At 65.8% G+C, this 57,671-nt stretch carries 46 protein-coding genes and 2 pseudogenes (2 of these 48 cut by a window edge); 30 read left to right on the top strand and 18 right to left on the bottom strand.

Features of this window, described 5'->3' with window-relative positions; all coding sequences use genetic code 11:
* Positions 1-985, top strand: the 3' portion of a protein-coding gene (locus ACIBKX_RS33380; protein WP_363275875.1) for a glycerophosphodiester phosphodiesterase family protein. Its footprint begins 92 nt before the window's first position; only the last 985 of its 1,077 coding nucleotides appear in the window; its start codon lies off the left edge, out of view; the stop codon is at positions 983-985.
* Positions 986-1,373: 388 nt separating this feature from the next.
* A complete protein-coding gene (locus tag ACIBKX_RS33375; protein WP_363275874.1) occupies positions 1,374-1,796 on the top strand; it encodes a DUF3592 domain-containing protein in 423 nt (140 codons plus the stop codon).
* A 143-nt stretch (positions 1,797-1,939) separates the two neighbouring features.
* On the opposite strand, the gene ACIBKX_RS33370 is transcribed toward ACIBKX_RS33375, so the two are convergent.
* Positions 1,940-3,010 (bottom strand): ParB/RepB/Spo0J family partition protein, encoded by a 1,071-nt coding sequence (locus ACIBKX_RS33370; protein ID WP_363275873.1) that lies wholly within the window; start codon positions 3,008-3,010, stop codon positions 1,940-1,942.
* Positions 3,007-4,284 carry a ParA family protein gene (locus ACIBKX_RS33365; RefSeq protein WP_363275872.1) on the bottom strand — a complete coding sequence of 426 codons (1,278 nt, stop codon included), beginning with the start codon at positions 4,282-4,284 and terminating at the stop codon, positions 3,007-3,009. Before ACIBKX_RS33365 ends, ACIBKX_RS33370 begins: the two co-directional genes overlap by 4 nt.
* A gap of 613 nt (positions 4,285-4,897) precedes the next feature.
* Between ACIBKX_RS33365 and ACIBKX_RS33360 the strand changes: the two are divergent.
* Positions 4,898-5,706, top strand: a pseudogene (locus tag ACIBKX_RS33360) (IS5 family transposase).
* Between the two features lie 4 nt (positions 5,707-5,710).
* On the opposite strand, the gene ACIBKX_RS33355 reads toward ACIBKX_RS33360, so the two are convergent.
* Positions 5,711-6,475, bottom strand: coding sequence for a GNAT family N-acetyltransferase (locus ACIBKX_RS33355; protein WP_363275920.1), 765 nt, complete (start codon positions 6,473-6,475; stop codon positions 5,711-5,713).
* A gap of 756 nt (positions 6,476-7,231) precedes the next feature.
* Between ACIBKX_RS33355 and ACIBKX_RS33350 the strand changes: the two are divergent.
* Positions 7,232-8,040: pseudogene (locus ACIBKX_RS33350) on the top strand (IS5 family transposase).
* A 5-nt stretch (positions 8,041-8,045) separates the two neighbouring features.
* Here ACIBKX_RS33350 and ACIBKX_RS33345 read toward each other — a convergent pair.
* The gene (locus ACIBKX_RS33345; RefSeq protein ID WP_363275869.1) at positions 8,046-8,450 is read right to left on the bottom strand and encodes a DUF6896 domain-containing protein; all 405 of its coding nucleotides are present in this window, start codon (positions 8,448-8,450) and stop codon (positions 8,046-8,048) included.
* Positions 8,451-8,603: 153 nt separating this feature from the next.
* Between ACIBKX_RS33345 and ACIBKX_RS33340 the strand changes: the two genes are divergently transcribed.
* From ACIBKX_RS33340 to ACIBKX_RS33320, 5 genes are all read left to right on the top strand, one after another.
* Entirely contained in the window at positions 8,604-8,744 is a 141-nt protein-coding gene (locus tag ACIBKX_RS33340; protein ID WP_363275868.1) for a hypothetical protein, read from the top strand.
* Between the two features lie 1,482 nt (positions 8,745-10,226).
* Entirely contained in the window at positions 10,227-11,111 is an 885-nt protein-coding gene (locus ACIBKX_RS33335) for a ParA family protein (protein ID WP_363275867.1), read from the top strand.
* A gap of 472 nt (positions 11,112-11,583) precedes the next feature.
* Positions 11,584-12,096, top strand: a complete 513-nt coding sequence (locus ACIBKX_RS33330) for a hypothetical protein (protein WP_363275866.1) — start codon at positions 11,584-11,586, stop codon at positions 12,094-12,096.
* 363 nt (positions 12,097-12,459) lie between these two features.
* On the top strand, positions 12,460-12,933 hold the full coding sequence (locus ACIBKX_RS33325; protein ID WP_363275865.1) for a hypothetical protein: 474 nt from the start codon (positions 12,460-12,462) through the stop codon (positions 12,931-12,933).
* A gap of 476 nt (positions 12,934-13,409) precedes the next feature.
* Positions 13,410-15,191 carry a hypothetical protein gene (locus ACIBKX_RS33320; protein ID WP_363275864.1) on the top strand — a complete coding sequence of 594 codons (1,782 nt, stop codon included), beginning with the start codon at positions 13,410-13,412 and terminating at the stop codon, positions 15,189-15,191.
* A 140-nt stretch (positions 15,192-15,331) separates the two neighbouring features.
* Here the strand turns inward: ACIBKX_RS33320 and ACIBKX_RS33315 are convergent, their stop codons facing one another.
* Positions 15,332-16,087 (bottom strand): aquaporin, encoded by a 756-nt coding sequence (locus tag ACIBKX_RS33315; protein WP_363275863.1) that lies wholly within the window; start codon positions 16,085-16,087, stop codon positions 15,332-15,334.
* 553 nt (positions 16,088-16,640) lie between these two features.
* Here ACIBKX_RS33315 and ACIBKX_RS33310 point away from each other — a divergent pair.
* The 4 genes from ACIBKX_RS33310 (at position 16,641) to ACIBKX_RS33295 (ending at position 21,268) form a co-directional block, all read left to right on the top strand.
* Positions 16,641-18,017: an FAD-binding oxidoreductase gene (locus ACIBKX_RS33310; RefSeq protein ID WP_363275862.1), complete on the top strand. Its 1,377-nt coding sequence runs from the start codon at positions 16,641-16,643 to the stop codon at positions 18,015-18,017.
* 75 nt (positions 18,018-18,092) lie between these two features.
* Complete coding sequence (locus ACIBKX_RS33305) at positions 18,093-19,451, top strand: SidA/IucD/PvdA family monooxygenase (protein ID WP_363275861.1); 1,359 nt, start codon at positions 18,093-18,095, stop codon at positions 19,449-19,451.
* An 84-nt stretch (positions 19,452-19,535) separates the two neighbouring features.
* Positions 19,536-20,609 (top strand): alcohol dehydrogenase catalytic domain-containing protein, encoded by a 1,074-nt coding sequence (locus tag ACIBKX_RS33300; protein ID WP_363275860.1) that lies wholly within the window; start codon positions 19,536-19,538, stop codon positions 20,607-20,609.
* On the top strand, positions 20,606-21,268 hold the full coding sequence (locus ACIBKX_RS33295; protein WP_363275859.1) for a pyridoxamine 5'-phosphate oxidase family protein: 663 nt from the start codon (positions 20,606-20,608) through the stop codon (positions 21,266-21,268). The genes ACIBKX_RS33300 and ACIBKX_RS33295 overlap by 4 nt, the downstream gene beginning before the upstream one ends.
* A gap of 180 nt (positions 21,269-21,448) precedes the next feature.
* Here the strand turns inward: ACIBKX_RS33295 and ACIBKX_RS33290 are convergent, their stop codons facing one another.
* Positions 21,449-22,129, bottom strand: coding sequence for an ANTAR domain-containing protein (locus ACIBKX_RS33290; protein WP_363275858.1), 681 nt, complete (start codon positions 22,127-22,129; stop codon positions 21,449-21,451).
* A gap of 1,627 nt (positions 22,130-23,756) precedes the next feature.
* Here ACIBKX_RS33290 and ACIBKX_RS33285 point away from each other — a divergent pair.
* The 9 genes from ACIBKX_RS33285 (at position 23,757) to ACIBKX_RS33245 (ending at position 33,755) form a co-directional block, all read left to right on the top strand.
* Positions 23,757-24,869 carry a bifunctional DNA primase/polymerase gene (locus tag ACIBKX_RS33285; RefSeq protein WP_363275857.1) on the top strand — a complete coding sequence of 371 codons (1,113 nt, stop codon included), beginning with the start codon at positions 23,757-23,759 and terminating at the stop codon, positions 24,867-24,869.
* A complete protein-coding gene (locus ACIBKX_RS33280; protein ID WP_363275856.1) occupies positions 24,866-26,419 on the top strand; it encodes a phage/plasmid primase, P4 family in 1,554 nt (517 codons plus the stop codon). Before ACIBKX_RS33285 ends, ACIBKX_RS33280 begins: the two co-directional genes overlap by 4 nt.
* A complete protein-coding gene (locus tag ACIBKX_RS33275) occupies positions 26,416-26,817 on the top strand; it encodes a DUF6009 family protein (protein ID WP_363275855.1) in 402 nt (133 codons plus the stop codon). Before ACIBKX_RS33280 ends, ACIBKX_RS33275 begins: the two co-directional genes overlap by 4 nt.
* A 1,188-nt stretch (positions 26,818-28,005) precedes the next feature.
* Entirely contained in the window at positions 28,006-29,493 is a 1,488-nt protein-coding gene (locus ACIBKX_RS33270; RefSeq protein WP_399376760.1) for a hypothetical protein, read from the top strand.
* Positions 29,494-29,739: 246 nt separating this feature from the next.
* Positions 29,740-29,964 (top strand): hypothetical protein, encoded by a 225-nt coding sequence (locus ACIBKX_RS33265; RefSeq protein ID WP_363275853.1) that lies wholly within the window; start codon positions 29,740-29,742, stop codon positions 29,962-29,964.
* 704 nt (positions 29,965-30,668) lie between these two features.
* Positions 30,669-30,830 carry a hypothetical protein gene (locus ACIBKX_RS33260; protein ID WP_363275852.1) on the top strand — a complete coding sequence of 54 codons (162 nt, stop codon included), beginning with the start codon at positions 30,669-30,671 and terminating at the stop codon, positions 30,828-30,830.
* A gap of 378 nt (positions 30,831-31,208) precedes the next feature.
* Positions 31,209-31,439 (top strand): hypothetical protein, encoded by a 231-nt coding sequence (locus ACIBKX_RS33255; protein WP_363275851.1) that lies wholly within the window; start codon positions 31,209-31,211, stop codon positions 31,437-31,439.
* Positions 31,436-33,511 (top strand): hypothetical protein, encoded by a 2,076-nt coding sequence (locus ACIBKX_RS33250; RefSeq protein WP_363275850.1) that lies wholly within the window; start codon positions 31,436-31,438, stop codon positions 33,509-33,511. Before ACIBKX_RS33255 ends, ACIBKX_RS33250 begins: the two co-directional genes overlap by 4 nt.
* A gap of 91 nt (positions 33,512-33,602) precedes the next feature.
* Positions 33,603-33,755, top strand: coding sequence for a hypothetical protein (locus ACIBKX_RS33245; RefSeq protein ID WP_363275849.1), 153 nt, complete (start codon positions 33,603-33,605; stop codon positions 33,753-33,755).
* A gap of 382 nt (positions 33,756-34,137) precedes the next feature.
* Here ACIBKX_RS33245 and ACIBKX_RS33240 read toward each other — a convergent pair whose 3' ends face one another.
* Positions 34,138-34,734, bottom strand: a complete 597-nt coding sequence (locus ACIBKX_RS33240) for a DUF2637 domain-containing protein (RefSeq protein ID WP_363275848.1) — start codon at positions 34,732-34,734, stop codon at positions 34,138-34,140.
* A 920-nt stretch (positions 34,735-35,654) separates the two neighbouring features.
* Between ACIBKX_RS33240 and ACIBKX_RS33235 the strand changes: the two genes are divergently transcribed.
* The gene (locus tag ACIBKX_RS33235) at positions 35,655-36,194 is read left to right on the top strand and encodes a DivIVA domain-containing protein (protein WP_363275847.1); all 540 of its coding nucleotides are present in this window, start codon (positions 35,655-35,657) and stop codon (positions 36,192-36,194) included.
* Positions 36,195-36,689: 495 nt separating this feature from the next.
* Here ACIBKX_RS33235 and ACIBKX_RS33230 read toward each other — a convergent pair whose 3' ends face one another.
* Positions 36,690-37,118 carry an ImmA/IrrE family metallo-endopeptidase gene (locus ACIBKX_RS33230; RefSeq protein ID WP_363275846.1) on the bottom strand — a complete coding sequence of 143 codons (429 nt, stop codon included), beginning with the start codon at positions 37,116-37,118 and terminating at the stop codon, positions 36,690-36,692.
* 315 nt (positions 37,119-37,433) lie between these two features.
* Between ACIBKX_RS33230 and ACIBKX_RS33225 the strand changes: the two genes are divergently transcribed.
* Positions 37,434-37,913 (top strand): YidB family protein, encoded by a 480-nt coding sequence (locus tag ACIBKX_RS33225; protein ID WP_363275919.1) that lies wholly within the window; start codon positions 37,434-37,436, stop codon positions 37,911-37,913.
* A gap of 1,189 nt (positions 37,914-39,102) precedes the next feature.
* Here the strand turns inward: ACIBKX_RS33225 and ACIBKX_RS33220 are convergent.
* Positions 39,103-39,540: an ATP-binding protein gene (locus tag ACIBKX_RS33220; RefSeq protein ID WP_363275845.1), complete on the bottom strand. Its 438-nt coding sequence runs from the start codon at positions 39,538-39,540 to the stop codon at positions 39,103-39,105.
* 469 nt (positions 39,541-40,009) lie between these two features.
* On the opposite strand from ACIBKX_RS33220, the gene ACIBKX_RS33215 reads away from it, so the two are divergent.
* Entirely contained in the window at positions 40,010-40,309 is a 300-nt protein-coding gene (locus ACIBKX_RS33215) for a helix-turn-helix domain-containing protein (RefSeq protein ID WP_399376755.1), read from the top strand.
* Positions 40,310-40,403: 94 nt separating this feature from the next.
* Here ACIBKX_RS33215 and ACIBKX_RS33210 read toward each other — a convergent pair whose 3' ends face one another.
* Positions 40,404-41,462 carry an LCP family protein gene (locus ACIBKX_RS33210; protein WP_363275843.1) on the bottom strand — a complete coding sequence of 353 codons (1,059 nt, stop codon included), beginning with the start codon at positions 41,460-41,462 and terminating at the stop codon, positions 40,404-40,406.
* Between the two features lie 76 nt (positions 41,463-41,538).
* On the bottom strand, positions 41,539-42,171 hold the full coding sequence (locus ACIBKX_RS33205) for a hypothetical protein (protein ID WP_363275842.1): 633 nt from the start codon (positions 42,169-42,171) through the stop codon (positions 41,539-41,541).
* A 628-nt stretch (positions 42,172-42,799) separates the two neighbouring features.
* Between ACIBKX_RS33205 and ACIBKX_RS33200 the strand changes: the two genes are divergently transcribed.
* Genes ACIBKX_RS33200 through ACIBKX_RS33180 form a run of 5 tightly spaced genes read left to right on the top strand, consistent with a single transcriptional unit; the run spans position 42,800 to position 48,902 of the window.
* Complete coding sequence (locus tag ACIBKX_RS33200; protein ID WP_363275841.1) at positions 42,800-43,408, top strand: pyridoxamine 5'-phosphate oxidase family protein; 609 nt, start codon at positions 42,800-42,802, stop codon at positions 43,406-43,408.
* Positions 43,409-43,428: 20 nt separating this feature from the next.
* The gene (locus ACIBKX_RS33195) at positions 43,429-44,808 is read left to right on the top strand and encodes a diaminobutyrate--2-oxoglutarate transaminase family protein (protein WP_363275918.1); all 1,380 of its coding nucleotides are present in this window, start codon (positions 43,429-43,431) and stop codon (positions 44,806-44,808) included.
* A 59-nt stretch (positions 44,809-44,867) separates the two neighbouring features.
* Positions 44,868-46,286, top strand: a complete 1,419-nt coding sequence (locus ACIBKX_RS33190) for an aminotransferase class V-fold PLP-dependent enzyme (protein ID WP_363275840.1) — start codon at positions 44,868-44,870, stop codon at positions 46,284-46,286.
* Complete coding sequence (locus tag ACIBKX_RS33185) at positions 46,279-47,658, top strand: SidA/IucD/PvdA family monooxygenase (RefSeq protein WP_363275839.1); 1,380 nt, start codon at positions 46,279-46,281, stop codon at positions 47,656-47,658. The genes ACIBKX_RS33190 and ACIBKX_RS33185 overlap by 8 nt, the downstream gene beginning before the upstream one ends.
* Positions 47,655-48,902: an aspartate kinase gene (locus tag ACIBKX_RS33180; RefSeq protein ID WP_363275838.1), complete on the top strand. Its 1,248-nt coding sequence runs from the start codon at positions 47,655-47,657 to the stop codon at positions 48,900-48,902. Before ACIBKX_RS33185 ends, ACIBKX_RS33180 begins: the two co-directional genes overlap by 4 nt.
* 32 nt (positions 48,903-48,934) lie before the next feature.
* Here ACIBKX_RS33180 and ACIBKX_RS33175 read toward each other — a convergent pair whose 3' ends face one another.
* The 7 genes from ACIBKX_RS33175 to ACIBKX_RS33145 form a co-directional block, all read right to left on the bottom strand.
* A complete protein-coding gene (locus ACIBKX_RS33175) occupies positions 48,935-49,285 on the bottom strand; it encodes a hypothetical protein (protein WP_363275917.1) in 351 nt (116 codons plus the stop codon).
* Positions 49,282-49,551: a hypothetical protein gene (locus ACIBKX_RS33170; RefSeq protein ID WP_363275923.1), complete on the bottom strand. Its 270-nt coding sequence runs from the start codon at positions 49,549-49,551 to the stop codon at positions 49,282-49,284. Before ACIBKX_RS33170 ends, ACIBKX_RS33175 begins: the two co-directional genes overlap by 4 nt.
* 36 nt (positions 49,552-49,587) lie before the next feature.
* Positions 49,588-50,523 (bottom strand): class I SAM-dependent methyltransferase, encoded by a 936-nt coding sequence (locus tag ACIBKX_RS33165; RefSeq protein ID WP_363275837.1) that lies wholly within the window; start codon positions 50,521-50,523, stop codon positions 49,588-49,590.
* A gap of 49 nt (positions 50,524-50,572) precedes the next feature.
* A complete protein-coding gene (locus ACIBKX_RS33160; RefSeq protein WP_363275836.1) occupies positions 50,573-52,321 on the bottom strand; it encodes a hypothetical protein in 1,749 nt (582 codons plus the stop codon).
* Entirely contained in the window at positions 52,318-54,561 is a 2,244-nt protein-coding gene (locus ACIBKX_RS33155; protein ID WP_363275835.1) for a bifunctional glycosyltransferase family 2 protein/CDP-glycerol:glycerophosphate glycerophosphotransferase, read from the bottom strand. The genes ACIBKX_RS33160 and ACIBKX_RS33155 overlap by 4 nt, the downstream gene beginning before the upstream one ends.
* Positions 54,562-54,658: 97 nt before the next feature.
* A complete protein-coding gene (locus ACIBKX_RS33150; RefSeq protein ID WP_363275834.1) occupies positions 54,659-56,935 on the bottom strand; it encodes a CDP-glycerol glycerophosphotransferase family protein in 2,277 nt (758 codons plus the stop codon).
* Positions 56,936-57,072: 137 nt separating this feature from the next.
* A protein-coding gene (locus tag ACIBKX_RS33145; protein WP_399376750.1) for a CDP-glycerol glycerophosphotransferase family protein crosses the window boundary here: on the bottom strand, positions 57,073-57,671 show its end. The gene runs 1,690 nt beyond the window's last position; 599 of the gene's 2,289 nt are visible here — the last part of the coding sequence; its start codon lies off the right edge, out of view; it ends in the stop codon at positions 57,073-57,075.

Here is a 57,671-nt window from a genome sequence, read left to right as displayed (position 1 = left end):
CACGGCTTCTGCCCCACACCCAACCTTCACCGAGAGACCCTCCCCAGGGGACGAGGCGACGTTCACTCTGGATGAGAGCGCGGGTTCACGGCGGATTACGGGGGGTGCGGCCGAGGGGTTCACCGCACGTCTGTCCGGCGGCGCAGAACTGGGAGTGGCGGGCCAGACCAGCCGCCTCCGCTACCAGAGCAGCCGACAAGAACACCTCACTGGAACCATCGACAGCATCCTTGTCCCCGGACGACATTCCACTGTCGACTGCTCTGCTACTCACACCATCGGGCATCGCGGCGCACCCGAGATCGCCCCGGAGAACACGATCGACGGAATGAAGGCGGCAGACGACCACGGCGCGGAATGGGTGGAGATGGATGTGCAGTTCACCAAGGACGGCCGGCCGGTCATCATGCACGACGACACCGTCGACCGGATGACCGACGGGACAGGGCGGGTCGACGAACTCACCGCCAAGGAAATCGCCGGGCTGACGGTGAAGGGCGGCGGACGGGTGCCTACTCTGAAACAGGTCCTCTCTTCCTTACAGAGCAGGTCTGTCCGGCTCCTCCTGGAGATCAAGGGCCCACAGCCGCCCGCAGCCGTGAAGCGAGTGCTCAGGCTCGTGGCCAAAGCGGACATGACACAGCGCACCATGCTTCAGTCCTTCGACAAGGACGTACTGCGCGACGCGGCGAAGTCGGCCCGCAAGACGGAGATCGCGCTGCTGCGCACCAAGCTCGACCCCGACCCGGTGGCCACCGCTCGCAAGTTCTCCCTGAGCACGTACTCGGTGAAGTTCCGGGCGCTCTCAGCCCGGCCGACGGTGGTGAAGCAGCTCAAAGCAGCGGGCATCAAGGTGTTCGTCTGGACCGTCGACCGCGCAGCCGACTGGCCGACCGCGACGTCCTGGGGCGTCGACGGCATCATCACCAACCGCCCGGTCCAGTTCCTGAAGTGGAAGAAGGCACACTGCACACCGGCCTCCTGACTTCTTGAGCCCCTCGCTGCATGGGCGGGTGGCGCGGAGTCACACGGGCCCTGATCGGTAGCTTCACTGTCATACCCGCGGCGGCCAAGACCCAGGACGACACATCGCGTTGGCAAAGGCCGCGCTGACCGCAAGGTCCGCAAGGTCCGCAAGGTCCGCAACAGCGCGTACGTTCGTCCTGACTGGTCGTTGCGTGACAGCTGATCTGGTCATTTACGCTGGTCAGAATGGAGCAGCCCCGGTGGGCTGCTGCACACTGAAGCACGGTTGAACGCTTCCAGGGGAAACCGGAGGAAGCGACAGAGACAGCGGGGACATGGACGGAATACCAGAGGCAAGCGCTGCCGACGGCCAGCCTCAGCATGCGACCGCAAGGCGTGTACGGCCTATGGGTGTACTGATCCTGCTAGGCCTCGCACTGCTGTCGGGGGCTCTGTCCATGCTGGTCTTGCTTCCAGCGGCCCAGCATCTGCGCTCCTTCCAGGACGGCGAACAGACGCCCGCGACGCTACACACGGAAGGCTCCTGCATGCTGGGCCGGTGCCAGGTTGAGTTCAAGACTGGCGGGCGGACGGTGGTCGCGGACCTACCGGCGGGCAGCACTGGTGGACGGCAATCTGCCGGAAGCCAGATGACCGTCCGGTACCACGCGGACGATCCGCAGACGGCCGTTCGTGAAGAGGACCTCCGAGGCGGCGGACCGGTCATTCTGGCCGTGCTGTCGGGGGGAACGGCCCTGCTCTTCGCGCTGATGTCGGTCGTGGGAATGATCCATGTGCTGCGGCAGAGGCAGACAGTTCCGAGCACCTGACATCCCGCACCCACACCCGCCGTATCGCGGCACTTCGCCAGCCGGTCAAAGCGATCGACGCGCGAAGCAGCGGACCCCGAACCAGATCAGCCAACAGGCTCCGCTGGCAGGCTGAGTACGAGGACCGCCGCTCTTCACGTGTTTCAGGCCCGGTTGTTGAGCAGCTTGATGAGCTGTTCCAGCTTCTCGGCAGGCATGTGTTCCTCAAGGATCCGCAGCACTGCTTCGGGCCTGCCAAAGGGCATGGACTGGATGCCGACGAGCTCCGGCAACGGTTCGCGCTGCTTCTGCGCGGGCGCCTCCTTCGTCTCCGTGGCCGTCCGCTCCTGCCGGGCGGACGGCTCGTTCTCTGCCGATGGGCTCGCCTTGGGGGTGGGGTGCCGTGTGGCCTCAGGTTCGGGCTGCCCCTCCTCCGTCATGCCGTGCTCTATTACGCCGTAATAGGAGCCGGAGTCGGAACGCGGCCCACCCCGTTCACGCCGACGGGACGACTCTGCAGCCGCCTTCTTCTCCTTGAGTTCTTGCAGAGCCCCCTGCTGCTGCTCGGCGGGCTTGTTGCCCACAGCCCGGAGCAGGTCGACATTCTCAGTGCCGTTTTCCAGGCTCCGCTGCAATTCGGGGGTCAAGCCCAACAGCGCCAGACGCTGCGAGACCCAGCCCTGCGACCTGTGCAGTCGCTTGGCGAGCTTGGTCTGGGTCTTATGGATTTCCAGCAGCCGCTGCAGGGCCCGCGCTTCGTCCATCGGCTCCAGGTCCTGGCGGTGGACGTTGGCGACCAGGGCCGATTCCAGGAGCTCGTCTTCGGAGCTGCCCTGGGTGTCGTCGACCATCACCTTTAGCTCGGCGACGCCGGCTTCGCGGGCGGCCCAGAGGCGGCTACTGCCGTCGACGACCACGTGCGTGGTGCCGTCCTCGAGTTCGCCCTCGCGGGCCGGGTTCGCCTTGACGTAGGCATCCCGGTTCATGACCGTGACGGCCTGCTTCTGGCCGTGGTCCTTAAGGCTGTTGCCCAGGTCCGTCAGGTCCCCGAAGGTCGTGCGCGGGTTGTCGGGGTTGGGGCTGATGAGATCGACGGAGAGCCTGGTGGGGTCGGGCACGCCCTCGGTGGGTACGCCGCCGGTTGCCGCGGCCACGGCCGCCCGACGGGCACTGACTCCGCCACGGGCCTTGCCGAAAGACGCGCCGGTTCCCAATTGGTCTGCAACGCGGCTCACGGAAGCTCCCTTGCCAGTGCGCGCATCGTGATCGCCTGCTCGCCACGCGGGGCGAACGACAGCAGCGGCTGCTTCATGCGTACTGCCTTGCGCTGGTCTCCCAGGTCACCGATGACCGCGACAACTCGTGGATCCTTTATGGCGATCCAGGCATCGAGCGAGGAGGTGGCGATGTAGCCGCGGCGCGGGTCGTAGAGGTTGACGACGATGCCCAGGTAGTCGAGGTCGATGCCCATGTCTTCGCGGAGGTCCTCGATCTGCTCGATGAGGAGGTCGTAGGCGTCGGCGCTGCTGTCCTCGGCCTGCACGATGATGAGCGGGCCGGAGACGCCGGTGTCTTCCTCCTCGCGGCGTCGGCCGTAGTAGATCGCGGCGTCCATGCTGAGGCCGAGGCTGGGCGGGCAGTCGACGATGATCTCGTCGTACTCCCCCTCGAGCGGTGCCAGGGCTCGCTCCAGGGCTGCTTCACGGAATCGCACCTTGGACAGCGCGACGTCCAGCAGGAAGGCGTCTTTGCAACCAGGCAGCAGGTCCAGGCGGTTGCCGTAGCGGTCATCGTTGATGGTGACGACGAGGTCGTGGATGTCGCCCTTGGCCTCGCCGGCCATGTGCTTGCTGAGGCTGTCCGAGTCCGGGCTCATCGGAATGTCTTCCTGCCCGAGCTGCTTGGTCAGGTGACGCTGCGGGTCGAAGTCGACCATCAGGATGCGGCGTCCCAGTCCGGGCAACTCCTCAATCTTGAGCGCCGACTTCGCCGAGCCTCGCGTCGACTCCTCATCGAGGGCGGCAGCTTCCTGCGCAGCGATCTGGTCGGCCAGGTGCCGCGAGATCCGGACCGGGTGCAGCGAGTCGGGATCCTCGGCGAGTGCTGCGCCAAGGCCTGACGTCACGGCTGTCTTGCCGACCCCGCCCTTCTGGTTGCAGACGATGCGGCGCTTGGGGTGCTTGCGACGCTGGACGGCGGGGGGCGGGTTGCTCTCCAGCCACAGGGTCACCGACTGGGCAAGTCCCTGGATCAAGGAGACCTTTCGCTCCTTGGCCACCTGAGTGAAGGAGGCCCACTGCCCCGGGGGAAGCCAGGTGGAGAATGAGTCAGCGCCGGAGGTGTCCACGGGCGCGGGCGCAGCGGCGAGTTGCACCCAGGCAGCGATGCCCTGCTCCACCGCGTCCTGCAGGTCGATCCGGTGCTGAGCAGCTCGGATCTTCAGATCGTGTCGGAGTTGGCTGGGGAGTTTGGATACGACCTTCTCGCGGTCGCTGGCTGACGAGCTCATGAAGGACACCATACTAACGCCAGCCACTCACAAGCGACTTCGACACGTTAGTTTTTACAGCATCAGCTATTACGCCGTAATAGCTGACCTCCGAGGTGCCGTCCGGACTGTCGGACCGTCACCAGTCGTGCTCGGCTCAGTATTACGCCGTAATGGTCTGCAGCCCCTCCCCCATCCACCGCTGCGCCGTGGAGAGCTATTACGCCGTAATAGTGTCGCCCCCGACGTCGTCACCCACCAGCACCGACACCTCTGGCTGTTCACTTGCACCATCGAGAGTTGAGGAGAGGGCTCCGACCGAGCCGGTGAGGAACGCCGCGCCGGCGCGGCGGAGTCGCCTCCGATCGAGTCCCTCTCGGCCTTCAGGACCGAACATCTCGTTTCCCAGAGCTCATGCTGAGGTCAAGGAGCAGCCGCCCGTCGGCGGTTGCTGCGCTTAGGATCGATCTGACAGCAGAATCGAACAAGTAGAACAACTGCAGTGCACAGAGGCCTCAGTCGTCCAAGCCCTACGTCGCGGCCGATGGATCGTGAGGCCCCCGGCGTCAGCGATTGCACGGTCAACCCGGCTTCCGCGTAAGCCCTCTTGGACCGGTACGGCTCGGCGGAGCGGTTGTTGCCGAAGGGCGCCAGGGCGGGGTGGCCGCCCGTCTGGCCGCGGGGGCAGTTGATCGACGGCATACGGTTCCGGGTGCGGACCGGTGTGCCATGGCGGGACGTGCCCGTCGAGTACGGACCGTGGAGCCGGGTCTACGACTTGTTCCGCCGGTGGCTGCGCAACGGCGCCTGGCAGCGGATCCTCACTCAGCTTCAGTCCCTGGCCGACGCGAGAGGTGCGATCGTCTGGGACTTGAGCGTTTGACTCCACGGTCTGCCGCACCCGCCAGCATGCGGCCGAGCCCGTAGACGAGGCGACCGCAGAAGGAACCGCTGGGCGGTGTGTTCACCGAGCCTGGAGATCACGGACTGGGAAGGTCGCTCGGCGGGTTCACCACCAAGTTGCGCCTGGCAGTCGAGCAAGGCCAGAAGCCCATGTCGATCGTGATCACGGCAGGGCAGCGCGGCGATTCGCCGCAGTTCGAGCCCGTACTGAAGAGGGTAAGTGTGCCCCGCCTCGGGCCGGGCCGGCCGCGTGTCCGCCCCACCCGGGTCCGCGCTGACAAGGCGTACGCCTCCCGCAGGAACCCTGCCTATCTGTGCCGTCGCGGCATCCGCTGCACCATTCCAAACAAGGCCGACCAGGTGCTCAACCGCAAGAAGCGCGGCTCCCGTGGTGGCCGGCAGCCTGGGTTCAACGCCGAGGACTACAAGGCTCGGCATGGCGTCGAGTGCGGCATCAACCGCCTTCAAAGGAACCGGGCCGTGGCCACGAGATACGACAAGCGTGCAGGCCGCTACGGACGGACGTCCGTGGAGTCTTGACGGTTCAGGCGTTGACGGCGTGTTCGACGAACTGGCCGCAGGCGTGGAACCCCAGGCGGCGGTAGACGGGCTCTCCGTCGGCCGACGCCTGCAGGACCGCGATGCGGTGGTCCCGCTCGCGGGCTGTGGTGAGGGCTGCGAGCGTGATGGCTCCGCCGTAGCCGCGTCGGCGGTGGGCGGCCAGGGTGGAGATGTTGTAGATGCCGGCGACTCCCGCGTGGTGGAACACCTCGGCAGAGCAGACCGGCCGGTTCTCCACGTAGCCCACCAGGTACCGGGCCGGGCAGGTCGCGGCCAGCGCCTGCGAAACGGCCCGGGCGAAGAAGTCGCGGACGGTTTCGGCGGGTGGATGCCAGTTCGCTGCGAGGACCGTGGCGTAGTCGGCGAGCTGTTCGGGCGTGGTCACCGTCCGGATGTCCAGGCCCTGGACAGAGGCAAGCGGCAGGGGGTCGTCCAGCTCGGCCCACATCGCCGTCGCACGTTCGGACAACGGCAGACCGGCCGCCGTCAGGCGGGCAGTGAGGTCTGCCGGTGTCGAGGCAGGGCCCACCCACCAGGAGAAACCGCGGCCGGTGCCGACCAGCGTCCGGACGGTCTCGGCGATGCGGACCGCGGCGTCGGCGTCGGTGAAGCGGGCCGCGGCGATGATGTTGAACGTGTCGTCGTCCAGGCCGCTGTCCGCGACCAGGAGGTCGCCGGTCTCTGCGACGGACGCACCGGGCATATTGCGGTGCAGATGGCAGGCGTGCTCCGCCAGGTTCCGTTCCATCCTGTCCGTCACATCGGCTTCCTCAAGGGAATGATCATTCATAGCGGTTGATCCCAGCACGACCGAGCGAAGACCGCATGTCATTTTGGGTAGTGCCACGCCGACGACCAGAACTTTCGTTACACGCCCTAGCTTCTGCGGCGCCTCCTGCACCAGTCCACCGACGCTCTACTGGCTGGTCCAGGTCGGGTGTGGGCTTCTCAATGGAGCCGCCGCTTGCGCGCCGCCACTACGAGCGCAAGACCGACCACTTCCCAGCCTTCGTCGTCATCGCCAGCACCTTCATCTGTTACCGCCGCTGCACCAACTGAGACGGCGTCTCAGCAGCGGACCTCGATGACAGGGTCGTACTGGGTGGAACCCCACATCATCCAGCTCACCCGCCACAGCCCGGGGCCATCACCGGACAGTGCAGCGGCACGACGCCTGAGACTGGGGAACATGGACGGGGGGAGGCTATTACGCCGTAATAGTCCGCGACACAATCTGCGACGCTCTCCAAGCCTGTCGCGTGTCGGCGCACCCCGAAGGCCTATTACGCCGTAATAGCCTCCCCCTCGCGTCCACCACCCATCCACTGTCTCGTCGTGGACGGACGAGTGTGGCAAGTCACTGCGATGCCGGGGACGATCCGTCGACCACCGAGTCCTGGGTGAGGGTGGGGAACTCGAGGTCGCATCCGGCTAACTGATCGTTTCAGAATGAGTTGAGCGGCGGGTCTTGTGCTCGACGATCTTGGTCGGCAGAGTGTCCGGGGTGCGCGCTGATCTTGTTCCTGATGACCTGTGGGAGCGGGTGGCCCCGCTGCTGCCGCCCGCTCCCGAGCGGCGCCGCCGCTATCCCGGGCGGCTGCGTGTTCCTGACCGAGCGGCACTCGTCGGCATCATGTACGTGCTGCTGACGGGTGTCGCGTGGCGTGATGTTCCCGCGGAGACGGTGGGCTGCTCCGGGGTGACGGCCTGGCGTCGGCTGCGGGACTGGACCGAGGCGGGCGTGTGGCCGCGCCTGCATGCCGCCCTGTTGTCCGCGTTGCGCCGAGCCGGCCTGCTTGACCTGGACGACTGCTCCGTGGACGGGTCGCACGTCCGGGCGCTCAAGGGGGGGATCACGTCGGCCCCTCGCCCGTCGACCGGGCCCGTCCCGGCTCCAAGCATCACCTGACAGTCGACCGTCACGGAACCCCGCTCGCCGTCACGCTCACCGGCGGCAACCGGCACGACGTCACCCAGCTCCTGCCGCTACTCGACGCCGTCCCGTCGATCCGGGGACTGCGGGGACGCCCCCGCCGCAAGCCCCGGCGTCTGTATGCCGACCGGGGCTACGACTTTGACAAGTACCGCCCCCTGCAGTGGAAGCTCGGCGTCAAGCCGTTGATCGCGCGGCGCGGCGTCGCCCACGGTTCCGGGCTGGGCAGGGTGCGCTAAGGGGTCGAGCGCACCTTCGCCTGGCTGCACCCGTTCAAACGGCTCCGCACCCGTTACGAGCGACGCGCCGATCTCCACCAAGGCTTGCTCGAACTGGCCTGCAGCCTCATATGCCTGCGCCGCCTGCGAACCTCATCCTGAAGCGATCAGTCGGCTACACGGAACCACCCCGGCCGCACCTCAATCAGAAGCGGTTGCAGCGACCGCACTGCGGCCCGCAGGTCCTGATCCGTGACCTCAAGAGACTCCGGCAGGCTCAGCCCGTACCGGCGCAGCCGCCAGAGGTCGAAAACTTCGCTCCCGTCGGCTGCGAAGTCCACATCGACCTCAGCACCGTTGTCGCTGACGAAGCGGCAGCCTGCCCCATGAACCGTGTAGGAGTAGGTGCCGGCGTGCCCACTCCGGCTGATGATCCGGCGCGAACGGACCAGGCCGAGGACATCTGCCAGTCGCTCAAGCGAGGGGATCGCCGCCCTCATGGCCTTGTCAATCGTGTTCAGAGCGTGGACGTAACCAAGCACGAGGTCCCGTGCAGTCCCAACCCGTTCCATACGGCGTCATCCCCCTGAGCCCGTGGCTGAAGGGATTGTTTCATGGGCCGCCAGCGTCTCGGCAGGACAGCATTCTGAAACGATCAGTAAGGCGATCCCTCACTTCCCTGACGTTGCCGGAGCACCCAGGCCACACGGCGGCCAATGTGCGACGTGGAGATCGGCGGCATCAGGATCGCGTGTGTGATCGCAGTCGAGGAGGAGCTGCCCAATGCACGGGGCCAGCCGGCTTCGGCGACGGTACCGATCATCCGGACCAGCCAGTTGGAAGGGGTGCTGACGGAGCGGCTGTAGGGGAAGCTTGAGGATTCGACAGACCGTTGTAGCGGCGTAACGCTGCAGCCGTTGGCTTGCGTGGGCCGGAGTATGTGGCCGCTTGAGCTCGGGGCCCAGTCCTGGAAGGGCCAACGGAGCTTGTCGTAGACGGTCCTGAGGTCGGAAGCGACCACTACTCCTGAACAGTGCGCCTGCTTAGGATCGATCTGAGAGAAGAATCGAACTAGTCGAACACCCGGCTGTTCCTCGCGGAATAGCACGCCCCGTGTGTAACACCCTTACTGTGCCAACTCTTTGGGAAAGCCATGGGACTACGGAGCAGGGCTGGACAAGAGCTCTACTCGTGCGCCGCCCCGGCGCACGAGCGAACGGCTCTGGGTGAAGAAGCGAGACAGAGAGGTGTGGCCGTGCGCAGCTCGTGTAGGCCTTTGCCCCCTCATCCCAAGACTGTGGGCGGGAAGCGCGTAGGGGAGGGCGCCTGAGAGGGGACGATTCGGGCTAGCCAGGGGGAATCGGAGCACACTTAGGAAGGTCCTTGCAGGTCAGCGACTTGTGAGTGCAACGATAAATATCGTGATGTATGCGTTGACAGATAGATTCACTCATCTTGCGTTTCATGTAGCTTCAGCTCTACCGATAATTGTTACAACTACTAGACCAAGCTAGGTAGCTTTAGCTGCAACGACCTCGACACTGATGCATGTAACTATCACTGCAACGCTGCAACGATCTATAGATCCAGCTATAGATCCATTGATAGAACCTTCCAGCAGACGAGCGCTAGTTGCTCTTACAGAGCGATCGAACAATCGATGTTTGCATCGATCTATGTATGCATCGATGGCACGATCAAACGAACGGACCCACTGTCCATCCATTGAGCGGACGATGACTCTCTCTTACGTTCGTTCCAACTATGTCTGGATCAAGCGAACCTTGTTTGCATCACTCCATCGGTCCGTCGACCGATCGGTCGCTCTACCGGTCGATGGACCGAACCGTCGCTGTTCTAAGCGATCTCACCAGTGAGCGAGCCATCCGACGAACAACCAACTCGTCTAACGGTCGCACGCACTCACTACCGTTCTCTCGATCGCACGATCGAACTAGCTGCCATACCGCCATGCCATCGCAGGAACAGAGCAACGAACGTGCAAGCGTTCACACGTTCGACTCAACTCACCCACGTGCCCTGCGCCCAACCGTCGTCCGACGCATGACACGGGCTCAGAATCCGGGGGCCCAGTGAGAGAAGGGCACGGGGCAAGCGCCGAGCCTGCGCGTCACACCCGCCTCGTGTAGCAACTCCTGTTATCGTCATGCCGTGATATCCCGTGTCACTAGAGCATGCGATGAGACTAGGCGACAGACACATTCGGACGAACTAGCTAAATCGGCTGTTCATCCAGGTAGAGAGCCCCTGCCCTCGTCGCTCAACCTCCTGGTGACACCTGTGTACTTGTGGAATCGGACGACTCACTGGAGAGAGGCGGACACGCGATGAAGGTCATCGCCGTGGCAACACAAAAGGGAGGGGTGGGGAAGACCAGCACGACGGTCAATCTGGCTGCCGGGCTGTCTCTAGCGGGCGCTCGCGTGCTTGCTGTCGACCTTGACCCCCAGGCCCAGGCCGGAACAGCCGTGGGTGTCAACCTCTCGGGGGAGGACCAACTCGCACGGTCCCTGGGGTGGATCATCCAGGCCCGGCTGCAGGGCATGCGTATGGACCTCTCGAACCTGTGGTTCGACCGCAGCGAACTGCTCGACGACTTCGAGGACGCCGGCACGCTCCATCTGCTCGCCTGCGAAGAGTCCACGATGACTGCCGCTCAGGACCTCATCCACAAGAAGGGGTATCAGTCCACTCCGGTCTTGCGGCGGATACTCCTTGACGTTGCAGACTTCTTCGACTTCGTCATCATCGACACGCCACCCGCCGTGTCCTCTCTGTCTGCCACCGCACTGGCAGCAGCGGATTACGTCATTACCGTCTCGATCCCCGAGTACCCGGCTCTCAAGGGTGCTGCTGCCACGCGCGGCACCGTCCGATACGTCAAGGACCGCACGGGTGGGGAGTGCGATCCCCAGTTCTTGGGCGCCGTCCTGAACCGCTCCAATCCTCCCTCCCGGTGGAAGAGCCAAGAGGCCAACGTGCGAAACGGACTGCTCGACAACGACCTTGCCCCCTTCATGACCGACATCCGCACGGACAACCGCATCAGTGACTCCTTCGCCTTCGGCGTGCCATCAGTGATCCGGTATGCCAGCCACGGCCCGGGCAAGATGTACGGCCAGCTCATGGGGCAGATCGTTGAGCGTATGCAGCAGCCTCGTGAGAAGTGGGAGATGCCAGACCGCATCGAGAGCGAGGCCTCGGGTGAGTGAGAGCAAGCCCCGCTCGAAAACCAAGAAGAAGACCTTCAAACCAGCCGGCGCCTCACTCGTTCAGGGACTTATCGCGGGTGCGGACGACGTGGCGGGGCGCTCGTTCCTTGGTGGGGGACAGGCCCCGCCTGAACCAGAGACGGCTCCTGACACTTCACCGGTACCGGCCCCCGCAAAGGCCAGTGACGAACCGCGCCTCCCGCCACAGCCCGTGAAGGCCGAGCCCGCCACACCTCCGTCTGCTGCTGCGCCATCTTCTGCGTCCGCAGCCGGACGCGACACGGTGTCCGCTCCGACCGCGGGCGCCGATCGGGCCGGCACTCCCATGGAAAGCAGTGAGGGCGATTCACCGGGGTCCGGCCTGGCGTCCGACCCGGCGTCACCCACCGAGGCCAAAGGGCCGCGCAAGTCGACCACTCCTTCGGCAACAGCTTCAGCGTCGCCGAAGGCGAGTGCCGCCAGTCCTGGGGGAGTGCCCGCCGAGCCCGCCGCCGCAGCGCCACGTGCACGCAGGCGCAGTGCGAGTGGCTGGGCTCATACCGCGGTCCACGACAGCTTCGCCGATGCCAAGCTGCGCTCCAGGTCCTGGCAGGCGTACGGATTCCGCATCACGCCCGATGTGCTGGCAGACCTCAAGAATCGGCTCAACGCCGATCGCCGCACGACCGGCAACTCTCAGCTGGCGATCGGGCACTACCTCGACGCGGCACTGCGACACGCTCCCGATGACGTGGACGAACTCATCGCGATGGCACAGGACTTCGCGGGGGAGCGCATCTGGGATACGGACAAGACGCAGCCGTCGTCCTATCGGGTCGGCCTCCAGGCCTTTGAACTGGTGTCGACTCTCAACGTAACCCTGCAGGAACGAGACTTCGGACGGCGCGGGACCCTCGTCGTCTCGGCGCTGGTCGAGCGCTACCTCCAGGCTCTGGAGGCGGACGGGGAGTTGCAGCGGCCGGAGCGGCGCCGCAGATCCAACTGACTGGTCCGCCTGGACGGGGGACAGGTACGGCGGCGGGCGCGCGACGATGTCGGCGCCCGCCGCCGTTTCGTTGCCCTGTTGGCTGCAACGTTAGATGTTCCGTTGACTGCAACGCTCTAACCAACGCTATGACGCACGATCAAACTTACACACGAGCTGTCATGCACTCCTACGAGCCATGTGACACTAGAGCAATCACTCCCGACAATCGACTGTCGTTCCCCTGACGAGCCCTCAAAATGGGCTATCCGAACGGACTTGCCCGATTAGACGACACGCCCTCTCTCTAGTGACGCCAGAAATCCCTGCCTCTCTGCGCTAGGGTGTGACAACAATCGATACCGTTGTCAGGAGAGTCGAGCGATGTCGCTAAGCAGCGACCAACTCAGCACCAGCGCCGTGGCCACCGCCGCCGGGCTGAGCGAGTCATGGGCGTGGAAGGCACGTAACCAAGGCGTCCTGCACGAACCCCACTTCGAGGACGCCGTCGTGGCCTTGCGCGTCTATGCGTTCGTCTCACAGATCGTCTGGCCCGGCACGCGGCGCCCCCGAAGCGCCCGCCAGGACCTCGAGCTGTGGCAGTCCTCCGCCGTCGAGGCCGCACGGCAGGCCGTATCCGACACCAAGACGACCCCGGAGACGGTCCTTTGGGTTCTCGAGGACTCCGTCCATCTGGTCACCACGCCCGCCGAGCGCGCCGCGTTCGACCTCGCACACCTCGGCGGACGCGTGGCCATGCGCATCCCCATCGGCCTGTGGGTCGCCGAACTGCCCGATGCAATAACGCAGCTGAAAGCCCGTCGGCGCCGCACCTCAGGCCGTAAGAACGCCGCCTGACGGTTGTCGCAAGGCCAGTACAGCTTCTGTGCGCTTCCCGCCCAAATCCGAAGACAGCAAGACAGCAGGAAGCCACAGCGCCACTGTCCCTACACCGACGCACAGCCGGTGTAGGGCACACAGCAAAACAGCCCGGGACTACTGATCCCGGGCCATTCGCCTAGTCGAGGGGAGGAGACACCCAGCTAGAACCTCTAACTGAACATTCCACTCACCGAACTCGTGATCTTTGCCTGGCCGGGCACCGAGTCGCGGTGAGGGTTTCCCTTCCTCACTCTCGTCTGGAGCACATCATAGCTACCCGCACGGGAGCCGGTTCAGTCATGCCGCAAATGGCTACCGAGTCGGCTCAAACCATGTCCCTCGCCTCTCACGATCACACTTCGGCGTGCCCCAAGACGGAACGCCAAGCACCCCTCCGCGCGCACAGCAGCCCCGCTCCTCCCGACGCACCAGAGCGACGGCAACGCGTGCGCGTGCCCTGGCGGCTCGTCGCCACGCCCTTCTACAGCGACATCGCACTGGCCGTGTACATCAAGATCAAGGCCCTCGGGCAGCGCCCGGAGGGCTGCACGGCCGGAACCGCGCGGCTGGCGGAGTACTTGGGGATGTCGAAGGCCTCCGTCGAGCGCGGGATCGCTCTGCTGCGCCGCCCTGCACCCGACGGCGTAGTGGAACTGCCTCAGAACACCCGGCGTTCGCTGCCCGGCGGTTCGGGTACGACGGCACGCCGACGGGTTCGGGCGATGTCGCCGACCGAGCGTTTCGTGTGGCTCCCGGTAGCGGCGGCGGAAGATCTCACACCTCGTCAACTACGCGCGTACGCGGCGCTGGTGTACGCCCAGGCCCAGCGCCAGCCGCTGAGCCTGGGGGAGCTCGCCGGAATGTTGCGTCACTCTTCGGGCCTGCGGGCCGGACAGACGCTGACGACGGCCGCGACCGGCGCGGTGGTCGATGCCCTGGAGGCAGCGGGCTGGCTGACGGTGCACCGGCGAGCCGGAACACAGGGCCGCCACCAGTACACCGCACACACACTCCCGTCCTCTCTCCGTCCCCTCCGTACGGAGCCGACATCCGACACACCGCACAAGACGCCCGTCGATTCCAGTGATGCGACTTCTGCTGTTGGTGAGGGATCGGGTCCGCAGGCTGGTGAGGGGTGGCTCGCGAATAAGGAAGACCCTAGGACTGCCCGACCAGATGACGGGGGAGCATTTGTCTCACCCGCCGTAGGCGAAGTACCGGTAGTTGGGCCCGAGCCTGGGCGCAAAATGATCGGTGCACCGCGCTTCCCGGCCCGAGCCGCCGCTCTCGCGCTCCGCGCGGATGATCACAACCATCCCTCCCTCGCAGGGCCCGACGGCACCATGCCCAACGGCGTGAAAGCGACACCTCGATCGTCGTACGACGGACCTCAGTTGACCCTGAGTCCACAGATCTACGCGATCCTGGAACCGGTGCACTGGCTGCTGAAGCAAGTGAACAACACCTACGTCCAACGTCAGATCGCCCGCGAGATCGGCCGTCAGTTGCGTGAGGGCATGGGCCCCGCACGCCTGCGCCACCGTCTGACTGCCCGCCTTGCCCAAGTCACACCCTCCGAGATCCGCGATATCGGCCGCTGGATCCTCGGCGTGGCGCTGCCCCGTTGGGGATGCGGTCACCTGGACTGCGAGACTGGGATGATGTGGTCGACCGGCCGCCGATGTGATGCATGCGCGCAGATCGCCGCCGAGAAGTCTCTGTCCCAACAGCGCGCACAGCGCCTGGAGCAAGGCCTGTGCCCCGACCACGGCTGCCGCCCCGGCCCGGTCGGTTCATGCGGCCTTTGCCGACTCCAGCAGGCGGCGGAGTGCGCCTCGCCTGCTGCGGCCCCCGCTCCGTCCCACGTGGATGACCGCCCTCGGGGAGCCTGCGGCGGCTGCGGTGCGCGGATCTTCCTGCTTGGCCAGGCTGTGGCTGACGGCTTGTGCAAGGTCTGCCGCCAAGAGGCGGGGGACCAGCTGCCCGAAGGCCTCGACGGTGACGGGGCCCAACGACAAGGGACTACGTGCGTGCATGACGAGGGAGTCCCGTGCGGCCGCCCGGCTCTGCCCGGTCGTCAGCTCTGCGTTCGGCACCTGGCGCTGGAACTCTCCACCGCGACTTCAGGGGCCCACTCTGTGTCCGGCCGATCAACGAGCGGGGAGCCCAACGACGTACCCAATGCCTGGATGACGGAACGTGGGGGAGTATCCGTTTCGCTTGCCACAGTCTGACCGGACACGGTGGGACGGTCGAGCGAGCGGGCTGGCAGCGGCTGATGTCGCATCGCCGCCTGGCCCGCTGCCAGGAGACTCTCCGGCCTGCGCTGGATCGCAGCTTCCAGCAGGTCCGTGTACCGCAGGATCGAGGTACGTCAGTGGGCCGCTTCACCTGTGCCGGCCAAGGTGGCCGGGGTGCGGCCGAGCACCAGCCAACCGACGGCGGCCAGGAGTCCGCCGAGGATGGGGAACACGACGAACACCCAGAGCTGATCCAGGGCCCAGCCGTGCTGGAAGACGGCGGTGGCCAGCGAGCGGGCGGGGTTGACGGAGGTGTTGCTGACCGGGATGGTCACCAGGTGCACCAGGGCCAGACCGACGCCGGCGACCAGGCCGCCCACCGCCGCCGGGAAGGCGTTGGCCGTGGTGGCCAGCACGATGAGCGCGAATACGGCGGTGGCCACGACCTCCGCCAGAATGACGGCGCCGAGGTTGAAGTGGTCGGGGGAGTGGACACCGTAGCCGTTGGAGGCGAAGCCGGCCTCGCTGACGGAGACGATGCTGCTTTGGCCGTTCTGGTCCACGGCGGTGAAACCGGCCTTGCCCTGGCCTACCGACCAGATCAGCAGCGCACCGAACAGGCCGCCGACGACCTGCCCGCCCAGGTAGGCGGGCAGCAGCCGAACGTCCGTCTTGCGGGCCACGACCATCGCCGCGGTGATCGCGGGGTTGATGTGACAGCCGGAGATCGGGCCGATGAGATAGGCCGCCGCCAGCAGACTGAGTCCGAACGCGATCGCGACGCCGAGCACACCGGCGCGTTCGGCGTCGAAGACCGCGGTCCCCACACCGCCGATGATCAGGATCGCAGTGCCGAGAGCTTCGGCGAGGAAGATACGTAAGGTGGGCACGAACGCCTCCTGGGCGGAGTTGCGGGGCATGATCACCCAGGTTGACCCGACCGTGGACACGGGCGTCACGGCGACACCCGGCGGCAGACCCTTCCGGGGGATCAACCGTCACCGGGCCGGGGGAATGGCGCGGTCCATCCGGTCGGCAGACTCGCATGGCTGGCCACCCGTCCTGATGTGCTTCTCCCTGAACAGCTTGGCGAAGGTCCCTGAGGTACTTCTCGAACCGTCGAGGTCTCGAACCGCCATTCCCGGCGTGTGTCCGAGGCTCGCAGCCGTACCACTGGGTGTCGCCGTTCTCGTAGCTTCGCGATCAGCACCAGAGTCCGATGACGGGCCCCTTTGGTGACGTCATGCTTGGGTTGCTCTATGAGAGCGAGATCTTCACAAGCGCGCAAAGTTGCTCAATGTCCTCGCTGCGGCTGCCGTTCAGCGCCTGTACGACACCCGCAGGCAACAGTTGAATGTGCCTCACCCAGCCAGGTGTGGCGCCCCAGGCAGCAGAAGCTGGGGCGGCGACGCCTGGCACCAACCAGGTGAGGGGTCTTGGACCATGTCGGACAGCAACGAGAACACGGCGCAAGCGCAGGTAACTCGACGCGACGACGTTGGGTACGGGGAGATACGGCAAGAGTTGTGCTGGAACACCCGCGTGCCCAACCGATTCCCTGACGCCATCGCCCGCGCCGTAACCGTCGACGAGGTGCGGGATGCCGTTCGTTTCGCGGCTGAACACGGCCTGCAGGTGTCGCCACGGGGCAGCGGGCACAGCTGGGTCACTTCAGCATTGCGTGACAAAGGGCTCATGCTCGATCTGTCGCGGCTGACCGGGATCACGATTGATCCGCAGGCCATGACTGCCACGGTGGAACCCGGCGTGACGGGTGATCAGCTGGCAACCGCCCTGGCCGCGTGCGGTCTTGCCTTCCCGGTCGGGCATTGTCCCGGCATCGGGCTGAGCGGCTATCTCCTGGGCGGCGGAATCCCCTGGAACGCGCCCACGTGGGGGCCCGCCTGCAAGAGTGTGCGGGCGGTCGACGTGGTGTTGGCGAGTGGTGAATTGGTGCGGGCCGATGCGGACCGGCACGCTGATCTGTTGTGGGCGGCACGCGGAGGCGGCGCCGGCTTCCCTGGCGTGATCACGCGTTACGAGTTGCAGCTCTATCCTCTGCCCCGCGCGATGCGCGTCAGCCAGTGGCTGTACCCGATGGACATGCTCGACGAGGTGGTGCGGTGGGCTGGTGCCGCTGCCGAGGAAGTCGCCCCCAGCGGACAGATTCTGTCGTACTTGCGGGTGGCGCCGCCGTCGATGGTCGGTGTGCATGGCGGCGAGTACATGATCCTGGTGCAAGGTGTCGCGTATGTGGACACGGAGGCTGAGGCACGCAAGCTTCTCTCGGTCTTCGACCGGGCGCCGGTAAGCCATCGGGGCAAGGAAGTGGCCCGGTGCCGGCCCACGACGTTCGCGCAGTTGCAGACCGACCTCGGCGAGTTGTATCCCGAGCCCCGTCGCTACGCCGTCGACCATATGTGGCTCGGTGACACCAATCTGGATGAACTGCTGGCTCTGACCGCCAAGCACCTGCGCACTGTGCCGAGTGAGGACTCCAATCTGCTGTTCCTCCTGATACCGGCCGGGGGAGACCCGTTGCCGGACATGGCGTTCTCAAAGACCGACCGGATCTTTTTCTCGCCGAACGCCATCTGGGAGGACGCCCGTCACGATGCGGTTAATCTGCGCTGGGTGGACGACGTCGTGAAGGACTTCGAGCCGTTCGCGACTGGCTATTACGTGAATGAAACGGATCTGTTCCGGGGCGCGCACCGAGCGTCGGGCGCGTTCGCCGCCACCAACTGGGTAAAGCTCCGCGAAGTGGTGGCCCAGTATGACCCGAATGGTGTCTTCACCACTTTCCCGGAACTTTCCTGACCAGGGGGTAGTGCATTGCCCTGGCAGACCCACAAACCATTGGAATCTTCCCGTACGGTACCCGGAGGTCGTTTGATGCTCTACGATGTGCTTGGCGTTGGGTTTGGCCCGGCCAATATCGCACTCGCCGTCGCCGGAGAAGAACAGAAGATTCCTGGGGTTACGATGCGCTTTCTGGAGGCGCAGAAGGACCCTGTCTGGCAGGGCGGAATGCTTCTCGACGGGTCGAATATCCAGAATCACCCATGCCGTGATCTGGTGAGTCTGCGCAATCCACGCAGCCGCTATACCTTCATCAACTATCTGTTTGAGGAAGGGCGGCTGCTGGCTCACCTCAACCTTCCCGATGAATTCCCGTTACGCAAGGAGTATGCGCAGTACATCGCCTGGGTGTCCGGGAAGATGTCGCACATGGTTGATTTCGGGGTCCGGGTGCAGACCGTTCGGCTGACAGCTCATCGGGAGATGCCGGTGTACGAAGTCAAGACCACGGACGGTGCGCGCTATCTTGGCCGGTCGCTGGTCATCGGGCCAGGGAGGACCCCTTATGTTCCGCCGCCTTTCGACTCCGTGAAGTCGTCCCATGTCATTCACCTCACCGAGTACCTCCCCCGGGTGCGGGAACTGGAGCGTGCGGGGGGAGTGAACAGTGTGGTGGTCATCGGAGGAAGCCAGAGCTCCGTTGAGCTGGTCCTCGACCTGGCCAAGCGGTTTCCGCGGGCCCGCGTCACCAACTATGTGCGTTCGTTCGGTCTGCGTCTGAAGGATACGAGTCCGTTCAGCGAGGAGGGGTTCTTCCCCGACTACACCGCCTACTACTACCGGTCGAGCCGCGAGAGCAAGCGGAAGCTGGACAGCTACATGCGGCCCACCAACTACTCGTCGGTCGACGATGACGTGCTCCATGAGTTGTACCGAATGATCTACGAGCAGCGGCTGGACGGCCACCAGCGTGTCTTCGTGCGCGGAAATCAGCAGGTGAATGCCATCAGCCTCACCGGGGGCAAGGTAGAGCTTTCCATCAGCGACGTACACACGGGTGACCGGGAATATGACGCCGTTGATCTCGTGGTTCTTGCAACAGGATTTAGGGACCTTGGTCCTGAACCTCATCAGGAAGCCTATCCTCGACTTCTGGCCGACGTCATCGATAATTTCGAGTTCGACAAAGAAGGGTACCTTGAGGTAAGCGAAGACTACCGCCTCGTACCCCAGCGAGAAGGAATCCCGCCGATCTTCCTCAATGGCCTATGCGAATCGACGCACGGCATAGGTGACTCAGGTTCCTTCAGTCTGCTCTCGCTGCGTACGGCGGCCATACACGGCGCATTGAGTTCCTGCCTGCCCCAGATGAACCACCACCGTGGCTTGCAGAGTGCCTCCGCCAGCGCAGGGATACCGGCGCCCGGTGCGGCGGTGCGTGATGACGGTTAGCGCGTTCTGCGTCCGCACTCCGGTTTCCGAGTTCGGTCCATGGTTGGGCTGCCGCCTCCGGGGATCTCTCATGGAGCCGCGCCCATGTCTGAGCTGATGAGCGCCCTTGCCGTCCTCGGCGTCGACCGCGTCGGCTTCGTCCAGAAGCCGATCCCGTGCCCGGGTCCGCGCGATGCTGTGGTGCGCACTACGACCTCTTCGGTGTGTACCTCCGACGTGCGCCATGTCATGGGCGGGATGGCGCTGCCTCGGGGGCGGGTTCTCGGTCATGAAAGTGTGGGAGTGGTCGAACGCGTGGGCACGGATGTCGTGCTGTTCGCCGAGGGTGACCGGGTGACCGTAAGCGCCATCACGCCCGACGGCCGCTGTGATGACTGTCAGCGGGGGACGTCCGGCCAGTGCGGCGGCACGTCGATGGGCGGATACCAATTCACGTCGCAAAGGGACGGCTGTCTGGCTGACTACTTCGTCGTCAGTGACGCCGACTTCAACCTGGTCGCCGTGCCCGAGGCGCTCTCCGACGAACAGGCCCTCTACACCACCGACATGTTCAGCACCGGTCTTGCCGCCGCGCAGGACGCAGCCGTTCCGCCGGGCGGCACCGTAGCTGTCTTCGGGCTGGGGCCGGTGGGGCTGTGCGCCGCCGCCGCGTGCCGGCTCCTCGGCGCCGGACTGGTCATCGCCGTCGAGCCCAGGCCCGACCGTGCCGTCTATGCCACCGGCTTCGGCGTCGACCTCGCCGTGGACCCGACCGGGCAGGATCCGAGGGAGTTCTCCTTGTACCTGTCCGGCCAAGGAGTCGATGCCGCGATCGAGGCCTCCGGTACCGCCGAGGCCTTCGCCGACTGCATCCGTTCCACCCGGCCGGGCGGTGTCATCGTCAATGTCGGCTACCACACAGGAGATCTGACCATCCCGCAGGATGGATTCGGCCGTGGCATGGGCGACAAGACCATCCGCACCCGGCTCTGTCCCGGCGGCCGCGAGTGGATGACCCGTCTGCTGCGGCTGGTCGAGAACAAGCGAGTCGACCTCACTCAACTCACCACGCACCGCTTCTCTTTCGCGGACGCAGAGGAAGCCTTCGCCCTCATGGCCACCAAGGCGGACGGCATCATCAAACCGCTCATCACCCACGAGAAAGCAGGAGGTGAATGATGCCACCGGGCGACGAATACCCGGCAACCGCGCGTACCACCCCGCACCGTCACCAGAACAGGATCATCCGCAGCCAGCACAGCATCCACGCCATCCTGGACGCCACATTCGTGTGCAGCCTGGGCTTCATCGCCGACGGCCACCCCGCAGTCCTCCCGCTGATGCACATCCGCCTCGACAACACGGTGTACGTCCACGGCTCACCCCGCGGACACCCGCTCCTGGCGGCCCAACGCGACGGACTGGACGTGTGTCTGACGGCAACTGTGATCGATGGCCTGGTGCTGGCACGCGCGGCCTTCAACCACTCCCTCAACTACCGGTCCGTGGTCGCGCACGGCCTGGCCCGCACGGTGGAGGACCTGGTCCTCAAGCGCCGGGTCTTCAACACCCTCATCGAAAGAGTGGTGCCGGGCAGGCTTGCCGACACCCGGCCGCTGACCGACCGGGAACTCTCCGGGACCACTGTCCTCGGACTCGAACTGACCGAAGCAACCACCAAAATCCGCGCCGGGGGCCCCAAGGACACCCCCGAGGACCTCACGCTGCGGCACTGGGCCGGAGTCATCCCGATCTCCCAGACCACCTCCCGCCCCGTCCCCGCCGAAGGCCTGCACGACGGCGTCGAACTGCCGTCCTACCTTCTCACCGAGCCGTAGGACACATCAGGCACCCAGCGGTAGGCAAGCAGGTGCTTCACGCACCCCTCGTACGGCTCAGGTTGCACTGAAATGCCTTGCCCCGAACAGCGGTCGATCGACTCTCTGCTCTCTTCGATCCGGAGTCGGAACAGACTCCGCAGCTATGACCTCATCCACGGCGACAAGACTTCTACCAGCTCACTGACCGGGCAAGCGCAGCCGTCCGTCGACGATGTCGCGGGCCACATGTGTGATCTGCCGACCATGGGCGAACGCGTAGGCGCGGATTCGGTCCAGTGCGTCATGCAGGGGCATCAGCAGCTGCATGCTCACCACACCTGTCGCTTGATAGACCACCGCGCGGTGCAGATCACCGGACTGGGCGCTGCCGCCGCCGTTCAACTCGTCGTCATGGGCCAGGACGAACAGCGCAAGTGCATCCGAGACGGCGAAGCCATATGCGACCTGATCCTTGCGTATCGGGCCGACGCTGCTCCGACTTCCTACCAGCACTCCGATGCGTAACGTACCGAGCTTCAGCGGGAAGGCGAACATGGCCCGAGTACCTTCTGCCAGCGCCACGGGCGCGAACGCGGGCCACCTTGTGCCGGGGTCCTGCTCCAGATCGCTCACCAGGCACAGAGCACCGTGCTGAGCAGCGTCAATCCCCGGTCCCTCACCCACGGTGAACTGCAAATCGTCCAGACGGGCGCTCATTTCATCGCTGAACCACACCAACTCGGTGATGTCCTTGCCCAATGACACGGCTACGCCGTCCACGCCGAGCAGAGCAGCACAACCCTGCAACCACTTCGGCGACGGGCCTGGGCCTTCCGGGCCCAAAGGAGCCATCAGATCGGTGACGGTGAACTCAGCCATCACGCTTCACCGGGGCCCAACCGGCACCCGCCCTGCTCCACTGGGGGACAACCTGCCAGGAAGCGATGCCATGGCCCGGGGCGAGGCCGCCAGGGGCGACCAGAGGCGCCATCATGAGGCCCGTTCGCACGGTTTGTGCCTGCGGGGCGCGCCCTCCAGGCGTAATGATCTTGTTAGCGGCGAAGGTGTTGCTGGCGGCGAAGGCGTCGGCCGCAGCCGGTCGGCCCAGCTCAGGCCGAAGATAACAGGAATGCCTCGTTCCCCTTGTTCCCGTGTTCCCGGAACCTCGCGAGACAGCATGGTGTGCGGGACCCCCCTCATCCGTGGAGTGTGCGTATGCTCCCGGCTCCCGGACCCACCACAGGGGCTGGGTGTCACCAGCAAGTGCACCCTTCGGCGAAGAGACTGTCCGCGACCTGCGCAGTTTCGGTCTACTGGCTGTCGCTGGAGAGCTTCGCGCACGTGGTGCACGGAAGGCCAGTAAAAACGTTCCACTTTGATTCCCCCTCGCAATTCAAATGGATGATCGACGCTTTGAAGACTCTGAAAGGCGACGCACTCATTGGTGCCGACGGGCAGCCTTTGATGGTCAGGAGGCATGCCGAGTCAATTACTTCTCGCCAGTTGGTCGGGATGTCTCAGTGTGAGGCAGTCCATGGGGCGAACAGCCCATCAATCCAAGATCGCTGCAGGTCAAGTACTGCTGCGGCACACGGGAAGGGGAATTCTAGATTCCAGATGGGGTCGGCCCGAACGGGAAAAGTGGCGACTGTGGCGCGAGTGGTCATTCGAACTGAAAAGCGGTCGTTGACTTACATTCAAAACCCCTACGGATGGATCAACTCTCGATTCTCCACTTTGACTGAAGAGTTAACGGGTGGGTCGTTCGGTAGGGGAGCCTTGATGGTCGAGCAATCTGATTAATTCGTTTAAGTGCGGGGCGGGGGCGTGCCCTTGCTGAACGACGCTGGGGGGCGCAATTGGGAGAGCCTGATGTGCCGATGCGGGCCAGCGAGGAGGTCTCGCCGCTCCCGTGGCAGGCCTGCGCGAGTGCAGCCCATCGGGATGGCCCCTGGCATCGGTATGACCCTGACGGGTGCCGAACTACTGAGGGGCCGGCTGCGGGGGAGTGGTCCTGTCGATGGTGCCCGTCCTGTCGACAATCTCCGTCCTGTCGACGGTCCACTCTCCCGCGGGAACGAGCACACCTACCTCAGGAGCTACCGGGACGGCCCAACGCCAGCGACCGTTCTGCCTCTCGGTCGCTTCAGCTCCGATGAGTAAATGCGCAGGTCAGGGCGCATCTCAGTGAACGACAGCGACTGAAGCGACCGAGGCTTGCCATATATGAAGACATTCCCGTGTGTGCGCGTGCGTCATATATAGAAGAGTTCAGTCGCTTCAGTCGCTGCTACGTCGCCTTGACCTCCATGACCTGCAGTTTTTCGGCGCCTTCCGGGCAGCGACCAAGCGCCTACCGTCGCTGCCTCGTCGCGGGGTTCAGTCGCTGCGTATCGCACCAACGGCACGGCCAGCGCTATTCTCCCCCGGATACGCATCTCAGCCCCAGGGGTTCGGTAACCTATCCCCGTCGTTGAGTCGCTTCAGTCGCTAATGGGGGGACCACATGGCTCCTGAGCTGCGGCCTTCGTGCAGCGACTCAACTGAGAGAGCCCCTGACTCGTCAACTGCCACGCCCTTTCTCGCAACCGCGAAGTGGTGTGCCGGAAAAGGGTGGCCTGTCCATCCGCTGGCCCCGCGGCGCAAGACCCCTGCGGGAAACTGCGAGGCGTGCCGGAGGAAAGGCCACACGAGCAACGGGTGCAGCTGCCTCGTCCAGGGTCGCTGGTGTCACGGATTCCACGCCGCTACCCTCGACCCTGCCCGCATTGACCAGTGGTGGGGCAACAATCCCGACTTCGGGGTCGGAGTCGCCTGCGGCCCCGCAGGACTCGTAGTCATCGACGTAGACGTGCACCACCAGCCCCTGCCAGCCCGGGACCGAGTCTTGCCTGGAATCAGCATTGCCGACCACGTCGATCTCACGGGGCTGTCCAACGGCTACCACGCTCTCGCGGTCCTGGCAGCCCTGCGTGACGTCGTCAGCCCGACTGACGACGAAACGACTCTGCGTGTGCGCACACCGTCTGGCGGTGTCCACGTCTGGTACCGCGCCCGACGCCACCACCAATGGAGTTGCTCCACTGGCTCAAGCCCCACCCGGGCCCTTGCATGGCAGGTTGATGTCCGCGCTCACGGCGGCTACATCATCGCTCCCGGCACCGTCACCGACGCCGGCACCTACACCCCACTCGGCCACACCCGAGAACCCGCACTCCTCCCCGACTGGCTGGCCGAGGAGTTAAGCCGAACCGGCCATATCCCTCAGCGTCACGCTCAGTTTCCACGCCCGGTACCACCCCGCGCCCGACAGGCAGTCAGTGCCGCAGGGGGAGGCAACGGCGCCGCCGCACGGGCTCTCGCCACAGTCCTGGCCGATGTCACCGACTGCGCCACTGTCCCTCAGGGGGCAGCGTTCTCGCAGAAGCTCAACTCCGCCGCGTACACCGCCGGAGGGCTCGTGGCAGCAGGGCATCTGACAGAGGGGGAGGCCGAACAGGCGCTCAAAGACGCTGCCCAGCTGGCCCGCCCCGGGCAGGAACGCCGTTCTGACTCGATCATCCGTAGCGGGATGAGCGCCGGCTCCCTGCGCCCTCTGTTCCCCGGGAGCCACACATGACTCTCAACGGGAACGACGACATCCTTGTCGGATTCGACCCCCGCGCCGTCGCGGCCCAAATCCTGGATCAGACACCTGCGCCCTCGCGAGCAAGAGAATCGCCGGTCTCGTCGAGCACGGGCTCCTCAGGTACGAATTCCTCAGGCCCCGCCTCCTCAGGCACGGTCACCGCGGACGGACTCCTTCCCGACACACTTACCGACCGCGGCAATGCCAAGCTCTTCGTCAAGCTCTACTCCAACGACTACCGGCACGTCCCCGGTCTCGGCTGGTACCGCTGGGACAGCGCACGCTGGCAGATCGACGAGGACGACACCGTCTTGTGGGCTGCCGGAGACCTCGCGGAGAGCATCGCCACCACCGATCCCCGCGGCCTCCACAGCACGGCCGCCCTACAGCAACACCGCCGCCGAGCGCTCAGCACCAGCGGGATGAACGCGATGCTGACGCAGGCCAAGTCGGCGCCCGGCATGGTCCTCAACGCTTCTCTGCTGGACGCAGACCCGTACGCACTCTGCACCCCCTCCGGCATCGTCGACCTGCGAACCGGTCTGGTCCGAACCCCGGACCCGAACAAGGACTTCCACTCGCACTCCACCTCCGCCGGGCCACAAGCCATGCCCACTCCGCGGTGGAGCCGGTTCCTCACCGACACCTTCGGCGACGGACCCGAAGACGCGCCGATGATCGACTTCCTGCACATCCTCCTCGGCTACTCCATCACAGGAGACGTCGGCGGCCAGGTGATGCCCTTCCTGTTCGGCTCGGGCAAGAACGGCAAGTCCGTACTGCTGGACGTCCTCATGAAACTGCTGGGGGACTACGCCGATGCCGCACCGCCGGGATTCCTGATGGCTCGCCCCTACGAAGGGCATCCCACGGACTTGGCGGAACTCCACGGCCGTCGCGTCATCGTGTGCAGCGAGGTCAAACCGGGGGACAAGTTCGACGAAGCCCGCGTCAAACTGCTCACAGGCGGCGACCGCATCAAAGCCCGCCGGATGAGACAGGACTTCTTCAGTTTCGCGCCCACCCACAAACTCTGGTTGCTCGGAAACCACCGGCCCGAGGTCGGCACGGGCGGCTTCGCCTTCTGGCGCCGCATGCGCCTCATTCCCTTCGAGCGCGTCGTCTCCGACAACCGTAAGATCGACAACTTGGCGGACATTCTCGTTACGGAGGAAGGCCCGGGCATTCTCAACTGGCTTATCGACGGCGCCCGTCGCTACCTGAGCGGGGACAAGGACCTCACCGGTCCGGAACGGGTACGCATCGCCACCAACGCCTATGCGGAAACCGAAGACCACACGGGCCGCTTCCTCAGCGAGTGCTGCACCCTGCACCCTGCCCTCCGCGAGGAACAGGCACACCTCTATGCCATGTACCGCTCGTGGTGCCAGCATGAAGGCGCGCCGGCGGTCTCGTCCCGAGCCTTCGCCGCCCGAGTCCGTGATGTGGTCGGACTCACCTCGCCCAAGGAGATGATCCTGTCCAATCAGCGGAAGTATTACCCCGGGATCGGAATGCTTGCCGACGAGGAGACAGCATGAGCGCCCTCATCGCAGAGGACGAGATCAGCCACGAGACCGAACTCGTCTGGCTTGAGGACACCAGCGGACTGGACTACGTCCGGCAAAGCCTCGACCGGCTTCCCAACCGCCGGAGCCGCCCCGCGTACCACCGGGACGGCCGCATGATCGGCTATGCCCTGCTCGCTCCGGCAGCCAAGCCCTCGCGCTCGTCGGGGACCTTCCGCCGGAGGGTGTTCTGGCTCCTGCCCCACGATCGGGACGCCGACCCCCAAGGTCTCTACTCCACGGGCGCGCCGGCCGAAGCCGTCGATCCACGGACACTGGCCCCCGGCCGCAAGGGCTGCAAGACGGAACGGTCCGAAGGCGGCCCGCCCTCGTCCGCGATGCAGGAGCTCGGCATAACCCTGCCCCTCTGAAACAGCTCCGACAGCAAGAAGGGGCCGCGCTCACGCCGGGGAGATGCGGGCGCTGTGGGCCGCACGTCAGGGGGACTTGCGGTGTCGCCCGGTGCGTCGGCAGCGCCCTCACACGTACGTCGGACAACCTCACGTCCGGCTGGGGCTGTTGGACGAGAACCCCGCCCAAAGTCCCCCACCCCCTGCCCGGCGACACCGCCGTCAACATCGATGCGTACAACAGACTCCTGCGCGGATCGCATGCCTTCGGCGAGTGCGTCATGGCAGACCTGAAGCAGGGCTGCCACGCTCCCCGTTCAGTACTTCACCTCGTCCCATGCCCTATCAGGGCCATGGCGCACCGCGGCCTCGGTCCTAGCAACTCCTGGCTGCGATCCCGGAGAAGACCCTCACAGGGTCCACGGGAGCTCGGACACGCCGAGAGTGACCGTCACTCGAAAGGCCAGCCCAATGTTGGCAACACGGCCTCTGTTTCCCGCGCCACACCGGCACTTCCGGACGAGATCAATACGAGCAAGTTAGCGAAGAAACGTAACTCCAAGTACAAATGCGCGACACGGAAGGCTGACGTGTGAAACATGCGCCAACTGTCCTGGAGGCAAAGGACTAAGGTGGATCCGCGTCGCCTGCTCTATCCGCCGGATGCGAGCAGCGGCCCTCTCGGACACGACAAAGGCCCCTAGTAGCTCCAGGCCGACGAAACCTGGAGTAGCGCTACTGGGGCCAGTCGGTGCGAGAAAGCTCCGCGAAAGGTCTCGCACGGCGCGAGACCGAGACTGCCAGGAAACGAGGTCTCGCTGCAATGCAGCTTACCCGCAACTGTCCTCCGGGGCACAACAAACACCGCCAGGGAAGTGCCGTGTCAATCCGACCACCTGGCGGACTCCTTCGTGCCCTCCGGCATGGCGCCCTGTGCTCCCGTGCTGAAGGAGCTGGATGAACTAGCCACAGCAGGGGCTGCCCACGGCCTTCCAGGCCTGTAGCTGCAGCCCGGGTCGGCTCGTCCGATCCTCATCGGACCAGCCGACCTCCTGCCACCGCTCTTCCAGGGGTGCAATCCCTGGAAGAGCGAAGTGCCCATCTGTGATCGGGCAGATTTCCGATTCCCAAGAACCCCACTCAGGCCGCAAGGCCGGTAGCGGGCTTCGTGTTGCCACTCAGTGATGCGAGCGGCGAACAGAGGTAATGATGCACGATGTATTGGCGTGCCGTCATGTCGACCCGACGGCTCACCTGAATCTGACCGAGACGTGGCGGGCTGCGGACCCATCAGACCGACGCTTCACGTTGCGACATGACGCTGCCGACCACGAGTTGGCGACGACCGCTTCTCGACAGTTACGCCATGCCGATGACTTCCACGCCGCCGCCCGCTTCATGATTGATTCCGGCTTTCACCCGAAGGCCGGGTGCACCACGATGCGCCTGGCCGACGTCTTCGCGCGACGCATGCGGTGCAGCAAGGACGGACATTTCCCGTTCAGCGTGGAGAGGACCGCGCATGAACTCGGTCTCAATCGGCGGACGATCCTCAATCACGCCCAGTATCTGCGTGAGCTCGGCCTTCTCGCGTATGTCGAACACGGTTCGAGGACGAACGTCATCCGAACCCGGCTCGGGGGCGATGCGTGGAAGCCAGGGGATGGTTACCGAGGCACCGCAACGCTGTTCGCGGCCGTGGCACCGTGCGTGTGGGACGAAGCGATGGGCCGGCGGATCAGCGGTACCGGCTACACATCACGCGTCGTCGGCGTCACCAACGCCGGGCGAGCGCAAGCCTGTCAGGACGCCCACCGCAGGGCGGCGACAAGAACCTCGACTTCGCCGGGAATCTCGTGCACCCCTTCTGTGATGGTCCCCCCGGATCATCGACAGTCACAGGTAGAGGGAAGTAGGAAAGACACCCCGCGCAAGCGCGCGGCGCGACCGAAGAACACCCTCCGCAACACCGCCGACGGTCCACCTGTGTCGCCCGAAGAGTGTGCCCAGGCCATCGTCTTCGCCGAGCAGTTGCAGCGCGAGGTGTGGTGGCTGGGGCGCAGTTGTGCCCGCCGCCTTGGATACATGGTGAGACCGCTGCTCGCTGATGGCTGGACTTGGCAGAGCCTGGCGGCCGAGCTGCTCACTTGGGGAGTGCCCGGTCATCTGCGTGATCCCGCCGCCTATCTCCGTTACGAGTTCGAACGCCGCCGACGGCTCCACGACCTCGGCGTCCCTGCGACGCCGGCCTTACCCGATGACCGGATCGACGACGCAGGCACCCGATACACCGCCATACTGCGCCGCCGCGAAGAGAGCAATACCCCGGTCTGGGACCGCTACGCCGAGGAGATTCGCCCCGGACTGCGCTCCCGCCTTGCCGAAGTCCGTGATGCCCGCAGGGAAGAGCCACCTCGGTGCGTTGGGCGTGAGCCGCTGTGGCGTGGGAGCGATGAGGTCTTCGCGCAGAGCCTTCCCATCCAGTCATGGGCAGACGTAGCGCCGCGTGACGTCTACCGGGCCAAGGCTCTGGGTCTGCCCACTCCCACCGGGCGGGCGACTCCCGAGTCGGACCAGGGATGGCTCGAGCTGATGCGCGATCAGCTCGAGGCCGAACGGGCATGCGCTGTCTTGAGTGCCGAACTCGACGACTGGGAGGCCGCGCGTACCGCCGACCCGCCGGGCACTCATCGCTGACGCCGACCCCCTGCACCGTGGGAGCGGACCAGTTCACCTCGATCAACTCATGCGGAGGACTGTGCCCGGTGTGCCCTTCCTGACCGCGCCCAAACGGGCTGTTGCAACGTCGCCCCATTCCGTAAGCGCGTTGCTGCACTATTCGTCAACTGGTGTGAACCGGCGTGGAGATGTGAGGCATGCTCTGAGCTGTCTGCCTCGAATGCGCCTGTTCGGGTCGCCATCGACTGCTCTACGGTCGATGGCATGAGCCAGAGCCATTTGCCCTTGGACTATGAGAGCAGCCGGTTGCTGCGCTCAAAAGACCTGGGGGAGGGGGCGTCGGCGCCGAGACCTGCCGCCGAACCCGCGGTTTTGGTACGCCAGTTGACGGCGGCATCTGCCCGGGCCGTGCGGAGAGTATTGCGCAGTGTGTTCTACGAGGACCCTATCCACCAGCAGATTGCCGAGCGCCCGCCGGTCGTCCGCTGACAGCTTCCGGGCTCCTCGGCGCACTTGGTTTCGATAGAGGCGATAAGTATTCCGATCTGACCGCTATCGGCTGGTGTCCAGTGGAGCTGAGCTGTCACCGAGCTGTTCTCCTTGAGCGGGATCTGCGGTCATGGTCTGGGGCGACCGCCCGGGCGCTACCGCCGCCGGGCCCAACGTCCAGCCGAAAAGGAGACCGGGAGTGATCGGTCGCCCCGTTCCCGCCCGGCCCGCACCAGCTCCCGAGCATGTGGGATGTGCACACATGTACCCCACACCAACACACTTCGCGCCCGTAAGCACCGAATGACGCCGCGCAAATCATCCTTAACCGACGGCCGTTCCGAACGCACTTCTTCCTGGCTCGGAATCAAAACCAACCGGCAACAATCCGATCAGAAGAGCTCAACCAGGCGTCTTCCGGAGTATCGATGGGGTGAAACATGGCATGACATCGGGGATTGGTGGGCTTAGGAAGGTGGAGCGCACTAAGTTGATGGCTGACCAATTTTCCATCGGCTCAGAGGGAGGACCAGGTGGAACCCCTCGCTCATCGTGGACCCGATCGACGCCCAGGCGTCACGGCGGCGGAGATTGCCCAACTCTCAGGAGTGGTCACAAGGCCGACCGTTGCCTCAGTGGCGGCCACTGCTCGTGTTCCGGGGCATGAAGCCCGCAGGGGCATCTCGCAGGAGAACGGGAAGCGCATGGCCGCAGCCATGTCCGTGGGCCTGCTCACGGAACGCTCGGCCCGAGCGATCGCCGAGGATCCACAGGCGGTACTCAGGGGAGCACAGGAACTACAGGCTCTGGTCTTGGAGATCATGCGCGACCAATTGGAGAAAGTTGACCAGCAAATGCTGGCATGACGATGAACACGGCAAAGGCCCGGGTACTCCCGCCAAGAAGCTACCGGGCCTCGCCGACAGTTGGCTGGCCGAGCCACGACGGGCTGGGTGTGGGTGTGCGCCCACAGCAGAGCACCGGTTGGCTCGGTCGGCCGTGCCATTACCTCTTGAAAGTAGAGGGTACCTATGACACAGGCACTCCACGACTTTAAACGCTCCCACCCCCGGCCAGGCGTCTCGGACAAAGAAGGCCCGCTTGCCCTTGGACTCACCCGGGTGAGGGCGACAGCCGGTTGGTGGTACCGACTGGATGCCGCAGAGAACACCGGCGGCATCTGGCGGACGTCCTGCGGCCGCCTGAGCCAAGCTCTGTCCTGGTGCCCAGAGGTGCTCTCCCAGTTGGCGGCGCTGGATGGTGAGAGCCAGCTCCGTGAGCAGTACTTCACGGTCCGTCTGCGCGGCCACGTGGCGACGCTCTCCGCCGCGGACTTGACGCAGGGCAAGGGCTGGGAGCAATTCCCGGCCATCGACCTGTGGGAGTGCCTCCCTTTGAGCAGGGTGCTGGCAAGTGTCGTGCAGTGTCAGGCAGTTGGCCTGAACCCGGTCTGCTTCAGGGAGGACCGGCGATGACAGGGCAGCGACTGCACGACGTAATCCCCTCGTTCTCCGACGGGGTGCTCGCCACCACCGGTGCCAAGGTCGGCCAGAGCCCGAGGCCACGCCGACCCGACTTCACCAATGCCCTGGCGAACCCCCCGGCCGCCGTAGCCCCGCAGGGGCCTGAACGCACACCGCAGCGCCCCACGAGCAAGGCCCCTCAGAACGACCAACGGGCCCGTCAGGCCGACCGTGACGGCAGCGAAGAACCGCCCGGCCGGCTCGTCATCGGCTCCCCGGGCTGGTGCTATGAAGCCGACGAACACGACGGCGGCGCACTCTGGAAACTGCGCCGGGGCAAGACCGAGGAATGGGAACTCATCCTGGACTGGGCGCCCTACGTCTCCGAGCGCCTTGTCGTCCTCGGCGACGACGGCAAGTCCTCCGGGCGCTACTACACCATCACCATCGGAGCCGACACCCTCACCAAGAGCCTCGCGGACCTGCGCACCGCCGATGGATGGAACGACTTCAGCGACGACGCCGGAGCGGCGTCCCGGGCCATCCGTGAGGTCCTCATCAACGTCATCACGAACCAGGGGAAGCGACTGCCCCGAACCTTCGTCGTCACGCACACCGGATGGCACCAGATCCCCGGATCCGGCCTCACCTATGTGCACGCGGACGGGCGGACCTACCCCGCCGGAACCCCGGTCCGGATCATCGGCGCCCCGGAACCCCTGCGCCGAGCCGCGGAACCCCTCGAAGGCACGGCAACTCTCGACGACTGCCGCCGAGCCATCCGCGACATCGCCAGCCATGGATGGGCTCCCCTGATGGCCCTCGCGGTCGGCGCTCGCTCGATCGCCCACACACTGCGCCCTGTGGCGGCGACCTTCATTCTTGATGCTGCCCCGAACTCCGGAAAGACCTCGGCGGCCAACACCGGCCGCAGCCTGCTGCTGACCCCTCGTCCCAGCGCCTGGCCGCCCGTGCCGACCAAGGGAATGAACAGCACGGTCACCGACATCGAGTGCGCCATCGACTTCGAAGGAGACATGCCCACCCTGCTGGACGACATCCCGCTCACCCGGACGTCGGCCATGGTGGAGGTCAGAGAGATCGAGAAGAAGCTCGAACTCGTCATCCGCGCCGCGGGCAACGCCACCGAGATCAAAGGCCGCCGAAACCGCGACCTCACGGCCAAGCCCGGCAATCGCATCCGGTCCATCCCCACCATCGCCGCCCAGATGCTCCCGCCCTCCATGCAGGAGTCGCTCTACCGGCGGGCAGTCGTGGCCTACCTCTCGCGCGACGGCGGGGATGTCGACTGGCGCTGGTACAAGTCCGGCGGCGGCGAAAGCCTCTCCGTTCCCCTGCGTGCCATCGGTGACCGGATCATCGGGCTTCTGCACGCTCAGAGCGACGTGGACACCTACCTCGCAGACCTCGAGACGCTGGCCCTGTACCAGTTGGCCCCCCATGTCGAGAGCCAACTGCCCCAGCGCAGCGGCACCATGGACGGTGTCGTCACCGCCGCCGCCGCCATGCTCTCCGGACTGGGACTCGTGGCCGCCGTGACCGGCCTGAAGATGGCCGACCTCGTCGGCGTCGTGGCTCCTCGGCTTGCCGGTTCGCTCGCCAAACAGGCCTTGCGGATGGACGAGCAGCACGTCGCGCAGGACGGAGTGGCCACTGCCGTCGGTGAAGTACTCCGCAAGGCGTTGTCCCGTCGTGACGCACACATCCGCGACAGCAAGGGCCACATCGGCCCCTCAGTCCCGGGTCAGAGTGAGCAGGATCAAGGGGTAAAGAGACAGCGAAGCGGCGAGTGGGAAGGCCAGGGCCCAGCTGCCTACTGGTTCCCTGACCGTGGCCCCGCCATCGGAATCACCAACGGCAACCTCAACATGCTGCTCAAGGCGAGTGGCGACCCTCGAGTGAACAGCTACGTGGACCGCTCGCTGCCCGACACCTTGCTGCAGGCGGGTGCGACCTTGCGTAACACCACCCAGAAGGAGCGGGTCACCTCCCACCGGGTACGCGTGGGACCGGACAACCTCCGGCTGCTCATGGTGAAGGCCGACCTGGTGTGGGATCTCTAGTGTCCTACCTGCTCGTCGCATGACGAGAGCACGATGAAGCAAGGGGGCTGGGTCGCCTTCGCGGCTGGCCCAGCCCGGCGGTTCACACCACGTGCCGCTGCTGGGTCTCCTGGCGCAGTCGATGTTCTCGCTGCCGCCGCTCGTGCGCGACGAGGTACGGGCGTACGAGCCCGATGTCCTCGCCTCGCAGCGCAGGTACACGTGGCTGAGGAGCCGGCGCGGGCATGCGCGCGACAGCGACTGACCGGTGACGGCCGACCGCGGGGTACAGCAGCCGCAACAGGGGTTCGACGATTCGGACTAAGCAGATCGGCATGTCGACGTTCCTCCAGGGCGTTGGCGATGCCCCCGGGCCGCAACCCCGCGCAGTCGTCGCGGGGCCTCTGTTGTCACTTCGTCTTGGGAGGGGCCCTTCTTGATGCCGCAAGCTGGGGTGAACTTATGTGCGCTTGTTTGGACCAGGCCTGGTGGGAACAGTAATCAGGCATCTGACCTGGGGTGTTCCCTTGTTCCCTTGTTCCCGTCACCTTTGAGGAGGTGGGTTTAAACGGAAGTGGGTGATTCCGCTTGTGGAGAATTCGGTTGGGTCGACGGCATGTGGCGGCTGGGCCGACGCGTGATCGATCTCAGGTGGATTGCGAGTCTGGAATCTGTCCCGACTTGTGACCGAGCTGGTCCACGAGCTGGTGCAGGCAGGCAAGGGCTGCGATGGGCGGCAGACCCGCAACGGTCGTGGTGACGGCATCTCCGATTGCGTTTACCGCACACAGGGTGGCATTGATCAGGGAGAAGAAGATCATGATCGTCCATGAAGAGCCCCTGGTGCCGCGCCCATGGAGAGCCGATCGCAGGATCGTCAGGCAGGCGACGATCCAAGGCCCGTAGATCAACAGTGGCCACCAGTGTGCTACGCCTTGCGGCAGATCTGATGTGCCCAGGACATGGAGAGTCTTGTAGGAGATCAAGCCCCCGAGGGAGACGACGCAGAGCACCATGACCACGGTGAGCGTCGTGACGCCGCGGCTGGCGAATCTTGACCATCTGCCGCTGGCTTTGCGGGCTCGATGCCGTCGCTTGCGCGGGCGGGGCGGCGGCACAGGGCTGGCGTGTCGGCGGTGGGCCGGCTCACGCTGCCGACCTGGCGTTGGCGGTGGGAACAGATCCCATTTCGCCTCGATGTCGATTTCATGGCTGATTCCCCTGAGGTTGGCGGTGCTGTCCATGAGTTCTCCGGTTTCATGCATCAACGGAACTCGATGGAGATGCGGGGGAACGCGCCTCGCGTCATTGATGATTTCCATTCTCCTATGGGTCGGAGAGGGCATGCCAAAGAGCTTGCCCACGGTTGATGGTGGAATGTTGGGTGCAACGAGCCGGAGGCGCGAAAGGATTCGCCCTGAGCGGCTGAGCGGCAGCGCTCAAAGGTGATGTGGCCGTCGGGGAGCGTAGCGCACCAGCGGTGGCGACCAACTTCGGCTGACTGCCGGACAGTCGGTCGCTGAAAGAGGCCCGAATGCCTCGCAAGGAGGCGAAGGCCTGAGGAGCCGCACGACCTCCCGCTGGACCATGTCACCGACAGGCCATGTGAGCAGGGAAAACGCCGAGTTCCACAGCGGTGGCTACTCACCGACATCGACGATGCGCGTCTCGCCGGCCTTCTCGACGTCGCGGCTTGCCCTCGAATTGGGGCCATGGGGGCGCGCAGTTGACGCGTAGCACAGGATGAGTTGTGGAGTATGACGCCTCCAGGCGGTGGGTACATCCGAAGGGAGAGGTGTACGCGCGAGCTGCGCAGTGCTCTGCAACTGGTGCTGTGGAATATCCGACAATGCTGAAACCGCTCCGGTCGGTCAGATCGAAAAGATCATCCCGAATCGAGAAAGGGTCCGCTTCTCCTGCTGGCAGGGGCCGTGGTTCCTGGATCCAACACGACGCTCTGTGGCGTGAGTTGAGAGAAGTGGGATGCCCGGCTAAGGTGCACCCGGCGAGTTCTCACCCTCTGTTGCGGGGCTCCGCCCCGTCGCAGATCAGGTGTTCACTTCGACTGCTTCGTCGTGTCTGCGGATATGCACAGGTCGCGTCGATTGTTTCTTGGACCCCTCACCATTCTCTGAGGGCGCACCAGAAAGACTGAGGAAAGCCAGTGTTGTTGACACCCAATGATATTCGGCAGCGCAAGTTCACGACCGTGCTGTTCAGGCAAGGTTACGACGAGAAAGAGGTTGATGCCTTTCTCGATGAGGTCGAGGTGGAAGTGACCAGGCTCCGCCGGAGAGTTGAGGAGCTGGAGTTCGAGCTTGTCGTCACACGGCAGCGGGATCTCGGCGGAAGCGAGGAGCCCCAGCGAAACGCGCCAACGCCCCCTCCCCGGAGCCCGCATGAAGACTCCAGGGCGCAGGGGGAGTCATTTCCGGCTGAGGACTGCTGCAGCGTGAGCGTATTGCACCTGGCCCAGCAGACCGCCGATCAGGCCATCGCGGGAGCCCGGGCCGACGCCGCTCAAATCATCGCCGAGGCAGAGAGGTTCGCCGACAGGCTCAGGCAGGAAGCTCACGCCAACGCTTATGCGATGGAACGCAAGGCCAGCGCGCTGCGCGGGTTCGAGCATGACTGTCGGATTCGGCTGAAGACCTACCTCGAGAGTCAGCTGCACCAACTGGACTACTACGAGTCCTTGAGATAGCCCGTGCTGAAGACAGCCCGAACAGGGCAATCCGGTGTGCCGATGCCGGAGAGATGTGCCTACTGTGCTACATGGCTACCAGTAATGTGACTGCGACGCGTATAGGAGTGCGTCATCGCAAACAGGTTGAACATGCCTGTGTCTGCTGGATCAGAACTCCGGACGCCCATCTCGGACACCCTTACTACTTTTATGGCGCACTGGCATGCTACCGATGGGTACTTGGCGTCTCGCGCATCTCACCGACGACTGCCACCGCGACTATGGGATCAAGCGCCCCTTGCTCGGCTCAGCTGTTAGCCGAGGAGCAGGCAGCACTCCTTGAGCGGCAGCGCCGACAGTTAAGTGACCCCTCATACTGCGAGTACACCCTTGGTGTTTATGACGTTCTGGCCTGGGCCTGCGGACACAGTGATTCCCCTCCGTGCGTCCGCGCACTCAAGCATGATCATGTCGGTTCCTGATGCTGGTCGCGAAGCGCCGATCCGAGTTCTCTCAGCGGTATGTTTCCAGCGGTCTGAGCCAGCGTCGCTCGTCTTCCTCCTCGGCTAACAGGCGGGCGTGGTACATGCGTTCAGTTACGCCGTAGGCCTTGGCGATGGCTTCTCTGGGCAGGCCGGAGTCGCGGGCGATGGCGAGTTCAACGACGCTGATCAGCTTTCGGGCAGCCCACAGTTCCGCACTTCGCTCCTGAATGATGGCAGCGACAGGAGTGCTGCCCCCGAACAGGCATTCTCGGTGCCCGAGGGTAATGTGGGCCAGTTCATGACAGAGTGCGGAGCGCCTCTGCGCACTACTGAGCCCAAGGGAGCAGTAGACCTTGCGGTTTTCAGCATCCCAGGCAGCGAGCGTGTCCTGGAGATTGAGGTAGTAAATGGGGATCCCCATTTGCTCAATCTCGGCTTCTGGATCGAACGCACTCACGTGGCAGGCAACCTTCCTGCGAAGTCTCGCCGTCGCTACTGGCCGAGAGCATCGGGCTATCTCACATATGCAGTTAATGTGCAAATCGAGTAGCGGCAAGATGGACGCGCGGGTGCGATCCCGCAGATTCGCCCGGATCGCCCATCCTGAGGTGCTGCGCGGCTGGAGAGGGCCCTGGCCGGCCGGGAATGACAGCGGCGCTTGCGCCCCGTGACGTCACGGCGGGAGTGATTGCTGCTGGTCCTGGCGCGACGCGGGCGTCAATGCGGGGGATGGTCACCGGTCACCCGGCTTCAAGTGGCGGAGCTGACCGCCATGGGTAATTTTGTGCCTGTAAGTCACCTGTACCTCATGGAAGGCATGAGCACGATGAAGACAACTGGCCTTGGGACTGCGCTCGAGAACCTCATGGGCGGAGGGGGCAGCCAAGACGTGGCACTCCTTGGAACGCTGATGGGGAACTTACATGGAGGCTCTACCCGATCAGCTACTGACGTGAGCTTCTTGCACAAGGTGATCGGTCACCTCAACCACGGAGGCCTCGGTGACCAAGTGGCGTCCTGGGTCGGCACTGGCTCCAATGATCCGGTCAGCGGCACGCAGCTCGCGCGGGTCCTGCCCGATGACGCGCTGCAGAAGACCGCGGACGAGCACGGGCTCCACAGAGAGGACGCGGCGCAGCGGCTTGCGAGGACGCTGCCGCTGGCGGTCGACAAGCTGACCCCGTCAGGAAAGATCCCGCAGCGCGGATCGATCGAGGACATCGCCAACCAGCAGAATGCCACCATGAGTTAGGCGACGGTTTGGCAGCGGCGCCCTCCCCGGCTGAATGCGATGGGTGGGGGCGCCGTGGCCGTGAGCCAGGGCACACACGCCGTTCAGTGGCTTTGAGGATATGCCGGTGGGATCTCGCCGGCTGCGTGTGGCCGTCCTGGGTGCGGGAGACGAGCGGTTGTGGGTGACGTTGCTTCTGCGCCGAGGGAGTGTCAGCTTGCGCCTACCTCCGAGCGGTTGTAGCGGGCTTCGGAGACTTCATTTGCAATATCAGGAAAGGCTCGTCGGAAACTCGTATTAGGCAGGCCGAAATGACGGGCAAGAGCCAGGATGCTGGGCTGCTGTCCGCTGGAGCGAGCCCGGTCTTGTTGTTGTCGCAGGGCTTCGCGTACCTGCTGCTCAGTCGGATAACTAGGGCGTTTCACCTTGATTTCCTCTCGTGAAATTAGGTGGCCGATCCGGGATTTGAAATACCGGCGGGCCTGCCTGCCCTGCCAGCTGGTGGAGCGTCATACCCTGATGAGGGGCGCTTTGGTCGAGCAGAACCGAAAACCGGAGTGATCTATTCCAGTTTTCTTGCGACGGTCAGCGCGTGGGGTGCCCGTGAACATAAATTCGAATCTTGAAGCTGCATTGTTGACTCAAATTCAAACCCCCCGGGGTTGATCAAGATCTTCATCCCCACCTGAGTGATGATTTAACGGGCGGTCATTCAGGTCGGGGAGCCTCGGAGGGGGGCCAATGCGTTTAATGCGTTTAAGTGGAAGGCCCGGGTGGGATCAATGCCCTGCCGCCCGTGTCATAAAGGTTGATTGCATGGGTGCGGAGTCATTGCAAGGGGCGTTTCTTCAGATGCTGATAGAGGAGACGGGCATCCCGACTCCGCGATGTTTATTGAATATGAGAGATGCATACGCCTGTGGCGCCTAGCCATACGTCATATGCGGCGGCGTGTCCGCCCAGCGCAAGTGGGGCACTCGCGTCCTTGAACGCAGCCTCGTTCCGCCAGCTTCGGCGGGCTGCGCTGCGACGCCTTTGGACGGCGCTGCATCGGCGGAGCAGGGGGATGGAGGAAGAGGCCAAAGATCATCTTTGGGGCGTATGGCCTGTCAACTTCCGGCTGTTCAGGGCGTGGAGATAGGCGCGGCATAGGCCCCGAACGCGGAGGGGATCGAAGGCCTTGACCACACGCAGTTGATCCTGGAGGCGCTCAACTTCCCACGGGCTCGCCGGCCAGCTCGTACGGAAACGATACGAAGATGGTCTTTCCGTTTCCGACGGGAACCGGTTCAACGCTCACCATGCCCCGGTGCCGGCTGGCCAACTCAAAAATTGTCTGCAGGCCGACGCCCATGGAATCGTCCGAAAGGCTGGGGAAGCTCGGATGGGTGTCGGCGACGGCGATGGTCAGGCAGCTTCCGGTGAGGGTGATTTTGACGCTGATCGTGGGTGAGTGGTCGGCGGCGTGGCGGACCGCGTTCGAGACCAGTTCGCTGACGCTCAGCAGTGTCGCGTCGGAAATCGGACTGCCGGGAATGACTCCGAATGTAGTCAGGGCGAGCGCTGTCGTGTAGCGAACGAGCCGGACCGATTCAGGTACGGCCGGCACTGTCTGGTCATGCCACTGATGGGAGGTACGTACAACCATTCGAGTTCCCTGTGGGTGAGTGTGTCGATGCCGCTCGCTGCGTGAAGGGCATGAAAGATGCCGCGTGTCCGCAGTCGCGCCACGCCTTGTAGTGCGTGTGGTGCGAACCCACCGTATTTGAATACTAACAATGCGTTGGTGGCGTTCATGGTTGAGCGTGCGGTGTTTTGTCGATCTTGCCCCTATAAGTCATGACTTGCACATATGTTCCATGGTCGAATTCTGGTGTAATACGCCAGATCGGCTCCGTGTGATGGGCGCGAAAGTCCTCTCCCTCGTTTGCCTGGCGGGAGGTCCCTCTGATTGACGTACCTGAAGCTGACAGCGGATGAGTCTGCGTGGTCTGAGTCGATAGTTGAAGATCTATGGTTAACTCTGGATCAGTTGCCAATTGTGTCGGTATTGATTCATTTATCTGGATAACAGGCGTCAGAAACGGAGCGAGTTCGCGGTGCAGTGGAACTTACGGATGAAGGCGGCGGAGGCCGGGATCTGGCAGGCGAGCAAGATGCGACGCCTCCTGGCCGAAGCCGGGCTGGAGATCAGTGCGGGCAAAATGTCGATGCTCTGGTCCAAGACCCCGACGACCATCCGGCTGGACGATCTCGAGGTGCTGTGCACGGTCTTGGAGTGCACGCCGTGCGATCTGTTGGTGCCGACCCCGATCGCGGCCTCGGGTGTCCAGTGGCCATCGGCTGTGGTTTCGAGTGATGTCGGGCGGCCGGCGTCCCGTATTCCGTCGGCCACGCCGTCCCAGAGACCGTACTGAACGGTGATGTGACACCCACCTGTTGGTCAGGAATCTGGCTGGTGGTCAGAAATCTGGGCCGGTCAGCACGCCTGGCGCGGCAACGTCCCGGCTGTCATTCGTCGGCCACACGGCCGTCAGAGCGGTAGGCGTTGTACAGGTGCTTCGGCAGCGGTTTGTCCTCGCGTAATGCCTTGAACAGCGCCTTCGCCTGTCCCTTGACCGCTGCGTACCGGCCCCAGTGGTCTTCGTCCTCGACGCTGGGAACGGTGACGGCGCGTACCCGGTTGACCGGGATCATCCGCGCGGTGCTCACCAGGGAGTACAGCTCGCCCGGTGAGTCGAGTCCGGGGTCGGCCACCACGCTCTTGGAGACCGCGTCCAGGACCGGGTAGAGACGTGTCGGGTTGTAGAGCGTTCCGGAGGAGCCGACCTTGCTCAGCAGCTGATGCATGAACTGCTTCTGCCGTTCGACACGTTGAAGATCGCTGCCGTCGCTGACTCCCAACCGGGCGCGGACGAAAGTGAGCGCCTCTCTTCCTCGCAACGTCTGTTTTCCGGGCCGGATCTTGATTCCGTACTTGCGCTCGCGCAATGTCTCCGCCACGTCGACCTCTACGCCACCGACCGCGTCCACGATTTTCATGAAGCCGGAGAATTCGATGACGAGGTGGTGGTCGACGCGGACGCCCGTGAGGTTCTCGAATGTGCGGATCGAACAGGCCGCGCCACCGAACTGGTACGCCCAGTTGAACTGAGCGCGCTGTGGGCGGCTGCGGCCTCCCTCGGGGCGTAGACAGGCAGGGATGTCAACCATGAGGTCACGCGGCACACTCGTCATTGAGGCGCTGCGCCGGTCGGCGGCCACGTGCAGCAGGATCGTTGTGTCGGCGCGCGTGGAGCCCCAGTCGGCTTCGCTGTCGGTGCCGAGCAGCAGGATGTTCTGGGCCTTGCCCGCCGCCGCTGTGGGGCGAGAACCGATGTCGGCGTCGAGCGCGCGCTGGGTCGCCTCGTCCGTGCGGCTGCCGTGGAGCTGTGCGTAGACCAGCCAGCTGATGACAATTGCGATCAAGAGAAGTAGTGCCGCCGCAAAGGCGGAGATCTTGATGACGCGGGTAAGCGGGAGCCCCTTCGCTCCGCGTGCGAACCGGATGGCCACCGGACGCTTGACCACGAGGCTCTCTCCTTCTGGGTTGAACGGCGGTCTACGCGATACTGAGACCCGCGCAATGTGCTGGAGCTGCGGAAGATCAGTCTTCTGCTCTTCGCTCGACCTGGGTTCGCTCCAACTCCAAGACGTCCGGGTGGTCCAGGGCCTCTGCCGGCGCAAGGCCGGCCGTCGCTGTGAGCATGGGGTACTCCTCGGCGCGCTCCAGCTCGGGGTGCGCGAAGGGCCTGATCCGCTCGATCCAGTCAACTGCGGCTTCCTCGGCCCTGGAAGCCTTCCAAAAGTGCCGTTCGGACAGACACTGGTCCGCGTGTACAGCTGCCACATAAGCCCGGTGGGAGGCTCCGATCGCCCACCGGCCGAGTGGCGCATCGTTGTAGGCGAGCGCTGAGGCAATGTAGGCCGCGAGAGCGGCATCCGAATATGCCTCGGCGGCGCCGTGCGGGTCGACTAATTCTGCAGCCGCGCACTCTGAATTGCAGGCCTGTTCCACCGCGGAGGCCATCCGCTCGCTCTCATGGTCCACGGATACCCGTTCGGCGCGCGCCCGTGCCGACCGCGCCAGCTCGACGAAGGCTTCGGCGTCGATCGACGACCGCAGCGACATATGGGCGGCGCGCCTTCCAACGGCTCGCTTCGCGCGACTGGCTGGTGCGGTGGCCGCGACCACGGCCGCCGCGGCACCGATCGCCAGGACCACGAGGTAGGAGTACATCAAAGCCGTTGCCTTCCTTTGCCCGACCACTGCGGGGGAGCACGCGTGTGCAGCTGTCGCTGCGTTGTGCTGCTAAGGATGGCTACGAGATCCTGTTCGTGAGGGATTGTCCCCCTGATGCAGTAGCGCCTCATTTCCTCCGGGGCCTGTTGACCCTCAGGGCCTGGGGACCCTTCGGGCGGGTTGGCAATGGGTCCGCAATCGTGTACTCGGACTCTGCATGTCCGCCGCCTCCGCGGGTATGAGGCCGCGAGGTGAGCCTTGTGGCCAGGCGCTTACGATGCCGCCAAAGGATCTTCACGAGCGCACAAAGTCGCAGCATGTGCAGCACGTTGCCTGTTGAGCCCCTCTTCCTGAGGCTGGTCCCAGGCATTCCAATGGACTCGCTACCCCGCCTCACGGCTCGATGATCCGTACGCGTTTCATCGAAACGGGTGCGGAATCGCTGCCCTTCCCCGTCGAACGAAACGCGCGGGTTGGAAATAGAGGCGGCGTACTCGGCATGGAAACGGGGGGTAATACCGGTTGTCGCAGAGATTCTGCATGCAGGTTCGTGCTGTGCCGTTAGGAGAGCGGGGGCATGGAATCAACTACTGGGCGTGGCAGGCCGATGAGAGATCGCGGTTTGATGCGCTATGACAAGGGTTCGATCTACCGGATAGTCGATGAGGCGTTGGTCTGCCATACCGGATATCAGGTCGACGGCGAGGCGCGGGTCGTTCCATTGACGCACGTCCGGATCGGTGACCAATTGTTCCTGCACGGGTCGACCGGGAGCCGTCTGATGCTCGTCGTAGGGGGCGAAGGGACGCAGGTGTGCGTTTCGGTGACCCTGCTCGATGAACTGGTCTTCGCGCGGGCGCAGTTCATGCACACGCTCAACTACCGGTCGGTGACGGTGCACGGAGAGGTGTGCCCGGTCACCGAGGAGGCGGAAAAGCGGGCGGTGATGGCCGCACTGCTGGACAAGCTGGCACGGGGACGGTCAGCGGACACCCGTCCTCCGACGGCGCGTGAACTGGCGCAGACCGCCGTACTCAGGCTGCCTCTGGTGGAGGCATCGGCACGCATCCAGACCGGCGGGGTGGCGGATGAGCCGACGGACATGGCTCTGGCGCACTGGGCCGGGGTCGTTCCCCTGCGTGTGACGGCGGGGCCGGCACACGAGGACCGCAGCGGGGTCGTGGTCCCGCTGCCCGACTACATGACTCGATATCAGCTGGGTGAGGACATATGAAGCAGACCGCCATTGGACTGATGGACGGGCCCGAGACCACTTCTGACGCGCAGTCACGCGCCCGACTGCTGGGACGGCAGGAAGCACGCGAATCGTCTGCGCGCACCTATGCGCGGCATCTCCCGGTCGTTCCGGTTCAGGCACGGGGGGCACAGGTCACCGGCATGGACGGGCGGACGTACGTGGACTGCCTGTCCGGGGCGGGGACCCTGGCTCTAGGGCACAACCACCCGGCAGTGATGGGTGCGTTGAAGGCGACGCTCGAACGGGGTGCCCCGCTCCACGTGCTGGACATGATCACGCCGGAGAAGGACGCCTTCACCAGTGAACTCCTCGGCGTTCTCCCGGGTGGCCTGGGCCGCTCGGCGCGGGTGCACTTCTGCGGTCCGACCGGAGCCGACGCGGTGGAGGCGGCCCTGAAACTGGCCCGGCTGGCCACGGGCAGGCAAGGCGTAGTGGCCTTCTCCGGTGCCTATCACGGCATGACCATGGGGGCGTCCGCGGTCAGCGGGGGCGACAGGATGCGGATGCTGGCGGGGGCGGGCGGAGCCCCGGTCTCCCGGCTGCCTTTCCCTCACGACTATCGCTGCCCCTTCGGAGTGGGTAACGGCGAGACGGCGCGCCTTTCCATACGGCTCTTGGAGAACATGCTGGATGACCCGTCCGGCGGGCTCGGCCTTCCGGCGGCGGTGATCTTGGAAGTCGTCCAGGGGGAAGGCGGAGTGATCCCGGCGTCCGACGACTGGCTGCGCGAGGTACGGAGGATCACCAAGGAGCGCGGGATCGTGCTGATCCTCGACGAGGTCCAGACGGGCGTCGGCCGTACCGGAACGTTCTGGGCCTGCCAACGGGCCGACGTGACGCCGGACATTCTGGTGATGTCGAAGGCGGTGGGGGGCGGCCTGCCTCTGGCGCTGATCGCTTACCGGCCGGAACTGGACGTATGGCTGCCGGGAGACCACACAGGGACCTTCCGCGGCAATACGCTCGCCATGGTCGCGGGCGAGGTGACCCTGCGTACGGTGCGCGAGGAACGCCTCGATGAGCGCGCGGGGACCGTCGGCGCGCGCCTTGCCGAGGGCCTGCGGGCGCTGGTCGCCGAGCACAGCTACCTCGGGCAGGCCCGCGGGCGCGGGCTGATGCTGGGTGTGGAGGTCGTCGACCCCCATGCCTCACCGGACTCACTGGGGGTACTGCCGGCTGCGCCCGCCCGTGCCCGGGCCCTGCAGGCCGCATGTGTTGACGCCGGGCTGCTGTTGGAACTGGGGGGCCGACACGACGCGGTGCTGCGGCTGCTGCCCCCGCTCATTCTGAGTGATGCTCAGGCCGACCAGATCCTGGAGCGACTCTCCGTGGCCTTCACGCGCTGCGCTTCCTGGAACGGGCGTGAGGCACGTTGAGCCCCATGGACCCACGTGACGCGACAGCATTGGCCGGCGGGATGCGGGGAGCACCCGCTGTGCTGGATCTGTTGCGGGAGGCTTTGGCCGCGGTGATCGACGGCACGGAAGCCCGCTCAGGACCGTGCCCTTCTTTCGAAGCCGCCGAACTGGCCCAAAGGGCAGCCGCGGCGTTCGAGCCCATCCTGCCGGAGGTCGGCAGCGGAACGAAGGCGTTGCCGCGCATGGCGCGGACGCTTGCCGAGGGCGCGGCCGACCCCGCCATGCCCTGGTGCACGGGGCATCTGCACACGCCGCCGCTGGCAGTGGCCGTGGCAGCCGACACCGTCAGTGGTCTGCTCAACGCCTCCGTGGACTCCTGGGATCAGGCACCGTGCGCCAGCGTGATCGAAGGGCAGCTCACCGAGGCCCTCGCGCGTATGGTCTTCCCGCAGGAATCGGCTCCTGGCGCAGTCATGACCACCGGCGGTACCGACTCCACCATGACGGCGCTGCTTCTGGCCCGGGAACACGTGCTGACGGTCGGAGATGGACCGCCCCAGGTGGTGTGCGGGGCAAATGCCCACCACAGCGTGGCGCGTGCTGCGTGGATGCTCGGACTCCGCCCGCCTGTCGTGGTGCGCTGTGTGCGGGGGCGGCTGGACATCTCACACCTGGCCGAAGTCCTGAAATCGCTGAAGTCGGCCGTGGTGGTCGCCACCGCCGGCACCACCGATGCCGGAAGCCTGGATGCCTTGAGGGAAGTCGCCGAGCTGACGCGGTCTCACTCGGCCTGGCTGCACGTGGATGCCGCCTACGGCGGGCCTGCCTTGTTCAGCGATGATCTCAAGGGCCGGCTGAGTGGCGTCGAACAGGCCGACACGGTCTCGTTCGACCTGCACAAGTTCGGCTGGCAACCGCTGGCTGCCGGGGTGCTGGCTGCCCGGAAGGCCACCCTGTTCGACCCGCTCGCCATACGTGCCGAATACCTCAACGCCGACGACGACACCGCGGCCGGCCTGCCCGATCTGCTGCGGCGCTCCTGGCGCACCTCACGGCCGGCCGACGCCTTCAAAGTCGCCGTCACCTTGCAGGCTCTCGGGCGAAAGGGGATGGCAGCTCTGGTGGAACAGTGCTGCCATACGGCCACCGAAGTCGCCGAGTATGTCGAGCGTCATCCGACACTGCGGCTGTGGGAGCAGCCGGAGCTGAGCACCGTACTGTTCCGCCCCCGGGCCTGCGACCGCCCGGGCGTCGACGGTGACCAGGTGCTGGCCGCACTGCGTCGGCAACTCCTCACGGGAACCGCGGTCCTGGGGCGGGCCCGGATGCCCGACCGGGACGGCCGGGAGCGGATCTGGCTCAAACTCACCATCCTGAACCCACACACCACCCTCGCCGACTACAAGGAGTTGTTCGACCTGGTGGCCACCTCCGCGTCCGAACAAGCTCGATCCGTCGGCAGCCCAAGCTCCCGAGGAGCAACCAATGATGACTGACACGCCCCTTCAGGATGGGCCGCCGGCCGCTCCGTTGGACCTGCTGGGCATCGGCGTGGGCCCCTTCAACCTGGCCCTGGCGGCCCTGGCCGAACCGGTCGCGGACCTGGACTCCGCCTTCTTCGAGCAGCGCGCGGAGTTCCGGTGGCACCCAGGGATGATGATCGAAGGGGCCACCATCCAAGTACCCTTCCTCGCCGACCTGGTGACCCTGGCCGATCCGGCGAGTCGCTGGTCCTTCCTCTCCTATCTCAAGGCCCATGACCGGCTCTTTCCCTTCTACTTCGCCGAGAGGTTTCATATTCCACGTGCCGAGTACGAGGACTATTGCCGTTGGGTCAGCCGGTCTCTGACCAGCTGCCACTTCGGCCGACGTGTCGGCAGCGTGCACTGGGACCCCGACGACAAGCTGTTCCAAGTCGAGACGTCCGCAGGTGGTCCGGAGAGCACAACCACCCGTCACGCCGCCCGGAACATCGTGCTCGGTGTCGGGACCGAACCCACAGTCCCCGCCTGTCTGCGCTCCCTCACCGACGATCCGAACGCCCTCGTACTCCATGCGGCCGACTACCTCACCCACCGGCGGGAGTTGGAGGCAGCCGGTGACGTGACGGTTGTGGGCTCGGGCCAGTCGGGGGCGGAGATCGTCCTGGACCTGCTGCGCCGCAGGCCCCGGTCCGGTGGTCGGCTGCGCTGGTTGGCGCGTACCCCCGCCTTCGCTCCCATGGAGTACTCCAAGCTGGGCCTGGAGCATTTCACCCCGGACTACATCCGCTACTTCCACTCCCTGGCCCCTGACGTCCGGGCGGAACTGGTGCCACAGCAATGGCAGTTGTACAAGGGCATCAGCGAGCGCACCCTCGCCGACCTGCACAGTGAACTGTACGAACGCAGCATCGGCGGCTCCTGGCCCGACGTCACTCTCACTCCTGGGGTGGCGATCACGGCGGCCCGACGTCTCGGAACGCGCGTCGAGCTCGATGCCGAGGCCCGCCGGCAGGGCCGCAGCGTCACCTTCCCCACCGACGCAGTCGTCCTGGCCACCGGCTACACCGAGCGGCCGATGGAAGCAACGCTGGCTCCGCTGGCGGACCACCTGGTTCGCGACAGTACCGGGGGCCTCGACATCGGCCTGGACTACCGAGTCCGGACTGACGACACCATCACCGGATCCATCTTCGTGCAGAACGCCGAACGTCACACCCACGGCGTAGGCGCTCCCGATCTCGGGCTCGCCGCCTGGCGCGCAGCCGTGATCGTGAACGAGGCCTGCGAGCGCGATGTCTACGCGCTGCCCGGCCGAACCGCCTTCACCCGCTTCGGAATCTCTGACACGCCCGTAGCACCTCAGACGATAGGGACAGAGCCATGACCGTGATCGTCCACAAGTACGGTGGCACCTCGCTCGCCGATGTACCGACCATGCGGCACGCCGCTCGACGGATCATTGAGGCGAAGCGCCAAGGCCATGACGTCGCTGTGACCGTCTCCGCGATGGGCGGCACCACCGACGCGTTACTCGCCCTGGCCCGCCAGGCGTCCTCCGACCCTCCGGCCCGCGAGATCGACGCGCTGCTGGCGACCGGCGAAAGCGCCTCCGCCGCCCTGCTGGCCAGCATCCTCAACGACCTTGGACACCCCGCCCGGTCTCTGACCGGCTGGCAGGCCGGTCTGATCACGGACGCCTCGCACGGCGACGCACACATCGTCGAAGCGAACGTCGCGCGCGTATGGCAGTGCCTCAGGGAAGGCACGATCCCCGTGGTCGCCGGCTTCCAGGGCATCGCCGGTGCCACCGACGACATCACCACGCTGGGCAGGGGCGGATCGGACACCACGGCTGTCGCCCTCGCCGCCGCCCTTGACGCCGCCCAATGCGAGATCTACACGGACGTCGACGGCGTGTTCACCGCCGACCCCCGGATCGTGGTCACGGCCCGCCGCATCCCGCATCTCTCGTACCCGCAGATGCTGCGTGCCGCCGAAAGCGGTGCCAAGGTCCTGCACTCCCGCTGCATCGAACACGCCAGGCAGACCCGGACTCCCGTGCTCGTCCGGTCCTCGTTCAGCGACGGGCCCGGAACCTGGGTCACTGCCGCCGACGGCTCAACACAGGCGAAAGTCCACACTGTTGCTCATCGACGAGGGCAGACTCTCATCACCGTCCATATGGAGACGAGCCCCGAGAACGGGGCGGCTCACATAGCTCAAGTACTCAGTGATGTGACCATGACCGCGCTGACGCCGGACCCCTGCGCCGATGCGGGGCAGACCATTCATGTCACGCTGCCGAGCGGGGAAGGGAAACGAGCGATGGCGGCGCTAACCGCCGCCCAGAGCGAAACTGGCATCGTTCACCTCGAGAACATCGATGCGACAGGCGTAGTGAGCATTATCGGTACCGCGCTGAGCCCCAGCGATGCCATCTGTACTCTGTTTACCTCGGCACTCCGGAACGCCGGAGCAAAGGTCCATCTGGTCACCGCCACGCCGAACTGCGTCTCGGCTGTCTGTACCGACAGCGACCTGCCTGCCGCGGTGGCATCCGTACACTCCGCCTTTGGCCTCGACCGGGATCTCCAGGACGTGTCGCTGAAGGCCCTGTCTCTGGCATGACGAACACGACGAACATGACGGACGCGACGACATCACTGCCTCGCGCGCTCAAGGGGCTGGGCAATCCGCATGCTGCCCACCCCCGTGTCCGTGGTGTAGTAGGCGCGGACGACTCCGTACGCCGCGAGGGCGCGCTGGCAGCGTGGACACGGGCGGGCCAGGAGTGGCCTGCCCTGGCTGTCCACTCTCGCGACGTAGACCACCGCGCCCTGCGGCCTGCGGGTGCGTCGGAGGATCACTTCCTCGGCATGAAACGAGGCGTTCCGAAAATCAATGATGGGGTGGTTCCGGTACTTGTTGCAGGCACCTCCAAGTACCCTTCCACCCCTCACTAAGACGGCGCCAACACGGTATCTGCACTGCGAGTTGACTGCTTGCTTCATAGCGAGCGAGAGGTATTTGGACATTTGGGGGAGAGGGTATCTGACGTGACCTCTCCGTTGCGGTATGCCGCAGCGGAATAGCGTGGATCGGTCATCTCTGTGGTGGGTGCGGGAATCCATCGCAACACGCCGTCCACGGTGGTGGCGTACGCGAGTTCCTCGCCAGGCGCCACTGATTCGCCAGGCGCCACTGCCTCGTCAGGGGCGCCTGTAAATGTTTCTTTCTCCTCCCTGTTTCTGGCATCAATAACCTCGAGTGCAGTCACCTGCCCTCACCTTCTATTTCATGGGTGCCGGGTGGGTCAGCGGCGTGCCCGCCGCACCGCCCGGGTGACCACGGGCGGCAGCACGTCGGCCGCGATCCTGCGGGCCAGCGACGGTGACTGGGTTCCCTCGGCCTCGGCGGCAGGAATAGCCGGGGGCCAGGTGGACTTGGCGTGGCGGGATGTGACCAGTGACGGCGCCGGGATCTTCTCCCGTGTGGCGCGGATGACGTCCCGACCGGCGATGCGCTGGACCTCCGGCCGGCAGCGCGGCATGGCGCACAGTTCCTGGAGGAGGGCGCCCGACAGTGAGCCCGGCTCACCCCACATGCCGTACATCTTGTTCGAGGAGAGCATGACGGGGCGCAGGCCGTCGCGGAACACGGCCTCCCAGGACGCGGCGGCCACGCCGGGCGTGTGCTCCGTGCGGTAGTCGTCCAGGACGAGGATGCCGTCCTCGCGCAATGCCTTCTTCGCCGTCAGGATGTCCTCGCGGACGTCGTCGTACGCGTGGGAAGCGTCGATGTGGATGAACCGGCAGGAGTTCTCGGCGATCAGGGAGGGCAGCACGTCGGTACGGCCCTCGATCACCTCGGGCAAGGTGTCGTGAAAGGCCGAGTAATTCGCCTCGAAGGCCTCTCGGGTCAATGACTTCTGGTAGAAGGATTTGGTCGCTTCCTTGGTATAGCCGTCGTCGGACCCGAAGAGGTCGCAGACGGTCATCTTCTCGCCGGGGCGCAGGAATTCACCCATCACGATCGTGCTCTTGCCCAGGTAGCAGCCCATTTCCAGCAGATCTCCCGGCTCGCTGCCCGCGGCACCCGCGCCCAGGAACCAGGCGAACAGGCGTTGGTCGAGCGGCCAGAACCAGCCCGGTACGTCCTCGAGGCAGGTGGGGCGGGGCAGTTCGGACGTCCGCTGTCGGGTGGCGGGGGTCGCTTCTCCGGTGGTCGTCGTCATGGCGGTCGTCGTCATGGTGGGGGTCTCCATTGGGGGTATCGGGGGCATGGGTGAGCCCTTGGGTTCATTGGTGCGGGAGGGCGGCAGCGGCGCGTTGGCCCGGCCTGAGGACGTCACCGCACTGGTGGCGACCGCTCTCGTACGCTCTGGGCACGGCATGGGAGGCCCAGGCGCGCAGCGGCTTCAGCTGCTTGGGGTGGTTGACGGCGTCGGACCGCACCCAGTCACCGCCGCCGCCGTCCGTCGTGCGATACAGCGGCACATAGCCCTCGGCGGTCAGCCGTGGCGACTTCATCCCGGTCTTGCGGGCCCAGACTCCGGTGGCGTGGATGAACGTGGGCCGCAACTCCCGGAAGACGTAACGGCGTAGACCCTCGGAGTCTCCCGCGGCCAGCGCGTCGGCGATCCGCGGCTCGGTGAGACCCGCCAGGTCATACACCTTCAGGTCACTGGTGAGCAGCGTGCCGCCGAGGCTCGGCAGCAGAAGCGAGGCGTCGCGGACACGGAGCCGGTGGGCGTACTCGTTGAAGATCACGCCGTCCCGGTTGACGATGACGCACATCGGCAGTGTGGGCCGGGCATGGAACTCGGCGGCCGGCCCCCGCTGCGCGGCGAAGGACAGGAGCAGCGTCGCGCTCACAGCGGTCGCCACGGTGACCCGCGCCCGCGGTGTGCTGCGCTCGGCCAGGCTCACAGCGCTGAGGGATACGGCGAGAACTCCCAGCGGCCAGACGGGAGTCGCGAACCGGTACATGCCCATCCAGTCCGGCTCCAGGATGCCGAACGCGCACAGGGTCAGGGCGAGCGGCAGCAGGACGGCGGCCAGCGCGGCGCGCGACATCGTGCGGCGGGCGAAGACCGCGCCGACGAGGGCGGCGGCCACACACACGACGCCCCCGCCGGTGAACATAAGCAGTTCGCCGGTGCTCCGCGCGAACAGCTCGGCATCCGGCAGCTGCTGCGCCTTGGCCACGGCCGTGTTGGGCACCAGACGCCCGAAGACCGCGTGACGCCCGACCAGGAACGCGGCGTACGGCAGGGTGAAGGCGGCCACGGACCAGGCCGCCGCCCGCCCCCGTGGCCGCAGCTCGCCGCGCCGCAGCGACACGAGGACCAGCAGGGGGTAGGCGCCCGCGAGTACCGCGCCGTCCGGCCGGGTCAGCGCGGCGGCCAGGGCCAGCAGGCCGGCGGCCACCGCGGTACCGGGGGCGAGCAGGGTGCCCGTGGTCGCCGCCCGGATCAGGACGGCCGCGAGAACGGTGGCGAGCAGTGCGTACAGCGGGTTCTCCAGGCCGGAGACCATCCAGGCCACGAACGAGACGTTGCCCGCGAGCAGGATGCCCGCCAGCCCTGTGACCAGCCAGGAGCGGGACACCAGGCGCCGGGCGGCGCAGGCGACCGCGATCAGGATTCCGAGGGCGCACAGCATTCCGAGCGCTTTGGGGTACAGCACCAGATCCGGTACGCCGAGGATGGCCCGTTGGTCGAAGAGGCCAAGGCGTCGGCCGATGACGAGAAGGGCGAGCCAGGCGGGGTTGGAGTAGCCCTCGACCGGCTCCGCTCCAGGCTGCTGGACGGGTCCGAGCCCCTCGTCGATGCTGCGTGCGTACGCGAAGGTGATGGCGGCGTCGTCGACCACCCACTGCCCGAACCGGGTGCCGTGCACGGCGATGAGGACGGTGCCCAGTGCGATGGCCGCGCCGTCTGCCCGCCAACGGGCCCAGAAGGAGGAGGGGCGGCCGACCGTCGTCCGGATGCGCGTCAGCCCCGACTGGGTGGCCTGCCCGGGGATGGGGGCCTTTGTATCGGTCATCGTGTGCCGTTCGGGAGGGCGGGAAGCGCTGAGGCCTGGCGTCCGCCGGGGAGCTGCTGGGGGAGGGCCGGAAGTGGGGCGTCCTGGCCGAGCATGACGAGGGAGACGACGCGGGCGGCCGAGTGCCCGTCGTCGTACTCGCAGAACCGTGTCCGGAAGGCGGAGCGCAACATGGCGGACCGCTCGTCCCGCCACACCCCGGACGTGAACAGGCGCGCCAACTCGGATGTCCGGGTGGACACATGACCTGGCGGGGTGGCCAGCAGATTGAAGTACGTGCCGCGTGCCGCCTGATAGGTCGCCCAGTCATCCGCGTGAACGATGATCGGACGGCCCAGATGGACGTAGTCGAACATCAGGGAGGAGTAGTCGGTCACCAGGGCGTCGGAGGCGAGCATCAGATCCTCGACGCAGGGTTCGTCGGTGACGTCGCGCAGCAGACCGCGCTGCTCCAGGTCACGCAATTGCAGGCCACGGACGGCGGCGCGGGCGTACTGCCGGTGCAGTCGCACGAGCAGCGTGAAGCCGGGCCCGAGCTCGTGCACCAGGCGCTCGAAGTCCACGCGGGGTTCGTACCACTTGCTGTTGTCGCGCGGTGTCGGGGCGTAGAGCACGACGGTGTTGCCGTCAGGGACACGAAGGCGCTTGCGCACGGCCGTCGCGCGCAGCGCGTCCCCGCGCACGAGGACGTCGTTGCGCGGGGCGCCGGTCGCCAGTGAGGTGAAGCGGCAGGGATAGGCGCGGTCCCATACCCGCTGCGCGTACCGTCCTGACACCAGGCTGTAGTCCCAGCGGTCCGAACGCCGCAGCTGCGCGGGGACGTTGATGTGATACGTCGCCGCGGGCCGGCCGAGCAGGTCGACACCCATGTGCTTGAGCGGGGTCCCCTGGTGGGTGTGGACGTGGATCTGTCCCTCGCGTTTCACCAGGCCCGGCGCCCAGTTGAGGTTGTTGAAGAAGTACGTGGCCCGACTTGTCACCCGGTGGTAGCGCGGGGTGTCGGGGGTGACGAAGTCGATGCCGGGCGGCAGCTGTTCCACGGCGTCGGGCCGTACCACCCACACCGGCCGGACCTGCGGGGCGAGCATCGTGGCCGCCTGCTGGATCGCCGCCGGGTCGCCCAGCACACCGCGGTGCGAGAACGCCGAGTACACCGCGAGATGCGGGTCGAGCGGGCGCCTGCGCTCGACCCGGGCGAGGGTCCGTTTGGCCCTGCGGACGGCCGCCCTGCGCAGCTCGCGCCGCTTGCGCAGGGCGGCGGAACGTACCGAAGCGGCCAGGGCACAGAGCTGGAAGACGGCGTAAGGGCTGGTCGAGGCGAGCCGCCACTGCAAGCGGTGGTCGTCGTCGGGCAGCGTGAAGCCGGCCGGTCTGTAGCGCCGGTAGAACCGCACGATCATGCGGTAGAAGTCGCGGCGGTCGCCGGGCAGCACCCGCTCGGGACTTGAGAGCGTCGTCAGGAAATGGTTGATCATCCTTTCGAAGAGCAGCGGCCGGGACGCGTCGAGTTCCGGGTGCTCGTCGAGGAACGTGAACAGACTCGCGTACTGCGCGAAGATGTCGAAGTGCTTGCGGCCCGGCGTGCGGGTGATGGCACCCTGCCTGCGCTGCCGGTACTCGACGCACACCCGGTCCAGGCAGCCGATGCGGCGGGCGGAGACCAGGACCTGATAGGTGATGGGAGCGTCTTCGTAAAGCCCTGGTTTGTAGGCGAATCCGTGGCCGACAAAGAAGTCGCGGCGGTACGCCTTGTTCCAGGCCACCAGGAACAGGTGCAGATACTGCGGGCTTGTGAGGATGTCGAAGGTGTCCACGCCCGCGGTGGCGAGCAGGCCCGCCGTCATGCTGCGTCCGGCGCGCCCCCACCAGTACGTACGCACATGGTCGAAGACGAGCACATCGGGGTCCTCGGTGACGTTGAGCCGTTTGTCGATCGCCGCGAGCGCGCCCTGTGTGTAGCTGTCGTCGCTGTCGAGGAAGAGCAGATAGTCGCCGGTGGCGTGGCGGACGCCCACGTTGCGGGCCCGGCCGAGACCGACGTTCGCGGGCAGGTGGACCGCCCGGATCCGCGCGTCGCGCGCCGCGTACTCGTCGATGATCGCGCCGCAGTGGTCGGGCGAGCAGTCGTCGACCGCGATGACCTCGAAATCCGTGAACGACTGCGTCAGGACCGAGTCGAGGCACTCACGCAGGAAGCCCTGCACCTTGTAGACGGGGATGATGATGCTGAATCGGGGCACAGGCCCTCCCACGGGTCGTGACGGACGGGGGTGCGGGCGGCGCGCCGGGCGGCCGCACACGGCATGCGGAGCCTGGGCGGCCCAGGTCGCCGGCCGCTCAGCTGTGGTACGGCGGGACGCCCTCGGCGGCGGGCCGTTGCTGCGGCACACGGATCGGGGCGGGCGCGGGGATCCGCTTGCTCAGCGGCACGACCGGCGGCAGCTTGCCGGCCGGCTCGCCGAGCAGCACCCGCCGCACCACCCGTTCCGCGGCGAGCCCGTCGTCCAGATCGCAGAACCGGGCACGGAACGCGGCGCGCAGTCGCCGTGACCGCTCCCCGTCCCACTCGCCGCTGCGGAAGATCCGCGCCAGATCGGCCTGGGTGCGGGCGACGAGGCCCGGCGGCTCGGTGAGCAGGTCGAAGTAGACGCCGCGGGTCGCGCGGTAGATGTCCCAGTCGTCGGCGTACACGACGATCGGCCGGTCGAGGTTGGCGTAGTCGAACATGATGGACGAGTAGTCCGTGATGAGCGCGTCGGCCGCCAGGCAGACGTGTTCCGGGGAGAGGGTCTCCGTCACGTCGATCAACTTGCCGGAGCGCACGGCTTCTTCCATCTTGGCCGGCCCGTCGTAGAAGTGGTGGGCGCGCATCAGCACCACGAAGTCGTCGCCGAGACCGTCGCACAGGGCGGGCAGGTTGAGCTGGGGTACGAATCCGGAGCGGTAGTCGCGGTGGGTGGGTGCGTACAGGACGGCCGTCTTGCCCTCGGGGATGCCGAGCCGTTTGCGGATGGCGGCCACGTCGTCGGCCGTCGCGCTGTAGTAGGCGTCGTTGCGCGGGTAGCCGACGTTGAGGCTCTCGTACGCTCCCGGATAGGCGCGCTCCCAGATCTCGGTCGAGTGGTGGTTCGAGGAGATGTTGAAGTCCCAGCGGTCCACGCGCTCCAGGAGCTTGCCGAGCGGGCCCGCGGCGGCGGCAGCGGCGGGGAAGCCCACCTGGTCCACGCCCATCCGCTTCAGCGGTGTGCCGTGCTGGGTCTGCACATGGATGGTGCCGGGGCGCTTCTTGACCGCCGGCTCGAAGTTGACGTTGTTGAAGGTGTACTTGGCGGTGGCCATCACCTCCCAGTAGCGGCGGCTGCCGATCAGCACGGACTCCACGTCGTCCGGCATCTGCCGGGCGCTGCGGGCGTCGGCGACGAGGAAGACGGCTTTGATGTGCGGGGCCAGGCGCTTGACCGCGGCGTGGATGGCGGCGGGGTTGCAGGCGTAGCCGCGCCCCCAGTACGCGGAGAAGACGGCGAGGTTGTCGTCGACGGGCCGCTTGAGGAAGGCCCGGTAGGGGTGGCGGTGTTGCTGCCAGCGGCGCCCCGCGTACCGCAGCGGCGGGGCGAGCACACTGGACAGCCTGTTCTTCGCACCGCGCAGTGTGCAGAAGACGGCGTACTGTCCCGATGCGAGCAGCCGGTGCTGCGCCCCGAGACGTCCCGAAGGCCACCGGAACTCCGCGGGCCGGTGCTTCCGGTACAGCCGTGAGGCCTGGCGGAAGAAGCGCCGCCGCAGCACCGCGGACGGCAGCCGCGCGGGCATGGACGCGGTCTTGAGGACCTCGTGCGTGAATCTCTGGAAGATCCGCGTGAGCACGGACGCGGGCGGCTTCAGCGCGGCCGCCTCCGTCATCGCGAGGTCGAACTGGTCGAGCAGGTCCATGTGGTGCGGGCCCGCTGCCCGGTTCCGGGCTCCTTGCCTGCGCAGCAGATGGCGTACGCAGACACGGTCGAGCAGAGCGATCCGCTCGGCGCGCAGCGCGCACGAGACGCCCCACACCGTGTCCGTGAACATGCCCGGCGCGAAAGAGAGTTGATGCTCAGTCAGGAAACTCCGCCGGTAGGCGCCACTGAAGGCGGGCACCAGTGGGTCCGGCAGCGCGGCGTGCCGCTCCACGGCGAAGGTGTCGGCCGGAGCGTCCTTCCAGAGCCGCTGGAGGGCCGGGCCCTTGGAGCCCTCCGACCAGTGCACACGTTCGTGGTCGAAGAGCAGTACATCGGGCTCACCGGTCTCGGCGAGCCGTGCGTCGATGGTGGCCAGTGCGCGCGGCGTGAGCGTGTCGTCGCCGTCGAGGAACAGCACGTACTCGCCGTTCGCCATCGCTACCCCGGCGTTCCGGGCTCCGGGCAGTCCGCCGCTGGGCGGGGAGGGCGTGCAGCGCACGCGCGGGTCGCGCCCTGCGTGCTCGGCGACGATCGACGAGCACAGGTCAGCCGGTCCTTCGGTGGTGTCGACGACGGCGATTAACTCGAAGTCGGCGAAGGACTGTCCGAGCACCGAGCCCAGGCAGTCGGCGAGCCGTCCCGGCACGCCGTGAGTGGGGACGATGATGGTGAAGCGCGACAAGGCTGCCTCCTCGTGGGATCGGTTCCTCTGTGGGGGGGGTGTGACGCAATGACTAGGGGGGCGCTGCGGTGGACGGCGGCTCCAGGCCGTCCGCCGCGCGGGCGTGGGTGGGCGCGGGTGCTGAGAGTTCAGGCATGTCAGGTCCCTTGGGCGGGCGGAGTGCTCAGCAACGGGCGTGCGGCCGACGGCGACAGCTCGTCGATGTCAGCTTTGGACGACTGGGAGCCCAGTGCCTGGGCCGCCGGTGCGGGCTGTCGCTCCGAGAGCGGTACGACTACAGGCCGCGGGCCCTTCTCGCCGCACATCACATGCCGCACGACACGCTCCGCGGCGCGTCCGTCGTCGTGGGGACAGAACCTCTCCCGGAACGCCTGCCGTTGCTGCGCGGAATCCGACGCGCACCAGCGGCCCGACACGAAGATGTCGGTGAGTTCGTCCTGGCTGCGGGCGATGGCGCCGGGCGGGAAGGTGCGTACGTCGAAGTAGGTGCCGCGGGCGGCTTCGTAGGCTTCCCGGTCCTCGGTGTGCAGGACGATGGGCCGGTCGAGGTTGGCGTAGTCGAACATCAGGGAGGAGTAGTCGGTGACCAGGGCGTCGGAGGCCAGGCAGAGGGATTCGATGCTGGGGTGGTCGGAGACGTCGATGAGGCGGCCGGAGGTCGCGGCGAGGGGTGCCTTGTAGGTGTGGTGGGCGCGGGACAGGACGACGAAGCGGGGGCCGAGGGCGCGCAGGAGGT

It is taken from the genome of Streptomyces sp. NPDC050658, assembly GCF_044457025.1.
Lineage (GTDB): Bacteria > Actinomycetota > Actinomycetes > Streptomycetales > Streptomycetaceae > Streptomyces.
Note: the sequence above shows the minus strand (reverse complement) of the source record. Positions and strands in the feature narration are given on the sequence as shown.

Bases quoted from the DNA above. Each gene is read 5' to 3' on its own strand.
- ACIBKX_RS33290 (WP_363275858.1), bottom strand. From the start codon at position 22,129: ATGGCTGAGTTCACCGTCACCGATCTGATGGCTCCTTTGGGCCCGGAA.
- ACIBKX_RS33355 (WP_363275920.1), bottom strand. From the start codon at position 6,475: ATGGAACGGAACCTGGCGGAGCACGCCTGCCATCTGCACCGCAATATG.
- ACIBKX_RS33300 (WP_363275860.1), top strand. From the start codon at position 19,536: ATGTCTGAGCTGATGAGCGCCCTTGCCGTCCTCGGCGTCGACCGCGTC.
- ACIBKX_RS33240 (WP_363275848.1), bottom strand. From the start codon at position 34,734: ATGGACAGCACCGCCAACCTCAGGGGAATCAGCCATGAAATCGACATC.
- ACIBKX_RS33165 (WP_363275837.1), bottom strand. From the start codon at position 50,523: ATGACGACGACCGCCATGACGACGACCACCGGAGAAGCGACCCCCGCC.
- ACIBKX_RS33185 (WP_363275839.1), top strand. From the start codon at position 46,279: ATGACTGACACGCCCCTTCAGGATGGGCCGCCGGCCGCTCCGTTGGAC.
- ACIBKX_RS33195 (WP_363275918.1), top strand. From the start codon at position 43,429: ATGGACGGGCCCGAGACCACTTCTGACGCGCAGTCACGCGCCCGACTG.
- ACIBKX_RS33220 (WP_363275845.1), bottom strand. From the start codon at position 39,540: ATGGTTGTACGTACCTCCCATCAGTGGCATGACCAGACAGTGCCGGCC.
- ACIBKX_RS33275 (WP_363275855.1), top strand. From the start codon at position 26,416: ATGAGCGCCCTCATCGCAGAGGACGAGATCAGCCACGAGACCGAACTC.
- ACIBKX_RS33365 (WP_363275872.1), bottom strand. From the start codon at position 4,284: ATGAGCTCGTCAGCCAGCGACCGCGAGAAGGTCGTATCCAAACTCCCC.
- ACIBKX_RS33265 (WP_363275853.1), top strand. From the start codon at position 29,740: ATGAGCCAGAGCCATTTGCCCTTGGACTATGAGAGCAGCCGGTTGCTG.
- ACIBKX_RS33280 (WP_363275856.1), top strand. From the start codon at position 24,866: ATGACTCTCAACGGGAACGACGACATCCTTGTCGGATTCGACCCCCGC.
- ACIBKX_RS33305 (WP_363275861.1), top strand. From the start codon at position 18,093: ATGCTCTACGATGTGCTTGGCGTTGGGTTTGGCCCGGCCAATATCGCA.
- ACIBKX_RS33310 (WP_363275862.1), top strand. From the start codon at position 16,641: ATGTCGGACAGCAACGAGAACACGGCGCAAGCGCAGGTAACTCGACGC.
- ACIBKX_RS33270 (WP_399376760.1), top strand. From the start codon at position 28,006: ATGCACGATGTATTGGCGTGCCGTCATGTCGACCCGACGGCTCACCTG.
- ACIBKX_RS33180 (WP_363275838.1), top strand. From the start codon at position 47,655: ATGACCGTGATCGTCCACAAGTACGGTGGCACCTCGCTCGCCGATGTA.
- ACIBKX_RS33285 (WP_363275857.1), top strand. From the start codon at position 23,757: ATGGCTCCTGAGCTGCGGCCTTCGTGCAGCGACTCAACTGAGAGAGCC.
- ACIBKX_RS33295 (WP_363275859.1), top strand. From the start codon at position 20,606: ATGATGCCACCGGGCGACGAATACCCGGCAACCGCGCGTACCACCCCG.
- ACIBKX_RS33260 (WP_363275852.1), top strand. From the start codon at position 30,669: ATGGCCGCAGCCATGTCCGTGGGCCTGCTCACGGAACGCTCGGCCCGA.
- ACIBKX_RS33215 (WP_399376755.1), top strand. From the start codon at position 40,010: ATGAAGGCGGCGGAGGCCGGGATCTGGCAGGCGAGCAAGATGCGACGC.
- ACIBKX_RS33160 (WP_363275836.1), bottom strand. From the start codon at position 52,321: ATGACCGATACAAAGGCCCCCATCCCCGGGCAGGCCACCCAGTCGGGG.
- ACIBKX_RS33225 (WP_363275919.1), top strand. From the start codon at position 37,434: ATGGGTAATTTTGTGCCTGTAAGTCACCTGTACCTCATGGAAGGCATG.
- ACIBKX_RS33345 (WP_363275869.1), bottom strand. From the start codon at position 8,450: ATGGAACGGGTTGGGACTGCACGGGACCTCGTGCTTGGTTACGTCCAC.
- ACIBKX_RS33375 (WP_363275874.1), top strand. From the start codon at position 1,374: ATGGGTGTACTGATCCTGCTAGGCCTCGCACTGCTGTCGGGGGCTCTG.
- ACIBKX_RS33205 (WP_363275842.1), bottom strand. From the start codon at position 42,171: ATGTACTCCTACCTCGTGGTCCTGGCGATCGGTGCCGCGGCGGCCGTG.
- ACIBKX_RS33250 (WP_363275850.1), top strand. From the start codon at position 31,436: ATGACAGGGCAGCGACTGCACGACGTAATCCCCTCGTTCTCCGACGGG.
- ACIBKX_RS33200 (WP_363275841.1), top strand. From the start codon at position 42,800: ATGCGCTATGACAAGGGTTCGATCTACCGGATAGTCGATGAGGCGTTG.
- ACIBKX_RS33335 (WP_363275867.1), top strand. From the start codon at position 10,227: ATGAAGGTCATCGCCGTGGCAACACAAAAGGGAGGGGTGGGGAAGACC.
- ACIBKX_RS33175 (WP_363275917.1), bottom strand. From the start codon at position 49,285: ATGAAGCAAGCAGTCAACTCGCAGTGCAGATACCGTGTTGGCGCCGTC.
- ACIBKX_RS33325 (WP_363275865.1), top strand. From the start codon at position 12,460: ATGTCGCTAAGCAGCGACCAACTCAGCACCAGCGCCGTGGCCACCGCC.